We start from the raw sequence: 56,788 nt of genomic DNA, 5'->3' as shown, positions 1-56,788 counted from the left end.
GGTACACCGGGCGACGCGAGACCCACCCGAGACCCATCTGACGCTCACCGGGCTGGTCTCCGACCACTCAGCCCGCCGAGCCACTCGGCGCAAACCGAGCACCGAACTGGTACTCGCCCGCCAGACCGCCACCAGCCGACCTGCAGACCAACGCCTCGGGGGCGGCGTCGCCCCCGATCGCGGCAGAACTCCCCCCACGACAACGGCCTGTTCCGACTCCCGCGACCGGACGGGCGGCGGCCTCGTCGCCGAACTCCACACCGGGACCTGTCGAACTCGCCCGCACGCACGGACGCGCCGCCGCGCCGACCCGGCAACGCCGGATGGTCCCGGCGGCGCGCACCGCACCGCCCGGAGACTCCCGTGCTCACCACCGCACTGCCGCTCGACGCCTACGACACCGCCATCACCCTGGACGAACCGTGCCAGGCGCGCGGGCGTCAGCGACTTTGCGTAAGTCCGCATGGAAGGTACTTCGCGACTGCCGACTGAAAGGCGACGGCATTCACACCGCCATGCTAGGCATCGTCCGGCTGCACAATCTCGCCTACACGGGGTAACCCCGTCCATACGATGCGCCGGCACCGCTGGCAAGCCGAACACCGGACCGCCACCGCGATCAACCACCGCCGCGGACGCATCCGACACCCTCCCCGACCCGCCCGCTCGGGCGGCGCCAGCCGCGCAGCCGGTCTTTGCGCTACGGAAGATAGGAGCATATGCTCCTATCGCTGGCCCGCCAACGCCAGACCCCATGACCACAGATCGTGACCAAGGAGCTACAACATGACCGTGAAGGTTGCCGCTGTCCAGATAAGCCCGGTGCTCTACAGTCGCGCGGGCACCATTGAACGTGTCGTGAAGAAGATCCGCGAGCTGGGGAAGCAGAATGTCGAGTTCGCGGTCTTCCCGGAAACTGTCGTCCCCTACTACCCCTACTTCGGCTTCGTGAAGGCGCCCTACACCATGGACGCCGATCAGCTGCTCCTGCTGAACGAGTCGGTCACCGTGCCGTCCGCCGAGACGGACGCGATCGGGGAGGCCGCGCGGGAGGCCGGCATGGTCGTGTCGATCGGCGTCAACGAGCGCGACGGCGGCACCATCTACAACACGCAGCTGCTGTTCGACGCGGACGGCACGCTGGTCCAGCGCCGCCGCAAGCTCACGCCGACCTACCACGAGAAGATGATCTGGGGTCAGGGCGACGCCTCGGGTCTGCGCGCGGTGGACACCGCTGTCGGCCGCATCGGCCAGCTCGCCTGCTGGGAGCACTACCAGCCGCTGGCCCGTTACGCCCTGATCGCCGACGGCGAGCAGATCCACGCCGCGATGTTCCCCGGCGGCCTCGGCAGCGACAAATTCGCCCCCCAGATGGAGGTCGCCATCCGCCAGCACGCGCTGGAGTCGGCCGCCTTCGTGGTCAACGCCACCGCCTGGCTCGACGACGACCAGAAGGCGAAGCTCGCCGAGGACAACGGCGTCCCCGTCGGCTTGTTCTCCCACGGCTTCTTCACGGCCATCATCGACCCCGAGGGCCGTATCGTCGGCGAGCCGCTCACCGCCGGCGAGGGCGAGGTCATCGCCGACCTGGACTTCACGATGATCGACCGCCGCAAGCGCATGGCTGACACGCGCGGCCACTACGCCCGCCCGGAACTGCTCAGCCTGCAGGTCGACCGCACGCCGACGGCCCCCCTCCACGAGCGCGTCACCGCCGTCGCGGCCCAGGCCACGCGGGTGGACGAGGAGCGTTCCACCGCGGCCCAGTGAGCCGTGCCCCCTGGGCCGGCCCAGGGGCGGACGGAGCCCCCGACGCCCGGTGGGTCGGCCATCGGCTGATCGACCGCCAGGGACGGCACCTCGGCTCGGGGTCCCAGCGGTGACGGACAACGAGGTCCGAGGGACATCGGGAGCGCGCGATCACCTCCGCCGGGTCTGGCCGGGCCGCACTCTTCGGCCCGGCCAGTCGACCGACGGGTCGCGGGCCAAGGGACGCAACCCTCGAAGTATCCCGAACAACCCGCCCCTGGCAGGGCGCCCAGCACCACCCGCGCCGCCGAGGCCAGAACGCATCGCCGGGGCCCAGGCTCCGGTCGCCACCATCGTTCGTGCACCGCGGAAACGTGCCACGGGCAAGCGGAACGGGATGAGGAGAACACGATGAGCACGGACCCGGCGGATACCGCTTGGCGGCGGCGAGCACTGGTCCCCGTGCTCGTCTACCTGATCGCGGTGATGGCGGTGATCAGCAGCCTCGGCTCACCGTTGATCCCCAGCATCGCCGCCGCCGACCACGTCCCGCTCTCGGATGCGCAATGGTCCGTGACCAGCACCCTGCTCGTCGGCGCGGTCGCCACACCCACGATGGGACGACTGGGCGACGGTCCACTGCGGCGCCCGCTGATCCTGTTCGCCCTGTCCGTCGTCACGGTGGGCAGCGTGCTGGTGGCCCTCCCGTTCGGCTTCGGCCCACTCATCGTGGGCCGGGCGCTGCAAGGCATCGGGCTCGGCCTGAGTCCGCTGAGCATCGCGACCGCCCGGGACAACCTGACAGCGGAACGTTCCCGCTCCACGATCGCGCTACTGTCGATCACCACCGTGGCCGGTGTCGGCCTGGGGTACCCGCTGACCGGTCTGATCACCGAGGGCTTCGGGTACCGCGGCAGCTTCTGGTTCGGCGCGCTGGTCAGCGCCGCCGCCCTCGCGTCGGCCGCGCTCGTCGTGCCCCGCTCCCGGCACCTGGCCTCCCCTCGCTTCGACCTGGTGGGCGCGGTCCTGTTCGGCGCGGTCCTTGCCGGGCTGCTGCTCGTGCTGAGCGAGGGAGGGTCCTGGGGCTGGACATCGCCGACCCTGCTCGGCCTGCTCGCCGCGTCCCTGGGCTGCCTGGCGGTCTGGACCGTGTACGAGCTGCGCATCGACGCGCCGCTGGTAGACCTGCGCAAGCTCCGCAACCGCGTCGTACTGACCGCCGACGCGATCGGGCTCGTCGCCGGCATCGGGATGTACCTGCTCCTGTCCCTGGTCACACGGCTGGCCCAGGCGCCGGTGGGCGCGGGCCACGGCTTCGGTGTGTCGGTCGTCGTCACCGGGCTCATCCTGCTGCCCTTCTCGGTCGGCAGCCTGCTGGCCAGCAGGGCCATCCCGCTGGTGGCGAGCCGTCTGTCCTGGCGGCTGACGCTGCCGCTGTCCTGCGGCGTCATCCTCGTGTCCATGCTGCTGTTCACGCTGAGCCGCTCCGGCCTGTGGGAGCTGTTCCTCGTGATGGGCGTGGCAGGCCTCGGCGTGGGCTGCGTCTTCGCCCTGGTTCCCGGGCTGATCGTCAACTCGGTGGCCGCCCAGGAGGTCGGGAGCGCCATGGGCTTCAACCAGGTCCTGCGCTACGTCGGGTTCTCCACAGGAAGCGCACTGAGCGCCACGGTGCTCGCCTCGCACACCACGCCCGGACAGTCCCTGCCCGATCCCAGCGGCTACGGGGCCGCGGCCGTGCTGGGAGGTGTCATCTGCGCGGCCGCTGCCGTCGTCTCGGTCGTGCTCCCAGGGCGCCGCCGCCCCGAACCGGGCCCCTCCACCGAAGCCAGGCACGGACCGGCCGCCGCCCGACTCCAGCGTCCGGACCCGGTACCCCCGGCTCCGACGAAACCCGGCCGGACAGGCGAATGACCACGACCGCCCCGCACCACCTGAGCCCGTGGGCACACCCTCCCCGCAGGATGGCGTCCCAGGTTGTGGTCCGGCGGATCAGTTGTCCGTCTCCCGCACCCACTGCGGCTGGCGACCGGTGCGAGGAATGCGGATGAGTTGACCTCCGTGGGGCTTGTCTTGTCAGTCGGTCGTGAGGCTGCTTGGTTCCTCCCCGCGATACGGCATCCATCGCTATCCGGGCTGGAACACTTCGTAGTCGGCGCTCGGGACGAGTTCGGTAGGCAGCTCTTCGCAGAGCACAAGCCCGTGGATGCTGCCGTCGTTCAGTTCATCTGACCACTCGCGCTTGAGTTCAGCCGGGTCCAGGATTGATTCCGGATCCCAGCCGACCGTGGCGGACCACGGTCGCATCCGCCCCCGCCCCGATCAGTGCCGGGCCCATCTTGTACTGGCTGAGCCCGGCTCCGGCGACGGACAGCGCCGCCGCGTCAGTGACCAGGGGCGGAAGCGTTGGCGGCATGCCGTCATCCTATCGAGGAAGACGGACGGGGCAGATTGACAGCGACTCGATACAGGCCCAAGGAGGGTTAGTCGACCGTTGTATGACGCAAGCGGTCCAAGATGTGGGCCTGGTCTCTGCGTCGGGCGCGTCGACGATGGCCCATCGGGAGGATCGGAACGGTGACACCCGGCCGGCGGCATGCCGCGGACTTGGGCCAGTCGTTACAGCAGGCTGTGAGCAACACCGTGCGCGACGACCTCCCACTTCTCGGCTCCGAGTTCGGGCTGAACGCCAGCCCTGGCCGCCCTCGCGCGACAGCCCCTCTCATGGTGAAGGCGTTCGCAGACGTCGAGGGCCGCATCGCCGCTGAGGGGCTGGTGAACAGGCATGCCCGGAGCGCGGGCGCGAAGTCCAAGACATTGCCGGCACTGCCCTTTGTGTCGGTGCTGGACACGGCGGCCGAGCCTCTCTTGCACGACCGGGTGACCACGGTGGTGGAGTGCCTGCAGCAGGTTGTCCGCCGCTACTCACGCGACTCCGAGGTGCAGCGGCTCCTCGAGGTACCACCGATGCTGCACGAGTGGATCATGTGGCAAAAGCAGCCCGAGCGGCTGCGCGTGGACTTCTGTCGTCTGGACCTGCTGGGAGACACCATGGGCTCGGTACGTGTCCTGGAGTTCAATCCGAGCAGCCCCGGCGGCGTCCTCTCGCACGGCGTGCTGAATCGCGCATGGCGCGCATCGGCGCTTGGCGACGTGCTCAATGAGGCGGGAGCCGCTCGGGCGCCGATCGAGGCCGACGAGTGGTTCGCCGAGTGGTTGACCGGGTTCGGGCGGCGGAAGGGGCTCAACAGCGAGGAAATCCGCCGCGTCGGCCTGTTCACCTCTGCCAACGGCACGAGCTTCGAGTTCGACCTCATGCGGGCCCAGTTACGCAACCTGGGATGCACCCCCGTGGTTCTGGAGGCCGATGATGCCAAGGAGGCGGCGGAGCTACGACTCGGTTACCTCAAGTTGCAGCGCAACGTCCGCAAGACCGCCGACTGGGACGTCTTCCAGTCCCGGGTCGCCGAAGGGGATCTCATCATCCCCAATGTGCCCGCTGTGCGGTGGGTCGCGGAAAACAAGCTGTGCCTGGCCATTCTCTCCGACCCGCGCTTCCGTCACCTGTTCACAGCCGACCAGGCAAGCGCTCTGGACGCCCTCGTGCCGTTCAGCCGCAAACTCGGCGACGGCATTACAGAACTGGAGACGGTGGCGGGGCGCGGTGACCTGGTCCTCAAAGCTCCCTACAGTTACTGGGGCCGGGACGTGTTCATCGGCGTCGACACCACACCGGACGTGTGGAAGGCCGTGGTCCGGGATCCTGCACATCGCGGCTGGCTCGTCCAGCAGCGCGTGCCGACCCGCGCCGTGCAGACCGACCGGGGAGCCTACTACCGCGACCTGATCGTGCCCGTCCTCGACGGACGCGTGATCGGCTACGGAAGCCGTGTGAGCAAGAACCGCATCCTCAATCTCGCCCATGGAGCGGCTGCCGCGGCCGTCTTCGGCCCGTGCCCACGCCCTTGACGGCGGTAACGGTCTTCTGCAATACCCCGAGGTCGCGCCCGCATGGTCCGTATACCCGTTCGCAGAAGGCGGCGTTGTGTCATGGGTTGCTGCGCGTCCTCACAGGGGTGACGCGGCTGCCGGCGGACGAGCTCTTGGCCGAGCCGGTGTTGTCGTGATGGTGGGCTGCGATGGCTGTGGCGGCCGCGTCCAGGCGCTTGCCGAGCAGGCTGCACCCACGGGTCTTCCCGGCAGGCTTCCGGCGGAGTCGCGTGATCCCTTCGTCGCGGCGGGCCTCGTCGGGCATGGTGGTGCCGTGCCCGGAGTGAGATCGCCCGCCCAGACAAGATCGGGTTCCTCGGCGGTGAAGTCCCGGCGCACGAAGTCCGGGGCGGCTGCCCGCTACCCGGCCTCGTCAGCGACAGGTGCCTACGGATCTCATGTCCGGCCAGCCCGAGTTCGGACATGACCTTTGCGACCGTGTTCACCGAAACCCGCCGGCCTCTGCGCACCAGCTCGATGAACACCTTCCGCGAGCCGTGGGTGCCGCCCGAGCCGTGGAAGATCTCGTCGATCTGCTCGGCCGGCCGCGGTTCCCCTCGTATGCGCGCTCCGGCGCCGCACCCACGTAACCCCGCCGAGCGCGGCATAGCGGGGCCAGGGCCCGGTTTTGCACCGTAGCCCCTGGGCTCGCCTCCGGGGACCGTCCGCCCTGTGCACATCCGGTGTCGGTACCCGTGGAGTCACGCAATGCTGCGCTTGATCATCCAGCCGAAACCGCCCAGCCCTGTGCCGCGTTCCGCAGTGGGCGATGACCGGCGGTCATGCGTTGTGGCCCAGGGCCCCGGCGACTGACCTGTTGATCGGGACGTCCTCCAGGAAACGACGGCGCGCCGGGCCGGTGAGGGAGACAGCCTTGTATTGGATCTCTTGCCAAGCGCGCTCCAGGAACCGGGTTGCGCCGTCCTGGTCGCCCGTGGCGGAGAGTGCCTTGGCGTGGTGGTAGTAGATCTCTTCGGCGCTCACCGCGGGAAGCCGTCCCCCGCTGTCCTCGAGAATCGCCACAGCAATGGCACTGGTCCGCAGGGCTTCTTGGAGCCGCCCCTGCGCCAGCCGGGCGCGGGCCACCAGCGACCATGCGACCACCTCACTGCGCGCTGTCCCCGCCCGTCGGCAGTCGGCGGCGTTCTCCGCCGCCAGGCGCTCTGCCTCGGCTATGCGGCGGTCGTCGGCGGGGAGGGCCTCCAGCAGGGCCTCGGCCAGGTAGTTGTGGACGAGGGGAGCGATGCTGACGATTCCGGACCGGTCAACCTCGTCAGCCGAGGCACGTAGCCGTTCCAGCGCGGTCTCCGTGTCATTCCGGAGCAGCGCGACGTGCCCCAGCAGCGCCACCTGGTACGCATGCCAGGCGCTGGCAGGGTGGTCAGCGGCGCCGGAGCGATCGGTCAGGCCAATGGCTTCATCAAGCAGTTCCTGCGCCCCCATGAGGTCGCCGAGCGCGATCCGGGTCTGGGCCAGGTAGTTCAGCGGCGGTTGCAGTTGGTCCGTGGCACCGCGGGCCCGCAGCCGTTCGAGGACAGCAGTCAGCCGGACCTGCGCTCCGTGCGGGTCGCCCGCGTCAAGGTGGTTGATGCCGAGATGCTGCTCGAGCTGGTCAGCGATCAGTCGCACCACGGCGTCTTGCCCATCGCGAAGTTGAGGTGCTCGGTGCAGCAACTCCTCTGCCTCGTGCATCATCGCCATCCCGCGCACCAGGTCGCGTTGGGTGAGCTGAGCCCCGTACTCGGCGGCGATCAGGAACCAGTTGACCGGGTCGCTCTCTTTGCCGGTCCTCGCCAGAGCTTGGGCCAGGACGTTCAGCGAGGCTTCCCCGCCCCGTGCGTGCAGCAGGATCTTGCCGTACAGGAAGCCGGCGCGCGCCTGAAGCGGCGGATCGCCCACCCGGTCGGCGGCCTCCGCTGCCTCCACGGCCAGCCGCAGGACGCCGCTCTCGTCCGAGTCCGAAGCCTCCCAGTGGGTCTCGGAGGTCACCAGGAGGAGTTCGAGTGTGCTCACCCGCAGACGGTCGTTCTCGCCGCCATCGCTCGGCAGCCGCTGCAGGGCGTTCATCGCCTGGCTGCACAACGTGGCGACCTCGGCGTATGAAGAACCGGTGCGGGCGAGATCCAGTGCCATGCGGTAGTCGTGGCGGGCGGCCGACTGCACAGCGCCTCCGAGGTGGTAATGCCGGCCGAGATCGAGAAGCAGGTCACGCGGGGGGTCGGTGAGCGAGCGAAGCAAGCGGTCGATCGCCTCGGCCACGGCCAGGTGCCGGTCACGGCGAAGCTGCCCGCTCTGCCTCGCGTACAAGGAACGCTGTACGAGGGCGTGTTGAAATTGGTAGCAGTCGGATCGCGTGTCCACGGCCCATTCCGGTCCTGGCACCGCCTGGATGAGGCCGCCCCGCTCCTCGACCTCGTACAGCCGCTCCAGGACCTCCTCCCGCGACAATCCGGACGCCTCCTGCACGACCGCGGAGAGGAAGAAACGCCCCTGAGTCGCGGCGATGACCAGGAGCCGGATCGTGGCCTGATCCAGCAGGGCCAGCCGCTCGGAGAGCACTGCCTCGACCGTGTCGAGCAGGGGGCGCTCCGGGAGACCGGGATCAGTGAGCATGTCGGCCGGGCTGCGGCCTTCGGGATTGTCGGCCGCCTGCCGGTCCCGCACCAGGGTGACGTACTGGGCAAGGAGCAGGGGATGACCGGCGGTGAGGTCCTGGATGCCGCGGACGGCCGCGTCGTCGTGGGACAGATTCAGCTGCTGCCGGAGGTACTCCCCGACGGCGGTGTCCGGAAGGCCCTCCAGGCGGATGGCCCGCGCCAGGCTGTGGGAGCGCCAGGTGCGCAGCAGTCCGATCAGCGGGTGCTGTCCTGCGGCCCAGACGGAGTCGCGGTGGACGAGGACGAGTCCCAGGGGGGTGGAGGGCAGCGCCTGGGCCAGGTAGTCCAGCACGATGCAGCTGCTGGGGTCGATCCGCTCCGCGTCATCGATGATGAGGAGTGTGGGTCCATGCACCACCACCGCTCGAAGGAGGGCGCCGGCGAGGATTTGTGCGACCCGGCCCACCTGTCCGATGAGCCCGTTCGGGTCGGCCTCGGAATGTTCTTCGATCACGTCCTTTATCAACTGAGCCCCCAGTTTGAGCGCCGTCCCCGCGACGGGGACCAGCTCCAGCAGGTCGGGGGCCAGATCGGTGGCGATGCGGCGGCGCCGTGTCCAGCGCCGCGGCGATCTCGGCGCCGGCTGCAACGCGAGGAGATCGATGATCGGGCCGTATGAGTTCTCAGCCCCGATCTGACCGTGGCAGGTGACCTTCGAGATCCGCAGCCCGGGGATGGTTGCCGCCCTCTCCTGGAAGGCTTTGAGCAGCGCCGTCTTGCCGATCCCCGCCGGGCCCTCGATGCAGTACGCACGACCCGTGCCACCGGCTACCGCCGTAGCCAGGTCAAGCAGCTGCTGCTGCTCACGCTCGCGGTTTACGAAGATCTCGGTCACGGCACCTCCGGCGCGCAAGGAACGTAGGTCTGACGGAGCGTCGCTCAACTATCCGCCAGCACGGCTGGGCGGCACAACGGTGGACCGGTCCAGCCCAGCGGCAGCACCGAACATGTGCCGCGCACACGACGAGTTCCGACACGAGGAGGACACCGGATCGGACATCTGAAGTCGCCAGGAGGGGAACGACCGGAAAGCTCATACACCGGGTCGCTGACGGGGCGTCACGGGCAGCTTGCATCCCAACCCGCCGGAAGCCGCTCACTCCGGCGCTGCCCAGGTCAGTCCCACCCGGGCCAGCTCCGGCGTGATGAGCCGCGCTGTGTTCCGGCCGCTGACAGGCGGTGGACCACCGCTTGCTACCCCTCGTCAGGGCCCTGCCGTGCCCTCAGCGCCGTGACCCAGCACCCGCCCCCGAGCACCCGCAACCGCCCCACTACCAGGACCTGTACCCACCAAAGGCGGAATTCAGCAATAGGTGTGCTGTCCGGGGGATCTTTCCGGGCGCGCGCCGCTGGAAATCCTGCCGGGGCGCGGCTTGATGTGTGGAAGAGTCAGACGTCATTGCCGACGGTGGCCATACGCGGTCGAACCCTGTGGTCGCGAGGAACAGGAGTCGTTCCATGTCCGATGAGATCACGCTGCACCCGGTGACCGCCGACGATCTCGACCTGTTCGAGCGCGAGTTCAACGGGCCGGAGGGGACCGGCCAGTATCAGTGGTTCGGCTTCGGTTCACCGGTCGGCCTACGCCGGCAGTTCGCGGAGACCGGCCTGCTCAGCCCCGACGGCGGCGTGCTCTCCGTCGCGGAGGCGGGCCGGACGGTGGGCCGGGTCGAGTGGTTCGCCAGTACCTGGGGGCGGCCTGCCACCTCCACCTGCTGGACCCTGGCGATCGGCCTGGTGCCGGCCGCACACGGGCGCGGCATAGGCACCCAGGCCCAGCGACTGCTGGCCGAGTACCTCTTCGACCACACCAGGGCCGAGCGGCTCCAAGCCTGGACGGACTGCGCCAACTTCGCCGAGCAGCGAGCGTTGGAGAAGGCGGGCTTCGTCAGGGAGGGCGTGCTGCGCTCCGCGCAGTGGCGCGGCGGCCAGTGGCACGATCAGGTGATCTTCTCCATGCTCCGCGCGGAGCGCCCGGCGGCGAACTGAGGTGAACACAAGACGGTGATCGACCTGACGCGTCTGTAGTTCCTGAGCTGGAGCCCCGTCAGGCGCCTCCATCGAGCGCCTGCCCGCACCGTCCCGCAGCCGCGCGGGGCAGTTCCTATGGGTGTTCCTGCGATCCGCTGAGTCGTTGAGAGGACCATGGGACACGGCGATGATGCGACTGATGCTCGGCGGGAGCGGCTGGAACCGCTTCTGCCGGTGAGCAATGGGCGTTGTGGCAGGTGGCGGGACCGTCGCCAGGAGGTGAACCGGGTGCTGCACCGGATCCGCACGGGCCTGCCGTGGCCTGATCCACCGGAGCGGTACGGGCCGTGGGAGACGGTGCATCAACAGCATCGCCGCTGATCGACAGACAGAACGTGGGAGATGCTTCTCCAGCGGATCCGGGCGGAGGCGGACACGGTCGGCCCGCCGTCGGGGACGTCCCGCAGTTGCTCTGTCATCAGGCGCGCGACCTCTCCGGCTTCTCCGGCGCCGCCTTCCTGGGACAGGAGACAGCGGTTTCGGCATCGGCCGCCCCGGGCCTGGTAGCGCGGCCGCTCCCACTGCGCCTGCCGGGCCGCGGCCAGCTGAGCTGCGCGGCCGGCCCGTCGAGATCGGCCGCGCTCATGCTGATCAGCCGTGCATCCTCCGGCAGTTGCAGGATCGCTGTCCGATCGCTGGGCGTGGGTCCCGCATGGCCCGGTTCGGCTCCGCGTGCTTCATCGCTCAGAGGCGCGGGATCGATGGTGCAGTTCCAGATGCCGCGCATCTCGTGGCGCTGCGGCCGCCGACCCGAATCTGCTCAGCGCGGTGGAGGCAGGCCAGTGGGCCGTTCGCGCGGAAGTCGAGCGTCTGCTGCTCAGGCGCTCCTGGCCCGGAGCCGAGCGGGGGCGGTCCGCCCGCAGGGGTGTCCGCCGCGTACCACGGGGAGATCCTGGCCGCAGCGGAAGGGGTGATCTTCACTCTTCGTTCGGCGGCTTCCATCGGCGTCGGGCAATGCTTGGCCTCTTGGCCCAGCCCGAACACGCGCCCACGCCGGGGCTCGAGTAAAGCCTTTGCGTGGTCTAGTCCAAAGCGTCACTTGGTCTAGGCCAATCTATTGACGTGGCTACAACAACTCACTCAAGCTGAGACGACTCCCCACCACCCCCACCGGAGGCACACAGTGAGACGTCTTCGTGCATGTCTGGGCGCGGTCGCCGTCGTCGGCCTCGCCGCGGCCGGTACGACCGCGCTGGTCGCGGGCAACGCCTCGGGCGCGACGAGCGCCCTGAGCAACCGCTGGTACGCCGCAGCCCCCTATCTGATGCCGCTGGACAACGACCCGCCTGATGCGGGCACCATCATGGATGCAACCGGCCTCAAGGCCTTCCAACTCGCCTTCGTCCTCGCCCCCAACGGTGGCGGCTGCTCCCCCACCTGGGGCGGCACCGCGGCGGTCTCCTCGGACACCGCCGTCCAGTCCGTCATCAGCAACATCCGCGCCAAGGGCGGCGACGTCTCCGTCTCCATCGGCGGATACGGCGGCACCAAGCTCGGCCAGACCTGCTCGGACGCAACGGCCACGGCGGCGGCGTACCAGCAGGTCATCACCAAGTACGGGCTGCACGCCATCGACTTCGATCTGGAGGAGCCGGAGTACGAGAACGCGGCGGCCATCAAGAACGAGATCGGCGCGGCCAAGATCCTCCAGCAGAACAACCCCGGCCTCTACGTCTCCGTCACCACGGCCGGCACGGCCGACGGCACGGGATGGTTCGGCAAGCAGATGCTCCTGGAAGCCAAGTCGCAGGCGTTCACCCCGAACAACTTCTCGATCATGCCGTTCGACGGCGGATTCAACGGCGCCGCCTCCCAGACGAGCGCACTGACCAACTTCAACCAGATCCTGCAGTCCACCTTCGGCTGGGACCAGGCCACCGCCTACGCCCACGAGGGATTCTCGGGGATGAACGGGCGCAGCGACACCGGGGAGATCTTCACGCAGGCGGACTTCCAGACCGTGCTGGACTACGCCACCAGCCACAACATGGACCGTTTCACCTTCTGGTCCCTCAACCGGGACCGCCAGTGCAACCCTCCCGACAACGGCGGCCGCACGTCAGGCACCTGCTCCAGCGTCGCGCAGAACGCCTGGGACTTCGCCAAGTACTCGGTGAAGTTCGCCGGAGCCACCCCGCCCACCGGCACCCCCACCCCGACACCCTCGCCGACTCCCCCGAACACCACGTGCAAGGCCGCCTGGAGCTCGACCGCGGTCTACACCGCCGGGAACGAGGTGTCCTTCAACAACCACAACTGGAAGGCCAAGTGGTGGACCCAGAACGAGCAGCCCGCCGCCACCGAATGGGGCCCCTGGCAGGACGAGGGCGCGTGCTGAGAGCCTGAGGTGCCGAGTTCCGCTCGGTCGGTTCCGCTTCCGGAGGGGGCGGGGATCAGAGTTTGGCACCGAAGTCCTGTGTCCACCAGGGGCCACCGGACCCTCGGTGCACGCCCACGCCGATCTCCTTGAACGAGCAGTTGAGGATGTTGGCCCGGTGGCCGGGACTGTTCATCCAGGAGTTCATCACGGCCTCCGGCGTCTGCTGGCCCTCGGCTATGTTCTCCCCGTACGTGGACCAGCGGTATCCGGCGGCGCTGATGCGCTGTCCGGGGTCCGCGCCGTCCGGGTTGGTGTGCGCGAAGAAGTTCCGGGCGGCCATGTCGTCGGAGTGGGCCTGGGCGGCCTGCCCCAGTTGCCCGTTCTCCGTGAGCGGCCCGCAGCCGGCGGCCGCCCGCTCCTTGTTGACCAGCGCGACCACCTGCGCCGCGGTGTCCCTGGGAGTCGCCTGCGCCTGCGGTGCGGTGGGCGCGGGCTGCGGGGGCCGAGTCGCGGATGCGGGAGCCGACGCGCTCTTCTTCGCGGGGCGAGGGGTCTTCTTGCCGCCGCTCGCCTTCTTCGACGGCGACGCCGACGGTGTCGCGGTGGCCGAGGCCGACGGCGAGGTCTGGACGGCGCCCGGGGCGGAGAGGTCGACGACGGACTCGTCGGCGGTCTGCGCGGCGGTCGCTCCTTCGTGCCCCGTGCCGGAGTCCGTACCGAAGTACCAGATGCCGCTGCCCGCGACGCAGGCCGCGACGACAGCGCCGCCGACGGCCCTGCGCCGGAACCGCCGACGTCTGCGGGCCTCGGTCCGGGAGGCCGTGGGGCGCTGCGGAGTCCCGTGCCCGGTCGCGGCCCCCGCCTCGGCAAGAGCCGCGGACGGGTCCGGCCGGTACGCGGAACCGGCCACCGCCATCCTGCCCGCGCCCTGTCCCAACTGTGCGAGCAGCGTGGTCGACACCGCGACCAGCGCCAGTCCGGCCAGCAGCCCCTCGGCGGGCATCAGCCCGCTCCACAGACCGGAGCAGCGTGCACAGCCGCGGGCGTGCCGGGCTATGCGCTTGCGCCACAGCGCCGAGGGCCGACCGTCCCAGGAAGCCAGCACGCCCCGCAGTTCCTCGCACGGCGGCTGGGCGTCGAGCGCCCGGACCACCACACGGGCCGCCTCCAGTTGTGCCTTCATCCGCTGCACTCGTACCGCGGTGTGCTGCGGCGACAGCTCAAGGGCCGCCGCGACCTCGCCACGGGTCAGTGCGCCGGCGCACTCCAGCCACCAGAGCGACAGCAGCCCCCGGTCGTCCGGCTCCAGCCAGCGGGTGGCGAGCGCCGTCTCCCGACGCTGACCGGACAACTGCAGCTGTACCAGCGTCAGATCGACGAAGTCCGCGCCCGGATCCGCGAGATCCTCGGCCTCCTCGACGGCGCCCGGCGCGAACTGCCGGTCCTGCCAGTGCGCGCGGACCTGGTTCATCGCGATCGCCACGAGCCAGGAGCGGAAGCTCTCGGGCGTGCGCAGACCGCCCAGCGCGTCCAGGGCACGGAGCATGGTCTCCTGCACCACGTCGTCGACATCGACCGAGCCGTCCAAAGCACGCCCCACGATGTTGTAGACGAGCGGGAGGTACGCGCTGACCAGGTCGTCCTGGGCCTGCAGGTCGCCTCCACGGGCAGCGGTCACCAACGCCGCTGTCTCCACCGTGTGCTGTGTACTCATCAATCGCTTCCCTGTCCTCGATGCCGAACGGTGCTGTCCGCTACTTGGGAGACCGCCCGGGGAGCCCCCGATAACAGTTCTTCGGAGATTCGTTCGAGGGAGAGGGTGGTCACATCGGCCCGGCCACCGCAATGGGGCACGTCACAGGAGGGGCGCAGAAGGGTGCGTACCCGGGAGTTCGGTGGTGGAGGCGGGTTCGGCCAGGAGGCCGGGCAAGCGGGCGCGGGGGCGGCCGAGGACTCGTGGCAGTGCGCGGTCGGTGATCGGCGGCGGCGCCTCGGAGAGGGAGGCGCGCCGGCGGGCCGGATTGACGGGGATCGGTGGGCGCGACGGGTCGATCACAGTCCGGAAGCCGCGGGCGAAGAGTGCCGGAACCAGCGCCAGGCCGCGTCCCCCGATGCGTATGTCGGCTGCCGGTCAGGATGCCGTGTGATCCGTGCCGCTCAGCCACGACTGGTCGCCGGTCCACACGGTCCGGGAGTCGAGCGCTGCGAAGAACGCCGCCGTTCGGTGTGGATCGCGATATCCACCCCCGACCGCAGGTGGCCCTCGTGTCCCCCCGCAATGCCCCACTGACCCCGACCGGCAGACCGCGTCTGGCCCACTGTGCCGTGGACGACGGCTGGCCCCTGCGGCGAGCCGCGGAACGCTTCCAGGTCAGCCACACCACCGCCGCCCGCTGGGCGAGCCGCTGACGGCAGCTGGCGGCCGAGGGTATGCACCACTGCTCCAGCCGCCCCCATCACCAGGCGCGCCGCGCCCTGGGCGCCTCCGAGGAGCAGGTCGTGCAACCGCGACGCGAGCACCGCTCAGGCTCGCGGCCCGTCCCGGCATCGCCGCATCCACCGCCCACCGCATTGCGCACCCTTGCGGTCTGCCCGCTCTCGCCTCGCTGGACCGGGCCACCGAAGAAACCCGTCTGCCGCTACGAGCGCGCCAGGCCCGGCGAGTTGGTCCACATCGACGTCAAGAAGCTCGGCCGCATCCCCGGCAGCGGCGGCCACGAGGTCCTCGGCCGCGCGGCCGGCGGTCCGAACAAGGACTGCCGCAACGGCGTCGGACAGGCCTACCTGCAACACCGCTCCGGACCAGCGGCCACACCTCAGCCAGCCGCGTCCCCAAACTCACAGGTCAATACACCTAGGCCTTCCGGGCCAGACCGGCGGCGATGAGATGCTCCCACACGGTGAGCTCCCGTTCGCCGCTGCTGTCGACCGTGTCAGGACGCCACCGGGACGCGGGGACGATCCCAGGGTCGAGGATCTCCATGCCATCCAGCAGGGATTCGATCTCCTCGTCGGTGCGCCACCGGCCGCGGCCGAAAGTCTGCTGGAGGACTCCCTCGGCCTCCGCTGTCTCCGGGTTGTTGCCGGAACGGAAGTGGCTGACGAAGAAGTAGCTCCCGGCGGGCACGTGGTCGCGCCAGAAGCGGACGATTCCAGCCGGGTCTTCCTCATCGTTGACGTGGTGAAGGATGGCGCTGAACATGACGGCGACGGGGCGATCGAAATCGATCAGTTCCAGGGTGTCCGGGTGGGTACGAACGCTTTCGGGGTTGCGCACATCGGCCGGAACGACTCTGGTCCGGTCGTTCTCCTCCAACAGTGCACGACCGTGGACCAGGACTTGGGGATCGATGTCGACGTACACGACCCGCGACTCCGGAGCGTGCCGTTGCGCGACCTGGTGGACATTGTCGGCGGTCGGAAGACCACTACCCAGGTCGATGAACTGCCTTACGTCGGTGGTCGTCGCGATTTCCCGAACAGCCCGGGTCAGGACTGCACGGTTGGCGAAGGCGATCGCTACCGAACCCGGTAGGTCACGTCTGAATACGTCGCCGATCTCCCGGTCCACGGCGTAGTTGTCCTTGCCGCCGAGGAGGTAGTCGTAGACGCGGGCGATGCTGGGCTTGGTGGGGTCGATGGAGAAGCCTTCATCCGTCATGGCGACCATCTTCCCCGGCAACATCGCCTGCTGACCATCACTTGGGGATCCTTAGAACCGTCACCTACGTGGTCCACAAAGCGCGGCCCCGCCGTCACCTGCCCCGAGTGCTCTTGAGGCGTCCACGCGCAGGTCTTGCGACAGCGTGCGGTTCTTCTGCCACGCGCCCCGGAGTGGCCGCCATCGTGCAAGGCGCCAGTCGAGTCGAGAGCCCACCTGCTCGTCTGTGGCGTCAATCCCGAGTGGAATGATCTCGTGCTGTGGCTGGTGTGGCCACGGCGGCGGGCGGTGCCGATTCCGCGCGACGCCGCCCGGTCCGACGTCGACCAGCCCCTCTCCCCCTCCCCCCTCTCCCCCACTCCCTCCAGGGCCTGCCCGGACCTCTGCGGCCTGCACAGGACAAGGCAGGACAACCGGGCGCAGGCAGAAGCCCACCAATATCTTCCGGGGACGCTCACACCCCAGCCGTGGTGGTGCGCGCCGGCATCGTCAGGCTCTCACCGACCGCCCGCTACAAGGCGGCCGCGTCACTCCGTCTCGCCGCCTCGCACGCCGCCACGCTCCTGCGGAGCCTGCCCGTGGCGACGAACCGTGAGTTCCGACCAGGGGCTTCGCCGACGGCGAGGGCCGCAACTGCCGGGGAAGAGCCGTCCCCGGCCGGGCGACGAGCGTATCGCCGCTGTGCCGTACGTTCTCGCGGACACAGACTCCCCTTCGCATGGATGCTCGCCGCATCCCCCAGCACTCACTGTCGTACGACGAGAACACAGCCCCTACGCCGTCCCCCGCTCGGACGGTCCGGCCGCCGTCTGTGAGATCGCCGAGGAAGCGGTGAACAGCGCCTGGACGGCGGCGCGGACCTGGTCGGCGACGACCTCGGGGGTGGAGGCGTCGAGCTTGCCGTCCAGGTGCAGGAATGCCAGGCCGTGGACGAGGGCCCACACGGTGGTCGACAGTGCGTCCGTATCGGCGCCGGGAAAGGCCGCGCGGACGATTCCGCGGACGTATTCCGTGATGGCGACGGTCGCGGCCACCCGTTCCTCACTGGTCGGATCGCAGGGCTCCGCGAACATCACCCGGAACAACGCCGGGTGCTCGAGCGCGAAGCGCACGTAGGCGACGGCGACCGCGGCGAGTTCATCGGGAGTCACGGGCGAGGGATGAGCAGCGGCCAGGTGCTCGGCGAGTTCACGGTAGCCCTGTGCGGCGACCGAGGAGACGAGGGCGTCGCGGTCCGCGTAGTGGCGATAGGGGGCCGTGGGCGACACGCCGGCCCGCCGGGCGACGGCCCGCAGCGACAGCGCGGCGCTGCCGTTCTCCTCGAGCAGTTCCCGTGCCGCGCGCAGGCACGCGGCACGCAGATCGCCATGGTGATACGGGCCACTCGCTTGCGACACAGGTCACACCCCACATGTTTGCAGCGTTAACATCGCCGGTCTAATGTAAACAGCGCATACATCGTAAGCGATCGAGATGAAAGAGGGGACCCGGATGACCAGCGAGCTGTTCTCGCCACTGTCCCTACGCTCCGGACAGGTGCTGGGCAACCGCATCGCCAAGGCGGCCATGGAGGAGAACATGGCCGGCGACGGCCAGCTGCCCGACGGTCAGCTGCTGGCTCTGTACCAGCGATGGGCCGGTGGCGGCACCGGACTGCTGATCACCGGCAACGTCATGGTCCACGCCGAGGCGCTGACCGGCCCCGGCGGCGTCGTGCTCGACGAAACCGCACCGCTCCAGCCGTTCACCGAGTGGGCCAAGGCCGGCAAGGCCGGGGGCGGGGCGATATGGATGCAGATCAACCACCCCGGCCGCCAGGTCCAGGCGGACATGCCCGGCGTCGTGTGGGGGCCGTCCGCGGTCGGCGTCGATCTGGGAAAGCACAGCGGCCGCTTCGGCCGTCCCACCGCGATGACCCCCGAACAGATCAACGCCACCGTGACCCGGTACGCCGTCACGGCCCACCGCGCCGAGGAGGCGGGGTTCGACGGTGTGGAGGTCCACGCCGCCCACGGCTACCTGTTGTCGCAGTTCCTCTCTCCTCTGGTCAACAAGCGCACCGACCAGTGGGGCGGACCGCTGGAGAACCGGGCCCGGATGCTGCTGGATGTCGTCCGCGCCGTCCGCGCCGCCGTCTCACCGTCCTTCGCGGTCGCGGTGAAGCTCAACTCCGCCGACTTCCAGCGCGGCGGATTCGATGCCGACGACGCACGGCAGGTGATCGCGATGCTCGAGCCGCTCGGCGTCGACCTGGTCGAACTCTCCGGCGGCAGCTACGAGAGCCCGGCGATGACCGGCCGCCCCGCCGACGCGCGTACCCAAGCTCGCGAGGCCTACTTCCTGGACCTGGCGAAGGACCTGGTCAAGACCAGCCCGCTGCCACTGATGCTCACCGGTGGCATCACCCGACGCGACACCGCCGAAAAGGTCCTCGACAGCGGCGTGGCGCTCATCGGCATGGGTACGGCCCTCGCCGTCACCCCGGACCTGCCCGACCGCTGGCGCCACGGCCGCGAGGCCGACCGGCAGCTGCGGCCGGTGACCTGGTCCGACAAGGCCCTCGCCTCGGCCGCCGGCATGGCGCAGGTCCGCCACCAGATGCGCCGCATCGCCCGCGGAAGCAACCCCGCGCCCGGCACCCACCCGGCGTACGCCCTGATCTCCGAGCGGCGCCAGCAGCGACGGGCACTGCGCCGCTACCGCGCCTGGCTGCCCGCGCCGCGGCACACCCCGTAAGCGCGCCGCGTCCGTCGCCCCAGTGGCCGGTCCGGAGCACCCGGGACGCCGCCCGACAGATACTCGGCACCGGAAGAAAGTCCTCGCTGTACCGTGCGACGCCGAAGTCCGGTGCCGCCGGGTCTGCTGGGGTCGCCCTCCAGCCAGATGCGCGTAAGCCGAGGGGACGGACTGTTGTCCAGCTCCGGTACCTCTCAAGACGCCGCCGGTCCACTCCGAATGCAGATGCTGTGATCGTGGATGCCGTCACCCACGCGCAGGCGGTCGAGGACGCTGTGAGGGCCGCGGCCGCCACTACGCGGGCGGCACGTCGCGGATGGATGCCGACACCCACGACCTGCTGGTTCATGGGATCGCGGCGTGGGAGGTCGAGAACCCCGATCAGGCGCTGCCCGGCTCGCCGACAGGGAAGGTCGCGGGCGGTACGGTCGAGGGCGACGTCCCCCACACTGTGGCGATGCCGGGTCCGGACAACGTGCTCTCCCCCCAGGAGTTCACCACTTTCACTCCGTGACGTCCCGGCGGCTGTCGCGTTGGCAGCGCATCGGGCACACGATGGACCTGCTGCTCCGGTGGTGGGGCTGCGGTATGGGAACCGAGTCGTCTGAGGCTGCGTCCTGATGGCGGACAAGGACGGATCAGATGCCCTGAAGTGGACGACTGCCAGGACCGGTGACGGCACAAGTGGAGGAAGACCTTTGATGGTTGTACGCCCGAGCCGGCGTGGGGTACTTGCCGGGGTCGCCGCGACGGCTCTCACCGTCGTTCTCCCCGCCGGGGGAAGGGCCTTCGCCCAAGGCGCAGGGCGCGAGGAGAGCATCGGACAGTTGCGCGATCTCGAGCGCACGCATTCCGCACGGCTGGGGGTCTTCGCCCAGGATCTGGCCACTGGCAGGACGCTGCGGTACCGGGCGCGGGAGTTGTTCCCGATGTGCTCTACGTTCAAGACGATCGCCGTGGCAGCAGTGCTGAGGGACCTCGACCGTGACGGCACGTTCCTTGCCAAGCTGATCCGTTACACGAACAAGGACGTCACCGAGTCCGGCTACGCACCGATCACGGGGCTGCCGGACAACCTCGCAGGCGGCATGACCGTCGACGACCTTTGCGCGGCCGCCATCGACTACAGCGACAACGCGGCGGCGAACCTACTGCTGCGTGAGCTCGGCGGCCCGCGCGCGGTCACCCGCTTCTGCCGTTCGATCGGCGACACCGTGACCCGACTGGACCGGTGGGAGCCCGATCTGAACTCGGCAGAGCCAGGAAGGACAACCGACACCTCGAGCCCGCTCGCCCTCGGCCGGACCTACAGCCGGCTCACCCTCGGCAACGCCCTTGAAGAGGTGGACCGGGACCGATTGACCCGGTGGCTGCTGGGCAACACGACCAGCGGAAATCGGTTCCGCGCCGGGCTGCCCCAAAACTGGACGGTCGCCGACAAGACCGGCACCGGCGACTACGGCACAACCAACGACGTAAGCATCGCATGGCCGCCCGGCCAGGGCCCGGTCGTGCTGGCGGTCCTGTCCACGAAGCACGACTCCGCAGCACCGGCAGACGAGTCCCTCGTCGCCGACACCGCCGCACTTGCGGCGGCAGCGCTCACCTGACTCCCGATGGCACAGGACCGCGATCGGGTCGCACCGGAGCCAGCGCACCCCTCGGCCGCCTCCCCGCACCAGGCACCACCGAAGCCGACCAACAGAACGAGGCCGAGGTCATCTTCCGCCGACTGGTGGGGTACCAGCTCTACGGGGCTGGGTGGTGGCGCCGGTAGTGGCGGGCGACGCGCACACGGTTGCCGCACGTCGGAGAGCACCATTCCCGGCGCGCGTGGTTCTTGACGAAGAAGAGCGCACAGTTCGGTGCCAGGCAGGGACGCAGGCGATCGCGGTCGGGTCCGGTGAAGAGTTCGACAGCCTGATGCGCGATGAGCTGGACGGCAAGGTCAGCGGCCGCCCCGGGGCCCCGATAGGCACGTGACGGTTGCCCGTGGGCGGGCCAGACCAGCTCGGGCCATGCCTGAGCGAGAGCGTTCAGTGCGCTGATCGCCTGCGGCCGTTGCAGTTCCAGTTCCGGCGCCGTGGCCGGAGGGCGCGGATCCTTGGTCGCCTCCGCCGCAAGTCGTCGCAGCGAGTCACGCAGTGCACGCAGCGCCCCGGCGACCGGGCGCACCGCGTCCTCGTCGAGTTGGTCGGCGCTGATCCCGGTCTCGGTTCCGACTCGGCCGGCGACCGCGCACAGCCAGGCTGCGGCGTCGGCGTCACTGTCGAGGGCGTCGTGGGTGCGGCCACGGTCGACGGTGATGGTGTTCATCAGTTCGACGGGCAGCGGTTCCCCCATCAGCGGCGCGCTCGTGGTCACTCCCTCGGTCGTCATGCTCCCACGATACCGCTGAGCTAATGGGTGGCGAGTAATCCATCCATTTGACAGACGGGGAACACGGAGCGATGCTTCTAACGCTAAAACAAGCAGCCAACCATTAGTGGCTGGCGTGAGTGATCAAATGGAGTGCGCTATGCCGACCTTGCCCCAGATCAACCCCGTAGAGGCCAGCGGAGAGGCCGCTACGCTGCTCGCCGAGCTCAAGAAGAGCGTCGGCTCCGTTCCGAACATGGCGAAGGCGATGGCGAACAGCCCCGCGCTGCTCAAAGGCTGGATGAGCCTGTCCGGCGCACTCGCCGACGGAGTGCTGTCCCCCGCCGTTCGCGAACGCCTCGCACTGGCCACCGCCGAGTACAACGGCTGCGCCTACTGCCTGTCCGCCCACACCTTCCTGGGCAAGAACGTCACCAAGCTCGACAGCGACGAGATCGAGCGCGCCCGCCACGCCCAGTCCGCCGACCCGCACACAACCGCCCTGCTCGCCCTCTCCGACGCCATCGCCCGTGGGCGCGGCACGGTGGACGAGACCGCACTCAAGACCGCCCGGGCGGCCGGTGTCACCGACGCCGAAATCGCCGAGGTCGTCGGCAATCTCGCCCTGAACATCCTGACCAACTACTTCAACATCGTTGCCGACACCGACAACGAATTCCCTCTCGTCACGCCGCACCAGCACGCCTGACGCCCCAGCCGTGCGGGTCGCCCCCTGTCCTGCCGACGGCGACCCGCACGCCCACCTCGAGAGACCGATCTCGGGCGGCTCCCGCGCCTTCACCGGGTTCCAGGCGATCGCTGCCGCATGAGTCACCAGTCCGCAGAGCGCGAAGGGCAGAGGTCTCCCTTGATCGCGGACCCGCTCTGAGATCGGCTGGAGGTGGGGCGAGGACCGGGCCCGGCGGCGGACTGCAACGTGGAAGACGGTCCGGTCGGTGCCGTCCGCCCGGTCCACGCGGTAGGCGTATCGAAGTCACGCCCCCACGTACCCTCTTTCCCGTGCCCGTCTCTCGCCTGCATCGCGTTGCCGTCCTTGTGCTCGAGGGTGCGAAGCCGCTCGATGTCGGAATTCCCGCGCAGGTTTTCACGACTCGCACGAGCATGCCTTACGAGGTGCGGGTGTGCGGGGCGGCACCCGGTCTCGTGACCGGCGGCGACGGCCTGTCGTACTACGTCGCCCACGGCCTCGACGCGCTTGCGTGGGCCGACATCGTCTTCGTCCCTGGCTACCGGTTCCCGGATCGTGACGACCCGCCGCAAGCCGTCGTTGACGCCCTGATGGGCGCCCATGATCGGGGCGCGCGGCTCGCCGCCATCTCGACGGGCGCCTTCGCGCTCGCCGCCACAGGCCTGCTCGACGGCAAGCGCGCCACGACGCACTGGCATTACACGCGGGCGCTCGCGGCGAAGCATCCGCTCGTCCAGGTCGACGAGAACGTTCTGTTCGTCGACGAGGGCAGCGTACTGACGTCGGCCGGCGCAGCATCGGGCATCGACCTGTGTCTGCACATCCTGCGCGGCGACCTCGGAGTGGCCGCTTCGAACCACGCGGCCCGGCGCCTGGTCGCGGCTCCCTACCGCAGCGGCGGTCAGGCGCAGTACGTGCCGCGCAGCGTGCCCGAGCCACTCGGTGAGCGGTTCGCCGCCACCCGCGAGTGGGCGCTGCACCGGCTGGGCGAGTCCCTCACCCTCGAGGTGCTCGCCCGGCATGCTGCGGTGTCGCCGCGCACCTTCTCGCGGCGCTTCGTCGAAGACACGGGATACACGCCGATGCAGTGGGTCATGCGCGCCCGCATCGACCTGGCCCGTGAGCTGCTCGAGCGTTCGGAGCGGCATGTGGAGCAGATCGCCGCCGACGTCGGTCTGGGCACCGGTGCCAATCTGCGGTTGCACTTCCATCGCATCCTCGGTACGACGCCCAGCGAGTACCGACGCACCTTCGCCCAGGGCGAGTAGCCGACCGCCACCTGGCGCGATCCTTTTGAACCGTGGCGATCACGCCGCTGTCGCGGGCGGATGCAGCGCGCGAAATTGATGGTGAACCGAAGGGACACCATTCATGACGCGCATCGCCATCAACGGATTCGGCCGCATCGGACGCAATGTGCTGCGTGCACTGCTGGAACGCGACAGCGGCCTGGAGATCATCGCGGTCAACGACCTCACGGCGCCCGCCACCCTTGCGCGGCTGCTCGCCTACGACACGACGGCCGGCCGGCTCGGTCGCCCGGTGACCGTCGACGGGAACGCCCTTGTCGTCGGCGGCCGTCGCATCACGGTGCTCGCCGAGCGTGAACCGGCGCGGCTGCCGTGGGCCGAACTCGGCGTGGACATCGTGCTCGAGGCGACCGGCCGCTTCACGTCGGCCGAGGCCGCCCGCGCCCACCTCGCCGTCGGCGCGAAGAAGGTACTGGTCAGTGCACCGTCGGATGGTGCCGATGTCACGCTCGCGTTCGGGGTCAACACGGACGCCTACGACCCGGACGTGCACACGATCATCTCGAACGCCTCATGCACGACCAACGCGCTTGCGCCGCTGGCCGCGGTGCTCGACGACCTCGCCGGCATCGAGCACGGCTTCATGACAACGGTGCACGCCTACACGCAGGAGCAGAACCTGCAGGACGGTCCGCACCGCGACGCCCGCCGCGCCCGTGCCGCCGCCGTCAACATCGTGCCGACCACGACGGGCGCGGCCAAGGCGATCGGCCTCGTGCTGCCGAACCTCGACGGCAAGTTGTCGGGCGACTCGATCCGCGTGCCGGTTCCGGTGGGCTCGATCGTCGAACTCAACACGACTGTCACCCGCGACGTGACGCGCGACGATGTGCTTGCGGCGTACCGCGCCGCGGCGGCGGGGCCGCTCGCCGGCATCCTCGAGTACTCGGACGACCCGCTCGTGTCGTCCGACATCACGGGCAATCCGGCCTCGTCGATCTTCGACTCGGCCCTCACCCGCGTCGACGGCCGTCACGTCAAGGTGGTCGCGTGGTACGACAACGAGTGGGGCTTTTCGAACCGCGTGATCGACACGCTCGAGCTCCTCGCCACCCGCTGACCGGCGCCGGGGCCATATCCCGCCTCCGGCGACCGCACCGTCTGATAGCTCTTGTGGGCGCTCCCGTTGGCCAGTTGGGTCGGCTGGAGCGCTCGGTCACGCCTACGACCGAGCGCTTCGGTCGGCCGCTCTGATGCTCGGCGTCGAACTGCTCGGTGAGCTTGTCTCCGTGGTGAGGAAGTGCGCTCGTGAGGAGGCGAGGGAAGGGGCCTGGCGAACAGCCTCGGGCGGTCGGGAAGGGCGGTACCGTGATCGAGAAGGTGGTCCCGTAGTCCGCACGGTAGGACGAGCCCCTCCCCCGGCCGGCTCGGGGGCGGCCCCTCTCGCCGCCCCGGTACTGGAGGGCTCAGGGTGACGCCGGCGATCCGGACGAGCCCAGGCCTGTGCCCCGCGAGCGGGCGGGGCACAAGCCCATGGTGACGCTCTGCGATGCCGAGGTGTCAGGTCAGGCGGGCGGCAGGGACCACTTCTGCGCCGACGTGCCGTTGCAAATGAAGATCTGCAGTCGGGTGCCTTCCGTCGTCGACGAGTTGGGATCGTCCAGGCAGAGACCGGAGTTGGTGTTCTTCAGGCTGCCGTCCGTGCCTGCCTGCCACTTCTGGGCGCCCGTGCCGTTGCAGGTGTAGAGCTGCACCAGGGTGCCGTTGGAGGTTCCGCTGTTCGACACGTCGAGGCACTTGCCGAGGGTCCGCAGGCTGCCGTCGGAGGCGATCGACCAGTCCTGAGCATAGGTGCCGTTGCAGCTCCACAGCCGGATCGCTGTGTGATCGGCGGTGCCGGAGTTGTCGTCGTCGATGCACAGAGCGGAGTTCACGCCTGCCTTGACGGGTCCTACGCGTGGCTTCGACGGTGTGCCGGCATCACCGGGATAGGAGGGCGGGGCGGCAGCGGCGGTCGCCGCCCAGTTCCTGTTCGGGCTGGTGCCGAGCGTGTAGGTGAGCGTGCCTCCGGAGGTGATGGCGGCCGTCGGCGCGTAGGCGTTGTTCCATGCGGAGTCGTTGAACGTCGCGGACTGCACGTAGGGCGCGTCGTCCGCCGCGCCGTTGCCGTTGATCGTGAGGGTCTTCCCGGTGGGCAGCGTGATCACGGCTTGGGGGAACAGGGGTGAGCCGAGGGCGAGGTCGGACGTTCCGGGGGTCATCGGGTACATGCCGAGCGCCGACCACACATACCAGGAGCTCATTGCGCCGAGGTCGTCGTTGCCGTCTGCGAGGCCGGCGGGGCTGTTCGACCAGATCTGGTCCTGGATCGAGCGCACGGTCCCCTGGGTCTTGTAGGGCTCGCCGATGTAGTCGTACTCCCACGGCAGTTCGATGCTGGGCTCGTTGCCGACCCACGCGTAACCGTTGGCGCCTGTGTAGCTGCGCAGCACGGTGTCGAGGTAGTCGTTCATCGCCTTGTCGCCGCCCCTGGCAGTGGCGAGTCCGGCGACGTCGAAGGGCACCATGCCCGAGTAGATCCACGAGTCGGCCTCCACCATGTCCGTGCCACTGGTGGGATCGAATCCGCCGGTCCAGGAGCCGTCGGCGTTGCGGGGCTGGACGAAGCCGGAGGCCGGGTTCACCACGTTGCGCCAGTCCTGCGCACGATGGGCGTACGTCTGCTGGCTCCGGCTGTCGCCCAGGGCTCCGGCGAAGGCGGAGAGGGCGAAGTCCGCGGTGTTGTACTCCAGTGTGGTGGCCGCCGGACCGTAGAAGTTGCAGCAGCCGTAGCTGCCGTCGTGGGGCTCGTAGCCGGGGCTGTTCAGGTAGTTGAGGCCCGGCCGGTCGTTGTTGGCGGTGCTCGCCTGTTTCAGCAGGCCCGACAGCGCCTTGGGCGTGTCGAAGTCGCGGGCGCCGAAGGCGTAGTAGTCGGCGATGATCGCGGCCGCCGGGTCACCGACCATGACGTAGGACTCTCCGTTGTTCTCCGACCACTTGGGGAAGATCCCGGTCTGGGCGTAGTCGTCGGTCATCGACTGGGCCGTGTCGGAGGCGACTTGCGGACTTATCAGGGCCTCCAGCTGCGCCTGGGATCGGTAGATGTCCCAGCCCGAGTAGTTGGCGTAGGCGGCGGTGTGCCCGGTGTCGACGGTGTGCGTCTTGCCGTCGAACCCGAAGTACTGCCCGTTTGTGTCGCTGATGACGTTCGGGTGCAGCAGCGAGTGGTAGAGCGCCGTGTAGAAGATCTTCTGCTGGTCCGAAGTGCCACCGGCGATCTGAATCCTGTCGAGCGCCGTGTCCCAGGCCTGGTGCGCGGCGGTCCGGATGCCGTCGAAGTTCCATCCGGGGTTCTCCGCGCCGCGGTTGGCGGTCGCGTTCGCCACGGAGACGTACGAGATGCCGACCTTGGCCTGAACGACCGGGTTCGCCGTCGTGTCGAACGTGACGTGCGCATTCGATGCGGCGCTCGCCGCGGTCGAGACGTCCGGTGTCACCGGGCGATCGACGGGCTTCGGCATGGCGCCGTGCAGTTGCGGTCTGTTCGGCTGCTCGGGAGCGTTCTTGTCGGCGCGTCCGGCGGACGGTGCCGGCCGGTTCGCCTGGTGGGCGAGCGAGCTGCCGCTGGAGGTGAAGGGCCGGTCGAAGAGCATGTCGAAGAATACGGTGTAGGTGTTTCCGGCGCCGCAGAACCGTCCGCTGGTGACCTGGCCGCTGACTTCGGTGGCGGAGACGACGTTGAACTGCGTCGCGGAGGCGCCGTTCTGGCTTCCGGTCAGCTTGAAGACAAGGTTGGCCTGGGGGGAGGCGGGGAAGGTGAAACGCGCCATGCCGCTGCGCGTAGTGGTGGTGAGTTCGGTGGTCACCTTGTTGTCGAGGGCGACCTTGTACGATCCGGGTGACGCGGACTCGTTGGCATGCGAGAAGGAGTCCGTGGCGCCGTTGTCGACAGCCCCCACCGTGGGCAGCATCGGCACGTCACCGGCGGCCCCGCAACCCGGTCCCGCGATGTGGGTGAGGCTGAACCCCGAGATCGAGGAGTCCTTGTACTCGTAGCCGCCGCCGGGCGGCCTGGACGAGGTGTCGGGACCCCACTGCACCATGCCGAAGGGGACGTCCGCGCCGGGGAAGTCGTTGGCGTCATTGGTCGTGCCGATGAAGGGGTTGACCAGATCCGCCGGGGACGACACGAGGTGCGTCGGCCGTTCCGACGTCCAGGGTGTCGCCCAGGCGAGGGGAGCGGGTAAGGCGTACGAGCCCAGGAGAGCGGCACCGGCGCCGACCCCCAGGACGGCGCGGATCCGGAGGCCGCGCGGAGGGCGTCTGCGACGCCGGTGGCCGACGAACGGAATCGGGTACATCGATGTACCTCCTGCGTGGGGGGTGGCGAACGCCGGAGTGCCCAGCCGGACACGGGAAACGACTCGGCCGATGATTCGATGCGGCGTGACAACGTTGTCCCAGGCTGCCGAAGCCCTTCAGGATTCGTCGCCTACTGCTCTTGGGCAACGGTGTCTCGGCTCTCGAAATCTTCGACCTGCCGCCCACCGTGGGGACTTCGAACACTCAGATGCGGAGCACTGCCGCAACGTAATAAGGAGTCGTGCACACGTCAATGCCGAGGGAGGGGTCGCACACTGTCCGAGGCGCCGGGTGAGCCAATCAGGCCACCATAGGCCAAGCCCTGACGGTATATCAGGCGTGCTGGCCGAATTCCGCCCACACCACCTTCAAATCACCCCACCACCTACGCGAAATCATGACAAGCGGCTACGATCCTTGCGAACACGATGGTTCGCGGCGCCCGGCACACCGGCGGCTACCTGCGCGACCTGGTCGCGCACCGTACGCGCACGGTCGACGCGCCGGGCGACCCGACGGTGGGTACGGAGGCAGGCGCGTTCCTGGGCACGAGCCGCGTCTACGTCCTCGCGACGGACGACCATGAGTACGTACGCGACATGCGGACGGGCCACACGCGATCGCTCCTGCCCGACGACACCGGCATGCGGTTCCCCGTCTATGACAGGCACGCGCGCGTGGCGGCGTTCCAGTCCTTCAAGAAGGACTGGGTTCCAGGGGACACGAACGGCGTGGGGGACGTCTTCCTCGTGCGGCTGCGGTGATGGCGTCATCGACTTCCCACGGCTTCGGCCGCGCCACCCCGTACGCCTGATCATCAGTCCCGGAGCGATCCAACCACCTTGAAGATCATTTCATTAGGGGTTCCAAGGCAACGGTGACATCCTCGGAGCCCGCCGTGTGAAGTCGGGGTGGTGACCTCGTAGCGTTGTCAGGGCTTGGCGAAAACCGCGCTTCTGAGCAGGGCTTCGCCGACGAGAGATGCCAGGCCGGGGGCGTCGGGATCGGTGCCGGCCAGGGCGCGCAGACGGGCGGCGCAGCTGCGGATGGGGGTGTCCCGGTCGGTGTAGGGGTCGCACGCTGCGGGGTGAGGAAGAGGAAGTGAGGTTGCGCTGCTCGGGCCCGTCCTCGATGTCGGCGTACAGGTGGAGTGCGCCGGGGAGGCTCAGCCCCGAGTCGGCGTCGGTTCGTCCCACGGTGATCGTGGGATGACGTTGCTTAAAACCCTAGTTGCGTACTCCATCTGGCGGTATTGCGGTTACGGATAGCGCAGCGGGGCGTTGAACGTGCATGAGCGGAAGTCACCGACGGAAACGGTCAGGGTCGCGAGCGTTCGAGCAGGTGCAAGCACAGTTGGCTCGCGCGGCTGCTGCGATGGGTGCAGGGAAGAAGTCGCTGCGGCAGCGAGTGGAAGAAACGGTTCGCCCGGCGGAGGCGGAGGCGGAGGCGGAGGCGGACAATGGCCGTCGTAAGGCGGCGCCGCCCGGAATGAGCTGAGGTCATTCGCCAGGGGAGGGCGCATACGGCCACGCTGGTCCGCGACACGGCGGTCGATAGACAGGTCGCACGCGCACAGATCTTCGGCGCACTGCTCCCCCACTGGCCCAGTCGTTGGCGGACGACCCGTTGTCGCGCGCCCGGGCTAGCGCCACCTTCTCCCCAGGGCTGGATCACGTGCCCGCAGCGTGTCGGGCGTGCGAGTGTGCGTGCATCCCGATTCGTGCAGACGAGGACGAGTGTGAGGACTCGTCGGGGGACGGCGGCACATGGGGCGTCGCGACGTCGTTCGCCGGACCCTCCGCACCCACCGTCGCGCTCTCGTTGGCGACGGGGCCCTTCGCAACGGGGGACGCACGGTGACCGAACAGGACGGCTGCCAGGCCCAGCACGCTCCACAGGGTAAGGACAGCGACGTGGCCCGCGCTGTCATTGCCGTTGAAGTAGGCCGTACCGCGCACGAGGCTCGCGCCGGCGCCCGGCGGCAGCCACTGGCCGATGTCATCAACCGCCTTGGGCAGTAGCTCTGGTGCGGATGTGCTGCCGGAAAACGGATTGCCGACAAAGACCATGAGCGCCGCGCTCAGCCCGAGCCCCGCCGAGCCCACAAGAGCGACCACCCCGGCAGTGGTGGCGCTGATAGCGAGAATGGTGAGTGCCAAGGAAGCCCAGGTTGCCAGATGATCGTGCGGCATCGCACCGAGAAAGCCCTGGGCAACCACGTAGACCCCGAGGGCTGCCGCTCCGCTCACCACGATCAAGGCCATGAGACGCGACCAAGGTCGCAGCCTCAGTGACATCGCAATGACCAAGGCAATCATGATGCTGCAGATCGTCAGCGGCAGAACCGCCGAGCTGAAGACCACGCCCCGGGGGTCATCTGCCGAGGTCTGAACGACATCCACAACCCTCGCTCGGATCTGCGCCGGCTTCTTGGTGACGGCCTTACCTCGCTTGGACCGAGCGGACCGGGCAGATGAGGCAGTGCGGTCCGCGGCCGCCTTGGACACATGGGCGGCCAGTTGCTGGCCCGTATTGCCCAGCAACTGCGCGACGGTCGGACTCGCGGCAGTGGACTCCAGCACGGTGACACTGCCGGGGGTGACGACGAAGGCACCGTAAACGTCCCGCTCCCTGATAGCGGACCGCGCCGACGCCTCGTCGGGGTAAAAATGGAAGTCAAAGCCGCCCGGCTTGCTGTGAGCCAGGCCCTCGACCGCGCCCTGGCTCGCCGTACTCGTGCCCACGATCCCCACTGGCAGGTTACGCGGCGCTATGCGCGCCGCAGGCCACGCATAGGCCATCACTGCCAGTGAGATCACCAGCGGCAATGCCACTGCCATGATGGCCACACGACGCCATGTCTGGTTTCCCGCCAACGGGGTCTTCACGGTCTTGCCTCCCTAAGACGAATGATCGTTCTCCAGGGATCCAGTCTGCTAGGCTCGCCGCCAGATGGTCAAGACGAACATTCGTTTTTCTTTGGAGAGGATGCCCCCATGCCGAAGGTGTCCCAGGAGTACATGGACGCTCGCCGTACCCAGATTCTGGACGCAGCCCGACGATGCTTCCTGCGCGACGGATTTCACTCAACGTCGATGCAGGATCTGTTCGCAGAGTCCGGGCTCTCGGCGGGCGCGGTCTACCGGCACTTCGCGAGCAAAGACGAGATGATCCTGGCTATTGCCGAAGAGAACATGCGTGAGGTCCTGACGCTCGTCCACACCGTCGCCACAACTCGGCCCAGGGGCTCCGTAGGGGCGGTCATCGCCGATGTCCTCGACCTCGTTTCAGCTCGATCCGCGGAACACGACATCGCAAGGCTGGCAGTGCTGGCCTGGTCCGAGGCCCTGCGAAACCCCACGTTGGCCGGACAGTTCAGCACCCTGCTGAACCAGATGCGCTCCGACCTCGCAGAGGTCGTGCGAGAGCACCAGGAAAGTGGCGCTCTGCCGAGGGGGGTGACTGCCGAGTCGATCGCCGGCGCGCTGGTCTGCTTGCTACCCGGCTACATCCTCCAGGTGGCCATGCTCGACCCCACGCTCGTGGATGGGGTCGGCGACGCGGTTCGGGCTCTGTGGCCGGATCCGGCCACGCCCTGACCGGCTCCGTCGTTGGACGAGCAGGACCGACCACCCGGCGACACCGATCAGTCCTGGGTTGAGGGTCCGGTAGAGAAGATCAGCGGCCGTGGCGGCCGCCATCGGCATTCCGCCGTGATGCAGAGTCAGGACCAGAGCCGCGTCGAGAGGGCCAAGTCCCGCGGGCAACAGAGGCAGAGCCGACACGGCCGTCATCGCAGCGACGTAGGCGAGCAGCACCTTGTCCGAGGCCGGGGCCGAGCCCACCGCATGGCACACAGCGAGCACACACACGAGATCGCCGACCCAGTTGATCAGGGCAGCGCCAAGCCCCAGGACCCAGAAGCGAGCCGGAGGCCGCACGGCAGCCAGCTCCCCCAGCAGGCCATCGACCGACGTCTGCCCGTCCTTGCCCCTCCGCAGTCTCCGCCACACACGAAGCAGGGCGCTCACCGGCCGGCGCAGCGCACTGGTGCGCTGGACGAGCGCGAGCGCGGCGACGGTGACGGCACAAGCCGCTGAAACCTCAATGGCTGCCCCTGCAAGCTGGGCACTGTCCCCAGCCAGAGTCCTGCCAAATCCAGCAAGCATGACGAGTGTGACCGCGCCCAGAACACCGGTGACAGCATGGGTGAAGCCGATCAACGGCAGACTGGCACCCCAGGTACGCATACGCCGTGTCCGGTAGGTGATCGATACCAGGCTGCCGCCGGGCAGAGTCGCGCTGAGAGCGTTCCCCGCAAACACGGCGGAAACCACAGCGCTCAGTCTCACTCGCAGCCCGCCTGTACTCAGCGCCAGGCGCTGCAGCCGGGCGAAGGCCGCCATCGACACCGTCTCCGCGGCGACAGCCAGCAGAAACCAGGCGGGTTGAGCGTGGGACAGCTGGTCTGCCGCACGATGCGCGTAGGGCGCCACCAACACCAGCTCGACGCACAGCAACATCACGACGGCGCCCATGGTGACCGCCGCGCGTGGTCGAGAGCGTGACGGGGATGTGCACCCGTCGTCCTCGTCCACCTGTTCCACCCGGGCCTCCGCCCTCGAATCCGCAACCTGGTCGTGTTCGCGGTCGCCCGGCTCGGTCTGGTGCGAGCTGCTCATCACTGCACCGGCCACTGGGGCAGCACGCGCACCTGCGCCTGCAGATGCACGTGGCACCGCGTGTGCGGTGTGCGGGCCAGGCCCCATACGCTCGCACGAAATGGCACGTCAACGCGCACGGCTGCAACGTGGCCTCCGCCGTCTGCGATCGACGGCAGAGGACCGACAACATTCAACCGGCCAAGAGGGACGGCGTCAGTGACGCCGTTGAGCGTGAGCATGGCGGTGACCTCTTCCCAGGCGGTGCCCTGGTCGCCGTCGTAGTTCCGGACCAGCCGCAGCTCCCCGCTGGTCCCTGCCAGTTGGTGCCTCAGGGCTGCCCGAGGCCGCCATGCCCGTCTGCCATGGCCGGATGTGTCGCGGTCGGCTATGCGGAAGCGTGCCCACCCGCCGATCAGCTCCTCAGTGTCCGCGCTGACCAAAAAGGCGTCTTCGAGGTGCAGCGGCAGATACGAGCCGGCTCGCCCTCGATGCCGGCTGTGCAGCCAACTACTGGAGGCACTGGGGTCGTTGACGAGGCTGACAGCGGTCGACGGCCCCCATCGCATGGCTGCGGCACGTCTGCCGACGATACGAATGCGGCGCTGCAGTGCGCCGAAGAAGACGATGAGTGCGGCGCCCGCAATGGCGTCCACCAGATAGTGGTTGCTCGTTGCGACGACGTCCAGGGTTGTGAGAACGGGATAGGCGAGGCCGAGGATTCTGAGGGTCCTTCGCCGTGCGTGCCGGTAGAGGAGCCAGCCAGACCACAACGCCCATCCGACATGCAGTGATGGCATGGCCGCGTGTTCGTTGACGAGTCCGCCGAGCCCGTCCGGAGCGCTGGTCTCTCCGTTCCACCAGCCCCACTGCTGGACGTCGGCCACGCTGCCGTGGATTCCCGCACGGGGAAGCAGCCGGGGCGGCGTGGCGGGCAAGAGCCAGAACCCTATGAGGGCGCTCATGGTCGCCATGGCGAGCCAGGAGCGGGCACCGCGATAGCGCTCCGGGTGCATCCGGTAGAGCCAGATCAGCACGGCGGGCGTCACGACGAAGTGCAGGGTCGCGTAGAAGTACGCGGCAAGAACAGCCAGGACCGGAAGCTTGTGGAGTACCTGGTTGAGGGGCTGCTCCGGAGCGAAGTGGACGGCGTGCTCCCAGCGGAGGATGCTCTGGCCGTTGTGGTCCGCAACGGCAGTCCATCCTCCTTGCAGACCTCGGGTGGTGTCGTAGACGGCGTACAGCAATCCCACCAGCAGCCACTCCGCCCACCATCGAGGACGTGTACCGCCGTCCGGCGTAGGCGCGAGGCCCTGAATCCGGCGGCGCATGGAAGAGGCACGGTCGGCCATCGGCCGTCCTCATTCCCTCGTTGCGGTCTGCCCGGCCAGCCAGGCCGCGGTGAGCCTATGCCCGGCCCGGACCAGCCGCTGGGTGTCACGGAAGTCGATGAGGCTGGCCACGGGAGTGGTGACGGTGGGCAGTCGATGGACCGATCCGCGGACCGCCGCGACGTCCCGCCTTTCCCGTTCGTCCAAGATCTGGACAAGGGCCCGGGAGGCAGCGACCAGGGCCGCGTGAGCCGGGCGCCCCGCCTGTTTCGTGACCGCGGCGGGAAGCACGTACATAGTGGTTGCGCCGAGCCCCTCTGCCTGTAGGACAGGCAGGTCCGCCGCCACTCCCCCATCGATGAGCAGGTGCTTTCCTATGCGCACGGGGGCATACAGGCCCGGGAAGGCTGCCGAGGCGAGCAGGGCCGGGACGGCCTCCCCGCTGGAGAGGACGACCGCCGCACCAGTCTCGAAGTCGGTCGCCACGGCGTGCATCGAGACAGCAGCCTCCTCGAGTCGACCGACAGCGACAGCCGACCGCAGCACTTGCCGCAACGCTTCGCTTGAGACCGCCGCCTCGCTCCGGCCCAGCGCGGCTCTGGCCAGGGTCCGCAGTGAAAGCGGTGCCACGTGCCGACGCTTCAGACGCATCCAGAGCGCCTCCAACCGATCGATACCGCCGATGGTTGGGTCGGCAGCGAAGGCCGCGCCGTTCAACGCCCCAGCCGAGGAACCCACCACAAGGTCCGGTCTGATCCCTGCCTGGGTCAGCGCCCGCAGCATGCCGACCTGTGGCGCACAAAGGCTGCCGCCACCTTGCAGCACGAACGCAACGGTGCCGGTCGGTGCGGACCCGGCAGCCGCAGGCACCGTTGGCGTCCCGATGGCACTCTGCGGCCCCTGAGGCGGGGACACCGCCAGTCCCCCGACCTGCGCCGTGCTCATGCCACCACCCTCCTCCCGGAATGATCGTTCTTTTTTCATCCCCCATCCTGCAGGCCTCGGCGAGAATAGGCCAAGACGAACATTCGTTTTTCTTGTATTTCAACGCCACGGTAACTCAAAGTCACGGAGGGCATCTCGTGCAGGGTGACACCGACCGGGGGCCGAGCCCACCGGCGTCACGTGCGCCCACCAGGAGGCAGGGAGCCCCCTGCCGACACCCCCGTGCCCTCCGCCGTAGACGCCCTGCCCGCCGTTCCGCTCGGCCGCATCCACCGACTCGCCCCGCCCTGGCCGAAGCCAGTGCCCGGCACCACCGACGCCCTGAACATGCCTGGCCTGCTCGCCTTGCGGCCGAACGCGGCCACGGTAGGACGCCGCCCGAGCAGCCATGCGCATCGCGATCGTCAGGACGGCTCTCTGACCGACGCGGGTCGACCGGGCACCCCGACGCCGACGGCACGGCAGCGCTCTCGCTTGCAAAAAATAATCGTTCGTTTTACTTTCGGAAGGCGGGCGTCAGGGGACAGCCGCCCGCGGCCCGCCCAACCGAGAGCAACGGGGCGGGCGGCCCCGTCCCTGCGAGAGGCTGTAGCGGACATCGCAGGGCGGGGCGCTCAAAGCTGGTGGGCTCCCCGCAACGGTGGGGACACGGGGGCCACTCGGCGGGGGGTGTGCCAGCGTCGACACAGTCCGGTCATGCAGGCCTGGAGGCACCGCGGGAGGGGGTCACGTCCACTGGAGCCGTAGCACTGCAGCCCCAACTGGCATGTGCGGCCCCGGCCTTGAGAGTGGCAACCGCAGGATCGGACCCAGCTGAGTGCTCTGCCGGATGAGACAGGGGAATTGATGCGGCTGGTCGTCACGCTGGAAGGGCCGACACACCTCTGCTGGTCCGCATCCGCGACGCTTGCCCGTTTCTCCGCGTCCAGGTGCTTCCGCGCCCGGCCCACCAGCTGGCGGGCATCGGCGTTGGTCTGGCCGATGATCTCCACGATCCGCTCGTACGGCTAGTCGAATGCTTCCCGGAGCAGGTATGCCGCCCGGCCCGTGGGGATGAGATCTCCAACATCAGCACCACGACATCCAGTGCCTCCGGGGTTCGCGGCCCCCGGCGCCGGACGCCGGGCGCCGCTGATGGGACGTCACCGTGGACGGCGGCATACATGTCGGCGTGTCATCGGTGACGACAGAGCGCCCTTCGGCAGTCCGACAGTCTCGCCGTCGGCGGTCCAGGACAGGATCGCCCCCTCATGAACTCCATGAACTGCGTGGCACGGGCGATGGTGTCGCCCGCCTCCCGGCGCTGGGGCAGGGCACAGTTGACCAGCCTCCTGGACCGACCCTCGCCGACGCTCCGCGCTTTGCACCCGGCGCTCCCCGCACGGCGGCGTTCCCGCGATGTATACCGCCGCCCGGCACGACTCCACTCCGCTCCGCTCCGAAGTATGCGTATCCGGATCTGGATCCGGTCCTCAACGAAACCTACGGTGTCGTGATCGGGCACGAGCAGATCATCGCGATCCTCTCGAAGATGACTGGCTGCGACCGCGCCGCCAGAGCCCGGGCCTTAACTCGCGCCCCAGGCGTTACGCACGGTCACAGGCCGGGGTCGAGGTCGGTGACCTTGGCCTTGGCGCGGGCGAGTTGTTCCTCGGGCAGAGGGCACGAACGCCGGGTGGTGGTGTCGAGATGGACGCCGGTCAGTACGGTGACGGCGGCCACTTCTCCCGTTGCTGCGTTCTCCATCCGATGGCAGAAACGGATCACCTTGCTCCGCACCTCGAGGAGTGCGGAACGGATCACCAGTACGTCCCCCGGCAGAACCTCCCGGCGGTAGGAGATCCGCTGGTCGACGGCCACCATGCCATGCCCCGTGTCGCGCAGGTAGTCGGGCGTGATGCCGATGCCGGAGAAGAGATGCCAGGTCGCCTCGTCGAACTTGCCGACGTACCACATCACGTTCATGTGGCCCATGTGGTCGCAGTGCCATGGATAGACGGTGCCTCGGTACGTCTCTTCCATCTGGGTCTCCACCGCTTCCCTCCTCCGCTCAGTTTCCGGCGTTACGTTAATCGTCGTTAACCGTCCTGGCCATGTGACTCGAGACTCGTGAACCAGCGAGTAACATGTCGGCCTACCAGCCGGAAGGAGCGGAGAACGGTGGCCGTGCCAGTCAGCGACGCCGAGGCGTTCTTCCAGCAGGCGGGGGAGCGACGTTTCGTCCCCACCGCCCACACCCGCGGTCCCTGGGACGAGCACAGCCAGCACGCCGGACCGCCGGCGGCGCTGCTCGGCCGTGCCGTCCAGCTACGTCCGGGCGCCCGAGAAGACATGCGCCTGGCCCGCATCACCTTCGAAATCCTGCGCCCGGTGCCACTGCGCCCGCTTTCGGTGACCACCCGCGTCCTGAGAGAAGGACGCAGTGTGGAGCTGGTCGAAGCGTCGCTGGCCCCTGACGGAGGGGACGAGGTGATGCGGGCCACGGCACTTCGCATCCGGACCGCACCCGGTTCGGTGTCACCGACGAGTGAATCGCTCATCTTCCCGCCCCCGGGGCGGTCCCGCTCCGAGCCTTTCTTCCCGGTGCCGTGGGAGGTGGGCTACCACACGGCCGTGGACACCCGCTTCGCGGCGGGCTCCTTCCTCGGCCAAGGGCCGGCGACCTGCTGGATGCGAATGCGCGTGCCCTTGGTGGAAGGTGAGAAGATCATGCCGCTGGACCGGGTCCTGGTGGCGGCAGACTCCGGCAATGGGCTGAGCCACGTGCTCGACTTCGCCTCGCATGTGTTCATCAACCCCGACCTGACAGTGCACCTGCACCGGCACCCGCTGGGTGAGTGGGTCTGCCTCGACGCCCGGACCAGCATCGACGCCGACGGGATGGGGATGGCCGAAGCGGCCCTACACGACGAGCGGGGCTCGATCGGTCGTAGCGTGCAAAGCCTGTTCGTCAGCGCCCGGGGCTGACGAACACGCTCGGCGCTGCTGAGGGACCGCGTCCGCAAGGCTTCACGACAAGCACGGCGGCCTGGCCGATCCTGGGTCCGGGCGGAACGGGCACGGGCCTCGGTCAGCCCAGGTATGCGCTGGTGATCGCGAGCACAGCAGAGCCGTCGTTGTCGGCGAGCTTCGTGCCGGTGAAGGCGCGCGCCCCGTCGGAGGTCTGGAGCCGGAACGCGGGCCGCTCCGCGGTGAGCGCCTCCATGACGGTGTCCGCGACCTGCTCGGGCGTCTGCGCGGAATGTCGAACTGGCCCTGCGCACGGGTCACATACCCCCGCAGCGGCTCCGCGTAGTCGCCGGCGGTGGCGATCATCTGCGCCGGGTCGAGTTCGAGCTAGAGGACGACTCCGCTGGTCGCCTCGACCAGGTCCAGCGACGCGACCTCCGGGACCCCAGCCAGCCACCACGGCCGACTGCGGTTACCTAAGCTGATCGGAGACGCTCTACACTCCCTGATGCCTCCCGGCGCCTGGTACGAGGTGTGGACCACGCCGACCGCCGAGTTCCTCGAACGCGGTCCCGGAAGCGCTCTGCAGGACACTGTCAGCAAGTACGGCGCCGAATCCCAAGAAGCCGCAGCCCTCAAGGGGTTCATCGACCACGCCGACACCTACGGCGCCAAGGTGCCCACCCTCCCGAGCGCGCATCTCGACGAGCTCGTACGCAGCAGCGGCATGGCCCCCACAATCGCCGGGAGCACCGCAGCCGACGAAGAAGAGAGCGGCCATCGCCTCGGTTCACCGCCTACATGCTGCGGGAACGCTGCTCGTGACAGACGACGGCGCGGTGTGGCGGGCCGTACCTCCCGGCACGCCCTTCTCGGCACCCGGCGGGCAATGGGCCTTCATCGAGGAAAGGATTCCCGCTCCTGTTCCGGCGGACCGACACCCAGCCCGTCGACCGGCCCGGGTGGGCGTCGTAGCTGACCGCTGCGAGGTGTTCGGGAGGTCGCGGTGATGGCCGCCCACCGCTCACACAGGGTCGCGGCGGCTGGGAGCTCCCGGGCCCGCTCGGTGAGGCAGAGCACCGGCGCTTGGCGCAGGCCCCTCGGCTCGCGCCCATCGTGCCGGACCACGGGACACCGGCATCCTGCCCCCAACCAAGCCCCGCCGACATCGTAGGCGTCATCGGGCGAGCCGCCGCCGATGCCCTGCTCCCCGCCCGCCACCGGCACCGTGTCACGGCCCGCACTCGCAAGAACCCCACCAGCAAGTGCGGACCGAACGCCGGACAACAGCCCACGACCAGCCGGAACTAGACAGACCACGCCGCCATCACGTTCTTCGAGCGTGGACTCGCGAAAGGCTCACGGCCGAAAACGCAACGGTGTTGCCTTCTAGTGAACCGAGCTCAGCGATCAGGCGTGATCCGCATCGAGCTCTTCAGGAGCGAGGAGCACGGCTACGCGGCTGGCGTGGGCGACGGCGTCGCTGACACGGGGGTGAAAGAACGCCTCGACGGATCCACGGTGGTGGGGGCTCACGACGATGAGGTCGGCCCCCACCTCCTCAGCAGTAGCGGAGATGGTCGGGGCGATCATGTTGGTCAGCGCCTGAGTGACGGTACCTTCGGCCGCGACGCCCCTCTCACGCAGTTCTGCAACGGCCTCGTCCAGTACGGCCTTCGCTTCTGCGTCATCCTCCAAGGGGACTACAGCGGCCAGTGAGGCGGCGGATGCGGCGATGTGCAGAACATTGACCTTGGCCTGAGTCAGCCGAGCCATGTCGCCGGCCAGACGCAGAGCGGAGAGGCGCGCGGGACTCGGGTCTATAGCGACCAGGATGTGGTGGAACATGGACGTGTCGACCTTTCCGGAAAGTGCTCAAGTACCGGGCGGACGCTGGACACGCGTCCCCGATCAAGGAAACCGTCAGGGGCAGCCTGTTGTTCCTTGGTGATCGGGCAGTGTCACGTTGGGCTCTGTGCCACGGACTGGGGCGGAACATCGAGTGCCGCCACCAGCACCGGCTGGACCTGCTGTTGACCGGCTCCGACCTGCACCCGCGTCTCCGGGAACCACAGATCGCACTGGGCGATCCGGCCGGGCTCGTGGGTACCCCGGGCCTGCGCGTCTCGTACGACATGGCCCTCGGCGACGCCCACACGATCATCCTCCCGATCGGCCCAACGTACCTGCTGTCCATCGGCCCCCACCCGAACCACCTGCCGGTGCCGCGCGCCCGGGTTGACGAGCTGAACACGCCGCAGATCCGAGCAGCCGGCCGCTACGTCCGCACCAGGCCAGGCAGCCCCTGCGCACCTTCATCATCGGCCAGATCCCCGGATGCGCCCTCGCTGACGCGCTCCACGCCGATACGAAGAGGATGTGCCGGGCGGAACTCTTTCGGTCCTGGACTCTGGGCGGAACCTTTTCGGTCCTAGACTCGGGCCATGAGTAGGACCGACCGCGCCAGCCGGGTAATCGCGGCGCCACCGGCGACTGTCTACGACGCTCTCCTCGACCGGGAGTCCCTCGAGGCCTGGCTGCCGCCGGACGGCATGCGCGGGCGGGTCGAGCGGTGGGACCCCCGGCCTGGCGGCGGATTCCGGATGGTCCTCACCTACCTCGACCCCCTCGATAGCCCCGGCAAGACTTCAGATGCGACGGATGTGGTCGACGTCGGGTTCGCAGAACTGGTGCCACCGGCACGCGTTGTACACAGGGCAGTGTTCACGGCCGACGACCCCTCATACGCGGGCACCATGACGATGACCTGGCACCTCGCTGCCGCCGGTGAAGGAACCGAGGTGACCGTCACCGCGACGGACGTGCCACCCGGCATCGACCAAGCGGTCCACGAGGCTGGGATCGCCTCCTCGCTGGCCAATCTGGCGTCGTACCTCGAAGCGGCGGACTGACTCAGGTTGGACTGTGTCCGGCGACGTCGTAGCGGGAACGTCGCGCAGGCGCGGGATCCCGGGCGGCCGCGTTGGGAAGGGCGGCGCGGAAAGCCGTTGGGCGCGACTGCCCGCCGACCAGCATCGCCCTGCCGAAGCCGGCGCCCCACTTCGCGGCGATGCTGGACGCGTTCGGGGTACGCCGGCGGTGTCAGGGCAGGCCCGCATCCAGACCGCCCTGTCCGGGCGACCCCTCATCGCTCTGCCGATCGAGCTCTGGAACACCCGCTCCACCGCCGCCCCGACGGAGGGCGACTGGGCTCTGGCAACGACCAGTTACAGCTGCATCAATGCCGAACCCGCCGACATCAGCGGCCAGGGCGAAACCATCCGCATCATGCTGGACGACCGCATGGCCCACAGCCGCGGCGACTGACACAAGGCGAGCAGAACACGCCCGAGCGGCCAGGCGTTCTCCGCGCCGCCTCCCTACGCGCGCCATCACGCTGTACGCGGATTCATTGAGACCGGCGCCGACTCCTACCCGGCATTCACTGCGGCACTGCGCATTCCCTCAAGCCGCGAGGACTTGAGACGGCCGGCCTCGACAAGCGCCACGGTCACACGTGGTCCCCGCGGGACTGCTCGCCGGCGGCTCCGGCCGGACACGTGGTGCCTGGTCGGTGCGAACGGTGCGGGCAGGACAACCCTGTCTTGCCTGGCGGTCGGCCTGGCCCGGGGCCCCGCACTCGCCGCGCGCGCGGCGGTGCTGAGCCGCAGAGCGGCGGCATGCGCTGCGCTGCCGCCGCTCTCCGACTGTCGCCTACACGGTGGCGGAGGTCAGGTCCGGGTGCCTGGTCACCCCTTGCCTGCGTGGCAGGTCCCGCCGCTGACCGCCTCGAGGTGCTTTGCCACTGTGGGCCGGACGGCCTGGGCGGCCGCGCGGATCTTGGCGTCCTTACCGGCGGACACTTCCTTGTCGATCAGTGCGAGGGCCTGCCGGTGGCTCGTGTCCTGGTCCCGCAACCACATGCGGTTGTAGTCCCCTTTCCCGTGCAGGGACTTCAGCGTGGTGAGCTGTTTCTGCTGGGCGGCTGAAGCTGTGGAGGGCAGCATGACGCCCTTGCCGCGGGCCAGCGCCACGACCTGCGCATCGAACTTGGTGTGGTCACGCACGAACATGTCCGCTACCTGTTTCACACAGGAGCTGGTGGTGTGCTTCTGGGCATCCTCGGAGGTGGCGATCTCGGCGAGATTGCCCTGGTGAATCATCTTGAGGAAGGTGACGTCGGGTCCGGCGACCGGGGCTGCCGCCGTGGCCGGAGCGGTGAGTCCGGCCACGGCAAGCGCCATGGCCGCGACGGTTGTGCCGCACGGGCGGTTCATTCGCATAGTGTCCTCCACGTGTCGTGGAACCGGATGATGAGCCAGCTGATGAGCCGGGCGCTCCGTGCAGCGGACGCGCCGGACCCGCCGCCTCCCGGGCCATGCTGACCGCCTTCGCCACCCACTCGCTTTCCGAGCCACCCGACGGAAGTGACACATCCTCCGGAGAATCCGGGCCTGGCCTGAGCAACGCGACCATGCGCGGTCGCACGACCAGGTACGCCCGAACGGGTGAGGAGGGGGAATCGCCACCATCAGGCCGCTGCCCCGCGCTGCGGCCGCCGGCGCTGCCCGCCCCCGTGTCCGTCGGCAAGTACGGCTCAAGGCGAGCCCGCTCCCGTCCCGGCAGATCACCTCGCACCCCATGGCTCTGAACGATCCGCGGCCCAGGGCGTCACCGACCTATCAGACACGCCCAGCACTACTGGAACTGGCAGACTCGCTCGTGCCCGGAATGATCATGGCCCGGGACTGCATGGGATCTTGGCCGGTCCGGGAGAGCACGACGACATCCTCGACGGAACGTCGCTGCCCGTCCTCGGGGCGCCCGGTCAGGCGCGAACGGCGCGACCCTGGACGGCTGAGCGGCTCAAGGGATGGCCGGAGGCGGGAAGCCGGTGCCGGTCGCGATGCGCAGGATGGTCAGAATGCTGGTGTCGGCGTTCATCAGCTGGCAGGCAGGAGAGTCAGCATGGTCGTCGCCGACGATTCCCTCATCGAGGGCGACGCAGGCCTGGGCCTGCCAGGCGAAGCGGCGTTGGCGTCACCGAGCGCGAGATGCCGCAGGGCTGGGCGACAGGCAAACCTGACGTCGGCGAACGCGTCGTGTTCCTGTTTCCCCCGCGCGGGGGGCTGCGGCCACGGCGTTCATGCTCTCGTCCGACCGCGCGGGCGGCCGGTTCGGTCCCAGACCCCTGAGATCAGGCCGTGGCCTCGACCAGCCGCTTCATGCCGGGCTGGTCGGTCACGCAGCCCACCAGGCCGAGCGTCCGGGCCAGCGCCAAGTCGCGCTCGTCGTTGACGGTCCAGGCCATGACGTCGATGCCGGCGGCGCCGCACTTCTCCACGATGGCCCGGTTCAGCTGGCGCAGCTCCACGCTGACCAGGGTGGAGCCGACCTTCTGGGCGCGGCCGACGAAGGTGTCGCGGTGCGCGCTGGGGCCTGCCACCAGCACGGTGCGGGCCTGCGGCAGCAAATTGTGGACCTCGATCAGCGCCACGTCGTGGAACGACAGCACCGAGACCCGGTCCAGCAGGTCGCGGTCGGTGAGCACCTTGGCCAGCGACCGGGCGGCGGCCACGTCCTTGATCTCCGCCTGGATCGGCAGCGTCGGCCCGACGGCGTCCAGTACCTCCTCGAACGTGGGGATGCGCTCGCCGAGGCCGGCGTCGAGCTTCTTGAGCATGCGCAGCTTCTGGTCGGCGATCGGACCCGAGCCGTCCGTCGTGCGGTCCAGGGTCTCGTCGTGCATGACGACCAGCTCGCCGTCCTTGCTCAGGTGCAGGTCCAGTTCGATGCCGTCCAGCCCCTCGCGTTCGGCCCGCAGGAAGGAGCGCAGGGTGTTCTCCGGCTCGGCGGCCATGACACCGCGGTGGCCGATGGTGAAGAAAGACACTTGGTTGCCGTCCTTGGGTGTGGTGGTCCGGGGCAGTCGCACGAAGGCCGCACCCCTCGCTGGGCGGTGGGCGACCGCCCAAGCCTAATGGGCCCGTCCGGCCACGCTTCGCTGTACAACCGCCGCCGTTCTTCCTTGCCCACCGCGCCGCAGCCCGCAGCGCGACCGGGACACATCGATGCCGGACATCTCGCCGCCGGGTCGGCGCGGTGTCTGGCGCATCGGGGTTGGTCTCTCGAAGGCGTACGGGCCGCGGCCACCGCCGAGGCGATTCCCGCTTCCGCGAGGGATTGTCCCCAGCGAGGGTCTGCTGCCGTCTCTCACGACCTGTGTCCACGATGACCTCGACATCGTCTGCGGCACGCATGGCCCGCCGTAAGTCGGCGACCGGGCTGCTCCCGGCGGAAGGTTGCGACTGGGGTGACAAGCGGGGCTTCACGAACGCCGTCCAGAGTGATCTGCTGGGCGATCCGGTCGGTGTCGGCCGGATCCTGCCTTGAGGACCCGGCCGGTCAGGCCGCCGCGGTGGAGGCACGTGGCTTCGGGTCAGCCGATAGGGAACTGGACGAACTCGCCGTCGCAGCCCCGCCTCCGGTGGTATCTGGGGGCTCGGCAGCGGGATGGCCTGTCTGGCCGCCGGTGGCTGATGCAGTTACCGGGCGCGGTCGGCCGAGTGGTCGTCCTGCCCGGGTGCGGGGAAGTGTGGAAGGCGGCATGAACTCCCGGCAGGTCGCGCAGGTTCACGCAACCGCCGGGTCATTGGGTCACGGCTGAGGCGGACAGGAGTGTCGCAGCGGCGAGGCTGCCCCAGAGGGCGGTCGCGCCGTGGGATGCGAGAGCGGTGATGACCGCCGGGGAGACGGCCAGGCCGAAACCCGTGGAGAGCTGGAAGCGGGCGATCACGCGTCCCAGGGCATGGGCCGGAGCGAGGTGGGTGACGAGAGCGGTGGCGCTCCCAGCGTAGATGATCTCTCCGATGGTGCAGACCACGGAGACCGCGGCGACGGCCGGGGCAGCCCAGCCGTGTCCCAGTGAGCCGGCCGCAAGGAAGCCGAGGTAGGACACGGTGAGTACCGCACCGGCGAGGGCCAGCACGCTCTGTCGGGAGAAGCGGGACAACAGGACGGTGACCGGTACCTGCAGCGTGACCACGAGCACCGTGTTGACCACGAAGATGGCCGCCGGCCACACAGGGGATGCGTGCAACTGCGTCACCAGGAGCACAGGGAGCGCGATCTCGGGGACGTTGAGGCAGAAGGCATAGACCACGTTGGCGGCCAGCAGCGCGCGCAGCCGGGGCGTGGGTCTGTCGTCGCTGTCCCTGGCCGGGGTGGCGGCCGGATCCGCGCGAAGGTGGACCGACCACGCCAAGGCCGCCGCGGTGAGATTGGCGAGCCCGGTGACGGCGGCCAGCGCCTGCAAGGCTGCGGTTCCGCCCGCAAGGCACGCGGTGGCGAGGAGCGCGCCCACGCCGAGGCCGGCGTTGCGCAGGGCGCGACCTCCCGCGAGGGCAGCGTCGCGCTCCCGGCCGTGGGCGACCGTGGCCACGAGGGCCGCGTGGGCAGCGGGCCAGGCCTGGTTGCCGATGCCGAGGAAGAGCGCGGCCGTCGCGAACAACCAGACGTGCCCCGCCGGTGCGGCCAGCAACAGGGCCACGCCCAGCACCCGCACGAGCATCGACGCTCCCACGACCGTGCTGCGTGCGCCCCGGTCCAGCCATCGGCCCACCGCGGGCATGCACACCAGGGCCGCAACGACGGCTACAGTCATCGCGGTGCCGGTGACCGGTGCGGACAGCCTCAGCACCGTCACGCCGTAGAGCAGCAGAAACGGCCGAAGCAGGCCTGTGCCGAGCGCGTCCACGGCCAGGGCGACGGCGTAGCGGGGACCACCGGATGCACGGACGAGCGCACGGGGCCGGATTTTGGTGATGGTTGGCATGGCACAACGGTGAGTTCCGCCGGCCAGGCCAGCTGCGCCGGTTGACGGACAACGTCAACCGACGCGTCCCCGTCCAACTGGCCCGTGATGATGAGAGGATGACATTGAGGATCGACATCCGGGGCCTGCCGTCCGAGCGACTGCGGTTCGCCGCCTCCCCGCTGGCCGAGCTGACCGCGATGCTGCACGTGCTGGCGGAGCCCGGGCATCACCCGCAGCTCGCCGGCTGGGCCGGGGATGTCTGGGCCGGGCTACGGCCTGACCTGGCCGAGCGGTTGCGGGAGGCGGAGTTCCTCTGGCGTTCCTCACAAGCCGACTTCTTGATCCCGGCCCGCCCACGGCCGACCCTGGCCGAGGAGTTGGACGACGTGGACAAGATCGCCGACGAGACGTACGTGACCGCCGCGCTCGTCACCACATGCGGCAGCAACCGGGTCCACTTCGGGACACCGTCGCCGCTCACCGACCCGACGGCGCGCGAGCGGGCCCTGGACCTGGCCCAGGCCCGCGGTGCGTTGCAAGAGGCCTTCGCGGAACGGCTGCTCGCGGACCCGGCCGCCGTGCGCACGCGGCTCCGCGACACCCTCGAGCAGTGCGCCGAAGCCTTCTTCCACACCGCCTGGGCGGGCATCGCCGTGCAACTCGCCACCGACCTGCGCCTGAAGAACGACTTGCTCACACGCCAGGGCATCGGACCGGCACTCGCCTCGGTCTCCGGTGCCATCACCCTGGCACCGGACGGCGACTGCATCATCGTGGACAAACTGCAGGACAAGGCAACCACCGCCCAGGGCACCGGGGTCACGTTCATCCCCACCGTCTTCGGCCGCCCCCACCTGGTGGCGGTCCACACCCCGGGGTGGCAGCCAGTGGTGCAGTACCCCGTGGCCGAGCCGACCCCATCGGAACCGACACCTCTGGAAACGGTCAGCCTACGGCTGGAGGCACTTTCCCATCCGGTACGGCTGCGTCTGCTGCGCACTCTGGCCCGCGGCCCGCACAGCACCAGCGAGCTGGCCCACGCCTGGGAGCTCTCACGCCCGGAGGTCTCCCGCCACCTCGCCGTCCTACGCCGCGCGGACCTCCTCACGGCCGAACGCCACGGCCGCTACGTCCGCTACACGCTCAACCTGCACGCCCTGACCGTGCTGGGCACGGACCTGCTGGCGGCGGTGCTGCGCTGAGACGCCATCCGGTCACCGTTCGACAAGCCTGATCAGTGGGTCAACCTGCCCTGTCGCTTCCCGCCGTACCGGCGGCTGCACGGGTTCACCCGCCATCCGCAGGTGACAGGCCTGTTCACCGAACCCCACGGCCGGCTGCACGGAAAGGTGCACCAGTGGCTCTGCTCGAGTTGTGTGGATCGGTGGCAGGGACGACGAGCTTGCGGAGACTGGCCACTTCCGAGGCCGACACCTTGGAACTCGTCCGTGTCCAGCACTGGCTGGAGGACCCGATGCGCCGGCGCGCCCCCTCGGGTCCGCTGCTGGATGCGTGGAACTTCTTCGAAGACCTGGCCCGAGGACTCGGTGAGGTCCACCGGCTGCCCCAGCAGGGCGCGGTGCACAACAGCGCCTACGAGAAGCTCTTCGGAGGCGAGCGCTCGGCGTGGGCTCCCGACGAGCAACGCGCCGTACCGGAACTGATCACGGCCGGGGTGGAGCTGTGGAACTCCTGCCCAGTGATCATAAAGCCCTGTTCGCGCCTCTTAGATTGACTGGTCAGTTTATCTGACATATCTGTCCAGTCAGTGATATCTGATGCCGTTTGGGACCGGATCAAGTCGATCAGGCCAGCCGATCCGGTGCGCGGGAGGAGGGTGGGTCGAAGCTAATCGGAAGGACGGCTCGGCGCCGGGACCCTGCGCAACCTTCTGGCCCCGCGCGACGAACCCGTGCGGGCGTCAGGCCCCGGGCGATACAGACGGTGCCGGGCGACGAGTTCAAGGGTCACCGCCACCGCGATGGTCTGCACAGCCATGAGCGCGATGAGGACGAACAGTTGCACCACTCCGGCCAGCACGGGACTGGCCCCTCCGAGGAGCATGCCGACGAACGCACCGGGGAGCGTGACCAGCCCGACCGTACGAGTCTGATCCAGGCCAGGCAGGAGGGCCTCGGAGGCCGCGGCACGTGCGATCTCCATGCGTGCGTCACGGTCCGGGAATCCCAGCGCCATCGCGGCTTCCACCTCTCCGCGACGCTGGGACAGTTCGTCCAGGGCACGCCGTCCGGCGAGTACGGTCACGGTGAGTGCGCCACCGATGAGGATGCCCGTGATCGGAATCAGGGCGACGCCCTTCAGAGGGACGAGCCCGGTGGCAAGGAGCGCCGCGACGACCGGTATGACACCCACGGCGATCGGGGCGGCCGTCAACCACCAGGTGTGGTTGCCGGTGATTCTCCGCCCGGCCGTGCGCACGGCCACCGCGAACATGAGCACGAGGAACGCCAGGAGCCCCGGCATCGACTTGACGGCCCAGGTGATGACCACCGAGACGAGGGCGAGCTGGACGGCGGCCCGGAAACCGGCGAGGAGAATCTCCCGGGCCCGGCTCCTGTACGGGTGCGGATCGAGATGGAACCAGCTCGCGACAACCGCCGCTACCAGCAGGAGAGCGGTGAGGAGGACGCCGAGGATTGGGTTGACCGGTACCAGCGATGCCGCACTCGACGTCACGTTTCCCACCTCAAGAAGCTGTCGCACGGGCCGATCGGGTGCGCTGATCCCCAACCCGACCGCCCCGCCGGCCGACAGCGCGGTCGCCGGTGCCCCCAGGGCCCAGAACCGGGCCTCGGTCTCGCGGTCGCCCGTGATCCGGCCGTCTCTTTCCGCGGTCGGGTCTCCCTTGACTTGCCGCGCCACGGCTCCTTCACCCTGGTCCATCCTCTCCGCTCGGGCGACAGCGAGGGAACCACGTCGACGAGCGGATGAGCGCGGCCGTCGCACTGGTTACGGGCGGCGCTCCCCGCGTTTCTGATGCTCGTGGCCGTCGCAGCAGAAGCCGGGCCGGTGCCGATCCTCTCCCGGCGGCACCGCACCGGCGGCGCCGGTGCGCGGCGCGCACCGTGCCCACTGCGCGCTGTCCACCATGTGATCGCTGTCGGATGCGGCGTTCGCCAGGCTGGTACAGCAAACGGCCAGCAGCAGGCCACCCGCCACGAAGGGCAGGCTCCGACGTGCGGGAGGCGGGGCCAGCAGAGCCCGGACCCGCTGCGGCACCGCCCCACCGGTCACAGCCAGAGCCGGGGGACGCGACGCACCGGCCGATGCCAAGGCGGCACGTCCGACGGCATGAGCGACGACCCTGCGGTCTCCGACACGCTCGGCGGCCTCCTCATCGGCCCAGCGTTCCAGGACGTAGCCACCCGCGACAGACACCGGCCGCAGCAACGGGTTCAAAGCCGCCGTGAGCCGCCACACGCTCTGGAAGAGGTGGTGCCGGCACCGCAGATGGGCCCGCTCGTGCGCGAGCAGGGCCTCGCGCTCGTCGTCGCCGAGGCAGCGCAGCATGCCCCGCGAAACCACGACCCGCCCCGGTGCACCGGGCAGCACGAAGGCCAGCGGGGCGTCGTCGTCCACTACGACCAACTCCGTGCCCCCTGGCAGGTCGGCGCAGTCCCGCCGCGCCCGCACGAGGTGACGGACCTGCTGTACGGCGGCCGCGACCAGCGAGACGAGGCCGACGGCCAGCATCAGAACGCTAGCGGCCGCGACGCCGCGGTACACCGGGTCCTCGGCGCGCAGGGCGGCAACGGACCAACGGCCCTCGGCGGCGACCTGCGGCACCTGCGCCAATCCGGTGAAGGCCAGCAGGGCGAGTGCCCCCGCCCAGCCGATCGCCGTCACGAGCGCGGCGCAGGCCAGGGCCCAGGCGGCGGGACGCGGGGGCAGCCCGCGCGCCAGCCGGGGCCCGAGCACGGCGAGCAAAGCCGTGACGGCGAACGGGACGTAGACGCTGATCAGCACAGGCTCATCGCTTCCCGTGGGAGCGCTCACCCTCGGCGCCCAGACCGTCCCCGGACAGCAGATGGTGCAGCATCTGTTCGTCCTGCGCCGACAGTTCGGAGACGAAGCTGGCCAGCACCGCCTCACGGTCGGATCCGCCCTCCAGCAGCGAGTGCATGCGGTGGGCGGTGTGAGACGCCTCGTCGCGGGCCGGCTCGTAGGCATAGCCGCGGCCCTCCCGGTGCCGGACGAGCAAGCCCTTGTCGTACAGCCGGGACAGGATCGTCAGGACAGTCGTATAGGCCAGGTCGCCCGGCAGCCGCTCCTGCACCTGACGTGCGGTCGACGGGCTGCCGATGGCCCAGAGCGCGGCGAGCACATCGCCCTCCAGTTCACCGCGCCCCCGCCTGCCTGCTGCTCCCCGGGCCTCCTCGTCCCTTCGGTCCTTCACCAGCCACCTTCCTTCACCATGAGTCCGTAAAGCCTACCCGTTCTCCGACTACGAGTTGTAGAAGGTATGCTCCGGGCCTCGGACTACTACATGTCGTAGAGTTCCCTCGCTCCCTTCACGTGCGGAGGAAAAGCCCATGCCCCACGCCGGAAGCACGGCGCCCGGACCCGCCCTTGCGGGCACCATTCCGCAGCAGCGGGCCACGCCGCGCGTCGCGGGCCGGGTCGCGGTCGTCTCGGCGAGCGTCGGAGCCGGTCACGACGGTGCCGCCGCCGAGCTGGAGCGCCGTCTGCGCGCGGACGGCTTCGCCGTCGACCGGTACGACCTGATGGATCTGCTGCCCGCCGGACTCGGCCGGGCCGTTCGGGACGGCTACCACCGGATGCTCGTCATGGCCCCCTGGGCCTACCAGCGGATCTACGCCGGCACCCAACGCGCGGGCGGCAGCGGCCCGGTGGCACGGGCCCTGCTGCGCGCCGCCGAGGGCCGTGTGCTGCGCGCGCTGCGCCCGGACGTCGGGGCGGTGGTCTCCACCTACCCGGGAGCCAGCCGAGTGCTGGGCAATCTACGCCTGAAGGGGCGCCTGACCGTCCCCGTCGTCACCTACCTCACCGACTTCTCGGTGCATCCTCTGTGGGTGGCGGACGGTGTGGACGTCCACCTCGCCGCCCACGCGGTGCCCGCCGACCAGGCGCGAGCCGCCGGAGCCAGCGACGTACGGGTGTGCGGACCGGTCACCGACCCACACTTCCGCCCTTGCGACACCGAGCAACGGGCCCGTGCGCGGGCGTCGTTCGGGTTGCCCGAGCGCGCTCCGCTCGCCCTTCTGGTCGCCGGGTCCTGGGGTGTCGGCCCGGTCCGCAAGGTAGCCCTGGAACTGCGTGACTGCGGCGCCGCCGTCCCGGTCGTCGTATGCGGCCGGAACGAGGCCCTGGCCGAGCAGCTGCGTGCGGACGGGATCGAGTATGCCTTCGGCTGGGTCGACGACATGCCCGGGCTGATGCGCGCCGCGGACGTCCTCGTCCAGAACGCCGGCGGCCTCACCTCCCTGGAGGCGTTCGCCTCGGGCCTGCCCGTCGCCAGCTACCGCTGCATACCGGGGCACGGCCTGACCAACGCGGCCGCCCTGGACGAGGCTGGTGTGGCCGTCTGGATCCGGGACCCGGCCGATCTCAAGGCAGTGCTGTGCGACCTGATCGACGGTCCGCTCGGAGCCCGGCAGCGGGCAACGGGGCTCGCCCTCTTCGCCCAGACGCAGGACGGCGGCCCGGCGGCCGAGATAGCTTGCGTTCACCGATCAGGACTCCGGGACCGGAGCCAGAGTCCACCGCCGCCGGGACCCGGCCGGCCCCGCCGCCTGCGCGGCCGGCGACTCGCGGTCACCGGCGCCGCGGCCTGCGCAGTGTGGGCGTGCGCCGTCGGCACCGGGGTCGCGACGACCTACGACGGGCCCGCGCTCATACACTCCCTGGGCCACGGTCTCGACCTGGACCGGCTCGCACCCGCCTTCGCCCGGGAAGGACACCACTCGTGACGGCCTCCAGCCCGCTGCGCGCGGCCGCGCTGGCCGCGCTGCCCGCCGCCGCCCTCGCCGCGGTCCACTTCGCCCCCGTCGTCTCCACGTTCGGACCGCTGCGCAACCGCACCATGCCGCGCCTGTCCGGCCGGGGGCGCGCCGGCCACGTCGCCCTCACCTTCGACGACGGCCCCGACCCTCTGTCCACCCCCTTCTTCCTGCGACTGCTCGACCGGCGCGGGGTGCGCGCCACCTTCTTCCTGCTCGGCAGCGAGGCCCACCGCTCCCCCGGCCTGGTCCGCGAGATCGCCGCGGCCGGCCACGAGATCGGCGTCCACGGCTGGCGGCACCGGCCCCTGCTGCTGCGGGGCCCGCGCGCGACGTACGACGACTTCGCCCGCGCCCGCGACACCGTCGCCGACATCACCGGCACCCGCCCCACGATCTTCCGGCCGCCGTACGGCGTCATGTCCACCGCCGCCCATGTCGCAGCGCGGCGCCTTGGACTCACCCCTGTGCTGTGGACCTGCTGGGGCGAGGACTGGACGGCACGGGCCACGCCCGAGTCGGTCCACCGGACGGTCACCGCGGACCTCGACGGCGGCGGCACCATCCTGCTGCACGACTCAGACTGCACCTCGGCACCCGGCGCCTGGCGTTCGGCCCTGGGCGCCGTCCCCCGCATACTCGACACCTGCGCTGAGCGAGGCTACGAAGTCGGCCCGCTCCGCGACCACGGATGGCAGCTGCCGACCGCGAGCCGTCGGGAGCGCACTGCGGCGAACGATCGTCTACATTCACGTAGACCGTCTACTCTGGTGTAGTTCATGCCTGCCCGTTCACCGACGTCACATCGTTCCCAGAGAAGGGCTTCGGCCGCATGAGCCCACCACTGCACCTCGCGTCGCAGCTCGCCGTGAACGTGCTCGACGCCAAGTCGCTGCTGGCCGCCTTCGGCGTGCTGGGCGTCGGCGTGGTGATGTTCGCCGAGACAGGGCTGCTCATCGGCTTCTTCCTGCCCGGGGACTCGCTGCTGTTCACCGCCGGCCTGCTCTGATGGGACCAACTGGCGCGAGCCATGAGGGAGTCGGGTCAAGCCGTCATGGAGGAGCGCCTGCTGCCCACGCTCCTGGCCGACCTCACCCGCACCTGACGCCCATGGACATGGGAGGAGGTCCTCCATAGACAGGGGAGCGCCACGATCAAGGCCCGCAGGCTGAGATGCTCAACTGCGGCCATCCGCTGTCCCTGCTGATGGCGTCATAGTTCTGGGGAGACTGCCACACCTGCTCCCAGAAGGTGTGAGCCGCGTCGATGCTCGAACACTTCGCCAGTTCGCTCCTCATGTTCGCTCCTCGGTTGTGGCTGACTCACGAACCCGGCAACAGGGGGCCGCCCGCCATGAGGCCGCCGTCGACGGTGAGGACATGGCCGGTGATGTAGCTCGCTTTTTCCGAGCCCAGGTACTGGACGGCCTCGGCAATCTCGTCGGGGGTGCCCGCCCGGTGCAGGGGCAGCACCGAATCAACCGCGTCCCGCGCGGTGTCGTCGCCGGTGAACCGCTCGTACATCGCGGTCCGGGTGTAGCCAGGGGCGACGGCGTTGACCCGGATTCCATGGGCGGCGCCTTCGAGTGCGGCTGCCTTCGTGATGCCGGTGACCGCGTGCTTGCTGCCGACGTACAGGGTCGCGCCGGGGTAACCCATCAAACCGAAGGTGGAGCTGACGTTGACGATGCTGCCACCGCCCTGCTCCCGCATGACCCGGAACTCGTGCTTCAGACACAGCAGCGTGCCCTTGACGTTCGTATCGAAGGTGGCCTGGTAGCTCTCGTCGGTCACCTCGGTGACCGGGCCGGGCGTTCCTTCGGTGCCGGCGTTGTTCAAGGCGACATCGAGTCGCCCGAACCGGTCGACCGCACGGTCGGCGAGGTTCTCCACATCGGCGTCAGAGCGGACGTCGGCACGCACGAACTCGGCTTGGGCGCCGAGGTCGCCGAGCTCCCTGGCGAGCTGCTCGCCAACGTCCTGGTGACGGCCGGAGACGACGAGATTCGCGCCCTGACGGGCATAGGCCAACGCGGTTGCGCGGCCGATACCGGTGAGCGCGCCCGTGATGAGGACGACGGGAGCAGGCACGTTCGAAGGTCCTTCCTGTGAGCAGACAAATGAACGGCAGGCAAGCGGTCAGAAGCCCGCAGGGCACCGGGGCTCTCTTCCGGCCAGGGCGCACCCCTGAGGAAGCTGTCCCGGCCGGACGGCAGTCATAGGGGAGGCGGCCACGGCACCCCTCGAATGGCCGCGCTTGATGCCCCGTATGCCCCATGGCGGACCCTTCGTTCACCGCGCAACCAAGTGGGCAGCGAGAGCACCTTTGGCCGATTCCAAGAATCCTCATCAGGGGCGTGTTCCCGACCGACGACAACGAGGAAGACGAAGCAGCGGACCTGTGCACGTGCGCTCTAGTCACGCACCTTGATCGAGTAGATTCCACGGCCGGGTATGGCCGCGTACAGGGTGCTGCCGTCCGGGCTTAGCCTCATCTGCAGCACGGCGACAGCCGGGAGGTTGCCGACGCGCTGCCAGGTGGTGCGGCCGGGCGCGCGGTAGACGACGCCGAGTTCCGTGGGGACGGCGAGGCCGTTCGGCGTGATGACCGCTGAGTCGGAGCCACAGCTCGAAGTCCATGTCGTGCCTGGATCCCTACGCCTGCAATTGCCGGGCGAGAATTGCAGCCCGTACAGCAAGCATCGGACCAGCGCCTCGATTTGCCCGCCCGGCAGGCCGGCAACACTTGGGGCGATGTCGTGCGCCCTCTTGGGCCACCATCGGAAGCGCCGTCCTCGCTCCTGATCAGCGCTTGACGCCGTGCGTGCCCGGCTCCGTCTCATCCGCAGCCGTGGCGTCGCTCAGGCCGAGACGCAGATGCTCGATGTGGTAGACGGCCTGGTCGAGGAGTTCGGCGACGTGGTTGTCGTAGAGCGCGTAGATCACCGAGCGGCCCTGGCGCCGGCCGACGACCAGGCCGAGGTTGCGCAGCAGACGCAGTTGGTGGGAGCAGGCGGACTGTTCCATACCGACCTCGGTGGCGAGTTCGGTGGCGGCGCAGGGACCCTCGCGCAGGCGGGAGAGGATCAGCAGCCGGGAGGGGGTGGCCAGGGCCTGGAGGGTGGTGGCCACGCGTGCGGCGCTGTCCGCGTCCAGGCGGGTGTGCGGGACGGCGTTCTTCGCGGGAGCTGCTCCATGGCCCATATGCGCCATCACACAAGCGATACTTGAAGACCTCTTCATGTGTACCTGTATGGTGGACGGGTCGGTACGTCCTGCCCTGATGAAGGGTTCTTCGCCATGCCTTCCACCCTGACCGAGCGACCCGCGCTCCCCGCGACCACCTCCCCCGAAAGGGCCGCCCCGCGGCGGCGGACCCGGGTCTTCGCGCTGCCCGAGGCCCGCTGGGCCGCGGCCGCCACGGCGCTGTTCCTGCTCGCGCTGCCGCTGCAACTGACCGGCGCGCCCGCCTGGACGTGGGCGACGTTGTGCGCGCTCGCCTACGCCGCCGGCGGCTGGGAGCCGGCACTGACGGGACTGCAGGCGCTGCGGGAGAAGACTCTCGACGTCGACCTGCTGATGATCGTGGCAGCACTGGGCGCGGCGGCCGTGGGCCAGGTGATGGACGGCGCCCTGCTGATCGTCATCTTCGCCACCTCCGGCGCCCTGGAGGCGCTGGCCACCGCGCGCACCGCCGACTCGGTGCGCGGACTGCTCGATCTCGCGCCCGCCACCGCGACCCGGCTGCTCGACGGCGGGGGCGAGGAGACCGTGGCCACCGCCGACCTCGTCGTCGGGGACACGGTGCTGGCACGGCCGGGCGAGCGGATCGGCGCCGACGGCCGGGTGCTGGACGGGGTCAGCGAGGTGGATCAGGCCACCATCACCGGCGAGCCGCTGCCCGTGGGGAAGGAGCCGGGTGACGAGGTGTTCGCCGGCACCCTCAACGGCACCGGCGCCCTCCGGATCAAGGTGGAGCGCGACGCCTCCGACTCGGTGATCGCCCACATCGTGCAGATGGTCGAGGAAGCCTCCGAGACCAAGGCGCCCACCCAGCTGTTCATCGAGAAGGTCGAACAGCGCTATTCCATCGGCATGGTGGCGGCCACCCTCGCGGTGTTCGCGGTGCCACTCGCCTTCGGCGCCGCCCTGACCGGCTCGCTGCTGCGGGCCATGACCTTCATGATCGTCGCCTCGCCGTGCGCGGTCGTCCTGGCGACCATGCCGCCGCTGCTGTCCGCCATCGCCAACGCCGGCCGGCACGGCGTACTGGTGAAGTCCGCCGTGGTGATGGAACGCCTCGGCCAGGTCGACGCGGCCGCCCTGGACAAGACCGGCACCCTCACCGAAGGCACCCCGCGCGTCACCGACATCCGGCCACTGCCCGGCTCCGGCGTGAACGAGGAGGAGTTGCTGACCCTCGCCGCGGCGGCCGAACACCAAAGCGAGCACCCGCTGGCCCGCGCCGTCGTGGACGCCGCCCGGGCCCGCGGTCTCGTCCCGCCGGTCGCAGGGGACTTCACCTCCGCCCCTGGCGTCGGGGTCACCGCCACCGTGGACGGCCGCGCGATCGCGGTGGGCGCCCCCGCCCGGCTGGCGACCGGTGCCGAGGGCGCGCACACCGCCGTCGCCGCCGAACTGGAGGACGGCGGGCGCACCGCGGTCCTGGTGCTGGCCGACGGCACGCCGACCGGAGTCCTGGGTATCGCCGACCGCCTGCGCCCGGACGCTGCCGCCACCGTCGCCTCACTGACCACGCTCACCGGAACCACGCCGACGCTGCTCACCGGCGACAACCCACGCGCCGCCGCCCGCCTGGCCGCCGAAGTCGGCATCGACGACCTGCGCGCCGGACTCCTGCCCCAGGACAAGGTCGCCGCGGTACGGGAACAGGAGCAGGCCGGCCGCAAGGTGCTGGTCGTCGGCGACGGCGTCAACGACGCGCCCGCGCTCGCCGCCGCCCACACCGGCGTGGCCATGGGCCGGGCCGGCTCCGACCTGGCACTGGAGACTGCCGACGCGGTGATCGTCCGCGACGAACTGGCCACCGTCCCCACCGTGGTGGCACTCTCCCGCCGCGCCCGCCGCCTGGTCGTGCAGAACCTCGTCATCGCGGCCCTGTTCATCTCCGGCCTGGTCGTCTGGGACCTCGCCGCCACCCTCCCCCTGCCCCTCGGCGTCCTCGGCCACGAGGGCTCGACCGTCATCGTCGGCCTCAACGGCCTGCGGCTGCTGCGCGAGGCGGCC

46 protein-coding genes and 6 pseudogenes (1 of these 52 running past the window's edge) are annotated in these 56,788 nt (G+C 69.5%); 27 read left to right on the top strand and 25 right to left on the bottom strand.

The features are described 5' to 3' along the window. Positions 1-452: 452 nt before the first annotated feature. The 3 genes and pseudogenes from ACFY2Z_RS17920 to ACFY2Z_RS17910 form a co-directional block, all read left to right on the top strand. Positions 453-560, top strand: a pseudogene (locus ACFY2Z_RS17920) (IS5/IS1182 family transposase); the annotation flags it as partial. 226 nt (positions 561-786) lie between these two features. Beyond that, the gene (locus ACFY2Z_RS17915) at positions 787-1,770 is read left to right on the top strand and encodes a nitrilase-related carbon-nitrogen hydrolase (protein ID WP_390745096.1); all 984 of its coding nucleotides are present in this window, start codon (positions 787-789) and stop codon (positions 1,768-1,770) included. A gap of 390 nt (positions 1,771-2,160) precedes the next feature. Further along, positions 2,161-3,660 carry an MFS transporter gene (locus ACFY2Z_RS17910; protein ID WP_390745095.1) on the top strand — a complete coding sequence of 500 codons (1,500 nt, stop codon included), beginning with the start codon at positions 2,161-2,163 and terminating at the stop codon, positions 3,658-3,660. Between the two features lie 334 nt (positions 3,661-3,994). Here ACFY2Z_RS17910 and ACFY2Z_RS17905 read toward each other — a convergent pair whose 3' ends face one another. Continuing rightward, complete coding sequence (locus tag ACFY2Z_RS17905) at positions 3,995-4,162, bottom strand: hypothetical protein (RefSeq protein WP_390745094.1); 168 nt, start codon at positions 4,160-4,162, stop codon at positions 3,995-3,997. 308 nt (positions 4,163-4,470) lie between these two features. On the opposite strand from ACFY2Z_RS17905, the gene ACFY2Z_RS17900 reads away from it, so the two are divergent. Next, complete coding sequence (locus ACFY2Z_RS17900) at positions 4,471-5,715, top strand: hypothetical protein (protein ID WP_390745093.1); 1,245 nt, start codon at positions 4,471-4,473, stop codon at positions 5,713-5,715. Here the strand turns inward: ACFY2Z_RS17900 and ACFY2Z_RS17895 are convergent. Together ACFY2Z_RS17895 and ACFY2Z_RS17890 are read right to left on the bottom strand one after the other, a co-directional pair. Beyond that, on the bottom strand, positions 5,625-6,344 hold the full coding sequence (locus ACFY2Z_RS17895) for a transposase (protein ID WP_390745092.1): 720 nt from the start codon (positions 6,342-6,344) through the stop codon (positions 5,625-5,627). The two genes, ACFY2Z_RS17900 and ACFY2Z_RS17895, sit on opposite strands and share 91 nt — an antisense overlap. A gap of 172 nt (positions 6,345-6,516) precedes the next feature. Continuing rightward, entirely contained in the window at positions 6,517-9,228 is a 2,712-nt protein-coding gene (locus tag ACFY2Z_RS17890; protein WP_390745091.1) for an ATP-binding protein, read from the bottom strand. A gap of 623 nt (positions 9,229-9,851) precedes the next feature. Between ACFY2Z_RS17890 and ACFY2Z_RS17885 the strand changes: the two genes are divergently transcribed. From ACFY2Z_RS17885 to ACFY2Z_RS17875, 3 genes are all read left to right on the top strand, one after another. Continuing rightward, positions 9,852-10,382 carry a GNAT family N-acetyltransferase gene (locus tag ACFY2Z_RS17885; protein WP_390745090.1) on the top strand — a complete coding sequence of 177 codons (531 nt, stop codon included), beginning with the start codon at positions 9,852-9,854 and terminating at the stop codon, positions 10,380-10,382. Positions 10,383-10,538: 156 nt separating this feature from the next. Continuing rightward, positions 10,539-10,745 (top strand): transposase, encoded by a 207-nt coding sequence (locus ACFY2Z_RS17880; RefSeq protein WP_390745089.1) that lies wholly within the window; start codon positions 10,539-10,541, stop codon positions 10,743-10,745. 802 nt (positions 10,746-11,547) lie between these two features. Then, positions 11,548-12,762 carry a carbohydrate-binding protein gene (locus tag ACFY2Z_RS17875; RefSeq protein ID WP_390745088.1) on the top strand — a complete coding sequence of 405 codons (1,215 nt, stop codon included), beginning with the start codon at positions 11,548-11,550 and terminating at the stop codon, positions 12,760-12,762. Between the two features lie 55 nt (positions 12,763-12,817). Here the strand turns inward: ACFY2Z_RS17875 and ACFY2Z_RS17870 are convergent, their stop codons facing one another. Beyond that, entirely contained in the window at positions 12,818-14,458 is a 1,641-nt protein-coding gene (locus ACFY2Z_RS17870; protein WP_390745087.1) for a sigma-70 family RNA polymerase sigma factor, read from the bottom strand. Between the two features lie 551 nt (positions 14,459-15,009). Here ACFY2Z_RS17870 and ACFY2Z_RS17865 point away from each other — a divergent pair. Further along, a pseudogene (locus ACFY2Z_RS17865) lies at positions 15,010-15,531 on the top strand (leucine zipper domain-containing protein); the annotation flags it as partial. 67 nt (positions 15,532-15,598) lie between these two features. Here the strand turns inward: ACFY2Z_RS17865 and ACFY2Z_RS17860 are convergent. Together ACFY2Z_RS17860 and ACFY2Z_RS17855 are read right to left on the bottom strand one after the other, a co-directional pair. Then, positions 15,599-16,414, bottom strand: a complete 816-nt coding sequence (locus ACFY2Z_RS17860; RefSeq protein ID WP_390745086.1) for an SAM-dependent methyltransferase — start codon at positions 16,412-16,414, stop codon at positions 15,599-15,601. A 764-nt stretch (positions 16,415-17,178) separates the two neighbouring features. Continuing rightward, positions 17,179-17,802, bottom strand: a complete 624-nt coding sequence (locus tag ACFY2Z_RS17855) for a TetR/AcrR family transcriptional regulator (RefSeq protein WP_390745085.1) — start codon at positions 17,800-17,802, stop codon at positions 17,179-17,181. Positions 17,803-17,896: 94 nt separating this feature from the next. Between ACFY2Z_RS17855 and ACFY2Z_RS17850 the strand changes: the two genes are divergently transcribed. The 3 genes and pseudogenes from ACFY2Z_RS17850 to bla all read left to right on the top strand — a co-directional run bounded on the left by ACFY2Z_RS17850 (position 17,897) and on the right by bla (position 20,751). Next, positions 17,897-19,141, top strand: coding sequence for an NADH:flavin oxidoreductase/NADH oxidase family protein (locus tag ACFY2Z_RS17850; RefSeq protein ID WP_390745084.1), 1,245 nt, complete (start codon positions 17,897-17,899; stop codon positions 19,139-19,141). Positions 19,142-19,371: 230 nt separating this feature from the next. Beyond that, positions 19,372-19,649: pseudogene (locus tag ACFY2Z_RS17845) on the top strand (NAD-dependent DNA ligase LigA); the annotation flags it as partial. Between the two features lie 193 nt (positions 19,650-19,842). Next, the gene (bla, locus tag ACFY2Z_RS17840; protein ID WP_390745083.1) at positions 19,843-20,751 is read left to right on the top strand and encodes a class A beta-lactamase; all 909 of its coding nucleotides are present in this window, start codon (positions 19,843-19,845) and stop codon (positions 20,749-20,751) included. A 139-nt stretch (positions 20,752-20,890) separates the two neighbouring features. Here bla and ACFY2Z_RS17835 read toward each other — a convergent pair whose 3' ends face one another. Beyond that, a complete protein-coding gene (locus tag ACFY2Z_RS17835; protein ID WP_390745082.1) occupies positions 20,891-21,520 on the bottom strand; it encodes a CGNR zinc finger domain-containing protein in 630 nt (209 codons plus the stop codon). A gap of 139 nt (positions 21,521-21,659) precedes the next feature. On the opposite strand from ACFY2Z_RS17835, the gene ACFY2Z_RS17830 reads away from it, so the two are divergent. The 3 genes from ACFY2Z_RS17830 (at position 21,660) to gap (ending at position 24,578) form a co-directional block, all read left to right on the top strand. Further along, positions 21,660-22,208, top strand: a complete 549-nt coding sequence (locus tag ACFY2Z_RS17830; protein ID WP_390745081.1) for a carboxymuconolactone decarboxylase family protein — start codon at positions 21,660-21,662, stop codon at positions 22,206-22,208. Positions 22,209-22,519: 311 nt separating this feature from the next. Beyond that, entirely contained in the window at positions 22,520-23,476 is a 957-nt protein-coding gene (locus ACFY2Z_RS17825) for a GlxA family transcriptional regulator (RefSeq protein WP_390745080.1), read from the top strand. A 103-nt stretch (positions 23,477-23,579) separates the two neighbouring features. Further along, positions 23,580-24,578, top strand: coding sequence for a type I glyceraldehyde-3-phosphate dehydrogenase (gap, locus tag ACFY2Z_RS17820; RefSeq protein WP_390745079.1), 999 nt, complete (start codon positions 23,580-23,582; stop codon positions 24,576-24,578). Positions 24,579-25,023: 445 nt separating this feature from the next. Here the strand turns inward: gap and ACFY2Z_RS17815 are convergent, their stop codons facing one another. Beyond that, complete coding sequence (locus ACFY2Z_RS17815; RefSeq protein ID WP_390745078.1) at positions 25,024-27,858, bottom strand: lectin; 2,835 nt, start codon at positions 27,856-27,858, stop codon at positions 25,024-25,026. Positions 27,859-28,287: 429 nt separating this feature from the next. Here ACFY2Z_RS17815 and ACFY2Z_RS17810 point away from each other — a divergent pair, with 429 nt between their 5' ends. Further along, positions 28,288-28,623: a hypothetical protein gene (locus ACFY2Z_RS17810; RefSeq protein ID WP_390745077.1), complete on the top strand. Its 336-nt coding sequence runs from the start codon at positions 28,288-28,290 to the stop codon at positions 28,621-28,623. 167 nt (positions 28,624-28,790) lie between these two features. On the opposite strand, the pseudogene ACFY2Z_RS17805 reads toward ACFY2Z_RS17810, so the two are convergent. Next, positions 28,791-28,919 (bottom strand): annotated as a pseudogene (locus ACFY2Z_RS17805) (transcriptional regulator); the annotation flags it as partial. 610 nt (positions 28,920-29,529) lie between these two features. Continuing rightward, positions 29,530-30,747: an ABC transporter permease gene (locus tag ACFY2Z_RS17800; protein ID WP_390745076.1), complete on the bottom strand. Its 1,218-nt coding sequence runs from the start codon at positions 30,745-30,747 to the stop codon at positions 29,530-29,532. Positions 30,748-30,855: 108 nt separating this feature from the next. Here ACFY2Z_RS17800 and ACFY2Z_RS17795 point away from each other — a divergent pair, with 108 nt between their 5' ends. Continuing rightward, positions 30,856-31,458, top strand: a complete 603-nt coding sequence (locus tag ACFY2Z_RS17795) for a TetR/AcrR family transcriptional regulator (protein WP_390745075.1) — start codon at positions 30,856-30,858, stop codon at positions 31,456-31,458. On the opposite strand, the gene ACFY2Z_RS17790 is transcribed toward ACFY2Z_RS17795, so the two are convergent. The 3 genes from ACFY2Z_RS17790 to ACFY2Z_RS17780 are packed head-to-tail and all read right to left on the bottom strand — an operon-like array spanning position 31,357 to position 34,796. Then, positions 31,357-32,541 carry a YbhN family protein gene (locus ACFY2Z_RS17790; protein ID WP_390745074.1) on the bottom strand — a complete coding sequence of 395 codons (1,185 nt, stop codon included), beginning with the start codon at positions 32,539-32,541 and terminating at the stop codon, positions 31,357-31,359. The genes ACFY2Z_RS17795 and ACFY2Z_RS17790 overlap by 102 nt on opposite strands. After that, the gene (locus ACFY2Z_RS17785; protein ID WP_390745073.1) at positions 32,541-33,872 is read right to left on the bottom strand and encodes a phosphatase PAP2 family protein; all 1,332 of its coding nucleotides are present in this window, start codon (positions 33,870-33,872) and stop codon (positions 32,541-32,543) included. The genes ACFY2Z_RS17790 and ACFY2Z_RS17785 overlap by 1 nt, the downstream gene beginning before the upstream one ends. Positions 33,873-33,881: 9 nt before the next feature. Next, on the bottom strand, positions 33,882-34,796 hold the full coding sequence (locus tag ACFY2Z_RS17780; RefSeq protein WP_390745072.1) for a patatin-like phospholipase family protein: 915 nt from the start codon (positions 34,794-34,796) through the stop codon (positions 33,882-33,884). Positions 34,797-35,943: 1,147 nt separating this feature from the next. Between ACFY2Z_RS17780 and ACFY2Z_RS17775 the strand changes: the two are divergent. After that, positions 35,944-36,294 (top strand): annotated as a pseudogene (locus ACFY2Z_RS17775) (hypothetical protein); the annotation flags it as partial. Positions 36,295-36,392: 98 nt separating this feature from the next. Here the strand turns inward: ACFY2Z_RS17775 and ACFY2Z_RS17770 are convergent. After that, positions 36,393-36,830, bottom strand: a complete 438-nt coding sequence (locus tag ACFY2Z_RS17770; RefSeq protein ID WP_390745071.1) for an acyl-CoA thioesterase — start codon at positions 36,828-36,830, stop codon at positions 36,393-36,395. A 126-nt stretch (positions 36,831-36,956) separates the two neighbouring features. On the opposite strand from ACFY2Z_RS17770, the gene ACFY2Z_RS17765 reads away from it, so the two are divergent. Continuing rightward, complete coding sequence (locus tag ACFY2Z_RS17765; protein WP_390745070.1) at positions 36,957-37,763, top strand: thioesterase family protein; 807 nt, start codon at positions 36,957-36,959, stop codon at positions 37,761-37,763. Positions 37,764-37,866: 103 nt separating this feature from the next. Here the strand turns inward: ACFY2Z_RS17765 and ACFY2Z_RS17760 are convergent, their stop codons facing one another. The 3 genes from ACFY2Z_RS17760 to ACFY2Z_RS17750 form a co-directional block, all read right to left on the bottom strand. After that, complete coding sequence (locus tag ACFY2Z_RS17760; protein ID WP_390745069.1) at positions 37,867-38,001, bottom strand: hypothetical protein; 135 nt, start codon at positions 37,999-38,001, stop codon at positions 37,867-37,869. A gap of 1,154 nt (positions 38,002-39,155) precedes the next feature. After that, a complete protein-coding gene (locus tag ACFY2Z_RS17755) occupies positions 39,156-39,593 on the bottom strand; it encodes a universal stress protein (RefSeq protein WP_390745068.1) in 438 nt (145 codons plus the stop codon). 113 nt (positions 39,594-39,706) lie between these two features. After that, positions 39,707-39,901, bottom strand: a complete 195-nt coding sequence (locus ACFY2Z_RS17750) for a hypothetical protein (protein WP_390745067.1) — start codon at positions 39,899-39,901, stop codon at positions 39,707-39,709. A gap of 288 nt (positions 39,902-40,189) precedes the next feature. Here ACFY2Z_RS17750 and ACFY2Z_RS17745 point away from each other — a divergent pair, with 288 nt between their 5' ends. Both ACFY2Z_RS17745 and ACFY2Z_RS17740 read left to right on the top strand, forming a co-directional pair. Then, complete coding sequence (locus ACFY2Z_RS17745; RefSeq protein WP_390745066.1) at positions 40,190-40,657, top strand: SRPBCC family protein; 468 nt, start codon at positions 40,190-40,192, stop codon at positions 40,655-40,657. Positions 40,658-40,844: 187 nt separating this feature from the next. Further along, entirely contained in the window at positions 40,845-41,072 is a 228-nt protein-coding gene (locus ACFY2Z_RS17740) for a hypothetical protein (protein WP_390745065.1), read from the top strand. A 422-nt stretch (positions 41,073-41,494) separates the two neighbouring features. Here ACFY2Z_RS17740 and ACFY2Z_RS17735 read toward each other — a convergent pair whose 3' ends face one another. After that, complete coding sequence (locus ACFY2Z_RS17735; RefSeq protein ID WP_390745064.1) at positions 41,495-41,989, bottom strand: DUF4142 domain-containing protein; 495 nt, start codon at positions 41,987-41,989, stop codon at positions 41,495-41,497. A gap of 953 nt (positions 41,990-42,942) precedes the next feature. Next, complete coding sequence (locus ACFY2Z_RS17730; RefSeq protein ID WP_390745063.1) at positions 42,943-43,638, bottom strand: glycerophosphodiester phosphodiesterase; 696 nt, start codon at positions 43,636-43,638, stop codon at positions 42,943-42,945. 365 nt (positions 43,639-44,003) lie between these two features. On the opposite strand from ACFY2Z_RS17730, the gene ACFY2Z_RS17725 reads away from it, so the two are divergent. Next, positions 44,004-44,138 (top strand): hypothetical protein, encoded by a 135-nt coding sequence (locus ACFY2Z_RS17725; protein ID WP_390745062.1) that lies wholly within the window; start codon positions 44,004-44,006, stop codon positions 44,136-44,138. Positions 44,139-44,394: 256 nt separating this feature from the next. On the opposite strand, the gene ACFY2Z_RS17720 is transcribed toward ACFY2Z_RS17725, so the two are convergent. After that, positions 44,395-45,579 (bottom strand): MFS transporter, encoded by a 1,185-nt coding sequence (locus ACFY2Z_RS17720; protein WP_390745061.1) that lies wholly within the window; start codon positions 45,577-45,579, stop codon positions 44,395-44,397. Between the two features lie 98 nt (positions 45,580-45,677). On the opposite strand from ACFY2Z_RS17720, the gene ACFY2Z_RS17715 reads away from it, so the two are divergent. After that, positions 45,678-46,763, top strand: a complete 1,086-nt coding sequence (locus tag ACFY2Z_RS17715) for a DUF5937 family protein (protein ID WP_390745060.1) — start codon at positions 45,678-45,680, stop codon at positions 46,761-46,763. Between the two features lie 200 nt (positions 46,764-46,963). Then, positions 46,964-47,296 (top strand): hypothetical protein, encoded by a 333-nt coding sequence (locus ACFY2Z_RS17710; protein ID WP_390745059.1) that lies wholly within the window; start codon positions 46,964-46,966, stop codon positions 47,294-47,296. Positions 47,297-47,409: 113 nt separating this feature from the next. Here ACFY2Z_RS17710 and ACFY2Z_RS17705 read toward each other — a convergent pair whose 3' ends face one another. The 3 genes from ACFY2Z_RS17705 to ACFY2Z_RS17695 form a co-directional block, all read right to left on the bottom strand. Next, complete coding sequence (locus ACFY2Z_RS17705) at positions 47,410-48,258, bottom strand: ABC transporter permease (RefSeq protein ID WP_390745119.1); 849 nt, start codon at positions 48,256-48,258, stop codon at positions 47,410-47,412. 273 nt (positions 48,259-48,531) lie between these two features. Next, positions 48,532-49,548, bottom strand: a complete 1,017-nt coding sequence (locus ACFY2Z_RS17700) for a M56 family metallopeptidase (RefSeq protein WP_390745058.1) — start codon at positions 49,546-49,548, stop codon at positions 48,532-48,534. Between the two features lie 4 nt (positions 49,549-49,552). After that, positions 49,553-49,978 carry a BlaI/MecI/CopY family transcriptional regulator gene (locus ACFY2Z_RS17695; protein WP_390745057.1) on the bottom strand — a complete coding sequence of 142 codons (426 nt, stop codon included), beginning with the start codon at positions 49,976-49,978 and terminating at the stop codon, positions 49,553-49,555. Between the two features lie 136 nt (positions 49,979-50,114). Here ACFY2Z_RS17695 and ACFY2Z_RS17690 point away from each other — a divergent pair, with 136 nt between their 5' ends. The 3 genes and pseudogenes from ACFY2Z_RS17690 to ACFY2Z_RS17680 all read left to right on the top strand — a co-directional run. Next, positions 50,115-51,512, top strand: coding sequence for a glycosyltransferase (locus tag ACFY2Z_RS17690; RefSeq protein ID WP_390745056.1), 1,398 nt, complete (start codon positions 50,115-50,117; stop codon positions 51,510-51,512). Then, on the top strand, positions 51,509-52,318 hold the full coding sequence (locus ACFY2Z_RS17685) for a polysaccharide deacetylase family protein (protein WP_390745055.1): 810 nt from the start codon (positions 51,509-51,511) through the stop codon (positions 52,316-52,318). Before ACFY2Z_RS17690 ends, ACFY2Z_RS17685 begins: the two co-directional genes overlap by 4 nt. Positions 52,319-52,374: 56 nt before the next feature. Beyond that, positions 52,375-52,548 (top strand): annotated as a pseudogene (locus ACFY2Z_RS17680) (DedA family protein); the annotation flags it as partial. 316 nt (positions 52,549-52,864) lie between these two features. On the opposite strand, the gene ACFY2Z_RS17675 reads toward ACFY2Z_RS17680, so the two are convergent. Both ACFY2Z_RS17675 and ACFY2Z_RS17670 read right to left on the bottom strand, forming a co-directional pair. Further along, entirely contained in the window at positions 52,865-53,632 is a 768-nt protein-coding gene (locus ACFY2Z_RS17675) for an SDR family NAD(P)-dependent oxidoreductase (protein WP_390745054.1), read from the bottom strand. Between the two features lie 714 nt (positions 53,633-54,346). Then, positions 54,347-54,745: an ArsR/SmtB family transcription factor gene (locus ACFY2Z_RS17670; RefSeq protein ID WP_390745053.1), complete on the bottom strand. Its 399-nt coding sequence runs from the start codon at positions 54,743-54,745 to the stop codon at positions 54,347-54,349. A gap of 96 nt (positions 54,746-54,841) precedes the next feature. Here ACFY2Z_RS17670 and ACFY2Z_RS17665 point away from each other — a divergent pair, with 96 nt between their 5' ends. Beyond that, a protein-coding gene (locus ACFY2Z_RS17665; RefSeq protein WP_390745052.1) for a heavy metal translocating P-type ATPase crosses the window boundary here: on the top strand, positions 54,842-56,788 show its 5' portion. 33 nt of this gene lie beyond the right edge of the window; the window shows 1,947 of its 1,980 coding nt (coding positions 1-1,947); its start codon is at positions 54,842-54,844; its stop codon lies beyond the right edge, outside the window.

It is taken from the genome of Streptomyces sp. NPDC001222 (assembly GCF_042896945.1).
Lineage (GTDB): Bacteria > Actinomycetota > Actinomycetes > Streptomycetales > Streptomycetaceae > Streptomyces > Streptomyces gibsoniae.
The sequence above is the reverse complement of the archived record's forward strand: the minus strand, read 5'-3'. Positions and strand labels throughout refer to the sequence as shown.

Excerpts from the sequence above, each read along its gene's own strand:
- ACFY2Z_RS17885 (WP_390745090.1), top strand. The coding sequence starts at position 9,852 with ATGTCCGATGAGATCACGCTGCACCCGGTGACCGCCGACGATCTCGAC.
- ACFY2Z_RS17690 (WP_390745056.1), top strand. The coding sequence starts at position 50,115 with ATGCCCCACGCCGGAAGCACGGCGCCCGGACCCGCCCTTGCGGGCACC.
- ACFY2Z_RS17760 (WP_390745069.1), bottom strand. The coding sequence starts at position 38,001 with ATGGAGGCGCTCACCGCGGAGCGGCCCGCGTTCCGGCTCCAGACCTCC.
- ACFY2Z_RS17755 (WP_390745068.1), bottom strand. The coding sequence starts at position 39,593 with ATGTTCCACCACATCCTGGTCGCTATAGACCCGAGTCCCGCGCGCCTC.
- ACFY2Z_RS17795 (WP_390745075.1), top strand. The coding sequence starts at position 30,856 with ATGCCGAAGGTGTCCCAGGAGTACATGGACGCTCGCCGTACCCAGATT.
- ACFY2Z_RS17785 (WP_390745073.1), bottom strand. The coding sequence starts at position 33,872 with ATGGCCGACCGTGCCTCTTCCATGCGCCGCCGGATTCAGGGCCTCGCG.
- ACFY2Z_RS17745 (WP_390745066.1), top strand. The coding sequence starts at position 40,190 with ATGAGTAGGACCGACCGCGCCAGCCGGGTAATCGCGGCGCCACCGGCG.
- ACFY2Z_RS17780 (WP_390745072.1), bottom strand. The coding sequence starts at position 34,796 with ATGAGCACGGCGCAGGTCGGGGGACTGGCGGTGTCCCCGCCTCAGGGG.
- ACFY2Z_RS17880 (WP_390745089.1), top strand. The coding sequence starts at position 10,539 with ATGGGACACGGCGATGATGCGACTGATGCTCGGCGGGAGCGGCTGGAA.
- ACFY2Z_RS17810 (WP_390745077.1), top strand. The coding sequence starts at position 28,288 with ATGGTTCGCGGCGCCCGGCACACCGGCGGCTACCTGCGCGACCTGGTC.
- ACFY2Z_RS17725 (WP_390745062.1), top strand. The coding sequence starts at position 44,004 with ATGGCCCGCCGTAAGTCGGCGACCGGGCTGCTCCCGGCGGAAGGTTGC.
- ACFY2Z_RS17915 (WP_390745096.1), top strand. The coding sequence starts at position 787 with ATGACCGTGAAGGTTGCCGCTGTCCAGATAAGCCCGGTGCTCTACAGT.
- ACFY2Z_RS17850 (WP_390745084.1), top strand. The coding sequence starts at position 17,897 with ATGACCAGCGAGCTGTTCTCGCCACTGTCCCTACGCTCCGGACAGGTG.
- ACFY2Z_RS17905 (WP_390745094.1), bottom strand. The coding sequence starts at position 4,162 with ATGCCGCCAACGCTTCCGCCCCTGGTCACTGACGCGGCGGCGCTGTCC.
- ACFY2Z_RS17910 (WP_390745095.1), top strand. The coding sequence starts at position 2,161 with ATGAGCACGGACCCGGCGGATACCGCTTGGCGGCGGCGAGCACTGGTC.
- ACFY2Z_RS17835 (WP_390745082.1), bottom strand. The coding sequence starts at position 21,520 with ATGACGACCGAGGGAGTGACCACGAGCGCGCCGCTGATGGGGGAACCG.
- ACFY2Z_RS17670 (WP_390745053.1), bottom strand. The coding sequence starts at position 54,745 with ATGGGCCATGGAGCAGCTCCCGCGAAGAACGCCGTCCCGCACACCCGC.
- ACFY2Z_RS17790 (WP_390745074.1), bottom strand. The coding sequence starts at position 32,541 with ATGAGCAGCTCGCACCAGACCGAGCCGGGCGACCGCGAACACGACCAG.
- ACFY2Z_RS17715 (WP_390745060.1), top strand. The coding sequence starts at position 45,678 with ATGACATTGAGGATCGACATCCGGGGCCTGCCGTCCGAGCGACTGCGG.
- ACFY2Z_RS17830 (WP_390745081.1), top strand. The coding sequence starts at position 21,660 with ATGCCGACCTTGCCCCAGATCAACCCCGTAGAGGCCAGCGGAGAGGCC.
- ACFY2Z_RS17900 (WP_390745093.1), top strand. The coding sequence starts at position 4,471 with ATGGTGAAGGCGTTCGCAGACGTCGAGGGCCGCATCGCCGCTGAGGGG.
- gap (WP_390745079.1), top strand. The coding sequence starts at position 23,580 with ATGACGCGCATCGCCATCAACGGATTCGGCCGCATCGGACGCAATGTG.
- ACFY2Z_RS17870 (WP_390745087.1), bottom strand. The coding sequence starts at position 14,458 with ATGAGTACACAGCACACGGTGGAGACAGCGGCGTTGGTGACCGCTGCC.
- ACFY2Z_RS17860 (WP_390745086.1), bottom strand. The coding sequence starts at position 16,414 with ATGGTCGCCATGACGGATGAAGGCTTCTCCATCGACCCCACCAAGCCC.
- bla (WP_390745083.1), top strand. The coding sequence starts at position 19,843 with ATGGTTGTACGCCCGAGCCGGCGTGGGGTACTTGCCGGGGTCGCCGCG.
- ACFY2Z_RS17735 (WP_390745064.1), bottom strand. The coding sequence starts at position 41,989 with ATGGCGCTTGCCGTGGCCGGACTCACCGCTCCGGCCACGGCGGCAGCC.
- ACFY2Z_RS17815 (WP_390745078.1), bottom strand. The coding sequence starts at position 27,858 with ATGTACCCGATTCCGTTCGTCGGCCACCGGCGTCGCAGACGCCCTCCG.
- ACFY2Z_RS17720 (WP_390745061.1), bottom strand. The coding sequence starts at position 45,579 with ATGCCAACCATCACCAAAATCCGGCCCCGTGCGCTCGTCCGTGCATCC.
- ACFY2Z_RS17895 (WP_390745092.1), bottom strand. The coding sequence starts at position 6,344 with ATGCCGCGCTCGGCGGGGTTACGTGGGTGCGGCGCCGGAGCGCGCATA.